Genomic DNA, 57,671 nt, shown 5'->3' on the forward strand with positions numbered 1-57,671 from the left:
GATGCGGCGTAAATGCCTTATCCGGCCTACAAGAACGTGCAAATTCAACAAATTGTGCTTTGTTTTTGTAGGCCTGATAAGCGTAGCGCATCAGGCAATTAGCCCATCTTCTCCATGTGGAGAGGGGCCGCGCCGGATGCGGCGTAAATGCCTTATCCGGCCTACAAGAACGTGCAAATTCAACAAATTGCGCTTTGTTTTGTAGGCCTGATAAGCGTAGCGCATCAGGCAATCAGCCCATCTTCTCCATGTGGAGAGGGGCCGCGCCGGATGCGGCGTAAACGCCTTATCCGGCCTACAAGAACGTGCAAATTCAACAAACTGCGCTTTGTTTTGTAGGCCTGATAAGCGTAGCGCATCAGGCAATTAGCCCCACCGTCTCCATGTGGAGAGAGTGGGATTGGATTACTTACGACCTGCCAGCAGTTCCAGCACTTCATCCACGCTGGTGGTGTGTGCCAGACGCTCGATGACGGACTCATCATCCAGTGCGTTGGTCAGGCTGGTGATAACCTGAATGTGCTCGTTGTTACGGGCAGCAATACCAATCACCAGACGGGCAATGTCATCTTCTTCTTCACCGAAGCGCACGCCTTCCGGGTACTGGCAGAACACCACGCCCGTTTTCAGTACGCGATCTTTCGCTTCAACCGTACCGTGCGGTACCGCGATGGACTCACCCAGATAAGTCGGGGTCAGTTTTTCACGATCCAGCATCGCCTGAACGTATTCCGGCTCAACGTAACCGCCTTTCACCAGCTGCTCGCCAGCAAAACGAATCGCTTCTTCTTTGGTGGCCGCTTTGCGACCGAGGAAGATGTTTTCCGCGCCCAGTTTGAAGAGGTTAGCACTGGAATCGTCAAAGCTGTCTTTCAGACTGTCTTTCACTTTTACTTCGTTTTCAGTATGGCGCTGGGCAGCAACCAGACGTTCGGTCAGGCTGGTGTACAGGCCGCTGTCGAGGAAGTTGGTCAGCGAAATATGCTGTGCCTGCGGAACCTGGCGCATAGCGCGTTCGGTCAGGTCACGGTGAGTGATGACCAGGTCCACATCTGGCGGCAGGTTGTTGATCGCGCTGTTAGTAACAGAAATCTGCGACAGACCTGCATCCTGAATTTTCTTACGCAGCACACCTGCGCCCATCGCACTGGAACCCATACCGGCATCACAGGCAACGATGATTTTACGGACGTGGCTCAGGTCGTTAGTCACATCGCCCGCAGACAGCGGAGACGCACCTTTAGACTCAGCTTTCATGTCCTGCATACGACGAGTTGCTGCTTCAATATCATCTTCATCTTTCACTTTGCTGGTTTTCAGCAGAATGGCAGAGACAACGAAGGAGACTGCCATAGCCGCACACACACCCGCGATGTTAGCGAAGTAAGCACCTTTTGGTGTCATTGCCAGTACAGCAAGGATAGAACCCGGAGATGCCGGAGAAACCAGACCACCGCCCAGGATAGTCAGCGTGAACACGCCAGTCATACCGCCGAGGATAACGGCCAGAATCAGACGCGGATTCATCAGCACATACGGGAAGTAGATTTCGTGGATACCCCCCAGGAAGTGAATGATTGCCGCACCGCCCGCAGACTGTTTAGCGCTACCACGACCAAAGAACATGTACGCCAGCAGAACACCCATACCCGGACCTGGGTTAGCTTCAATCAGGAAGAAGATGGATTTACCCAGTTCATGGGACTGCTGAATACCCAGCGGCGAGAAGATACCGTGGTTAATGGCGTTGTTGAGGAACAGGATTTTCGCCGGTTCAACAAAGATAGACGCCAGCGGCAGCATGTCATGGACAACCATGAAGTTAACGCCCGCAGCCAGCATTTTGGACAGGGCTTCAACAATTGGACCAATGCCGAGGAACGCCAGAATAGCGAGGATCATCCCGATGATGCCAGCGGAGAAGTTATTCACCAGCATCTCAAAACCGGATTTGATCTTACCGTCTACCCAGCGGTCGAAGTGCTTAATGCACCAGCCGCCCAGCGGACCTGCAATCATAGAACCGAGGAACATCGGCATATCTGCGCCGACGATAACGCCCATTGTAGTGATGGCACCGACTACGCCGCCACGTTCGCCGCCTACCAGCTTACCACCGGTATAACCGATCAGCAGTGGCAGGAGATAAGTGATCATCGGCCCGACCAGCTTCGCCAGCGTTTCGTTCGGTAACCACCCTGTTGGAATAAATAGCGCGGTGATGATACCCCACGCGATAAACGCGCCGATATTTGGCATCACCATGTTGCTGAGGAAACGACCAAAGCTTTGCACTTTGATCTTAATATCGGATGACATAAAAACACCCCTTCTTATGTTTGCTGTCGCGCAGGCTGGAAGCCCGAGGTTTTTTGTTAATGTGGCGGCAGAGGTAGCCGGACCTTGTTGATAGTGCGAAATCTGGCACTGAATCGGTTAACTGTCCAGTCGACGGCTTTTTGTGTGATATCGGTCACATAAATATAGGGGGTAGAGAGGTAATTGACGTGATGTGCATCACAAAACTCTTGTGTAAAAAAGCAACAAGGCGGCGATTTTCGCTAAAAATGGCATTTAAATGTGAGTAATGTCACATTTTTGTTTTGTTAGTTTGTTGAATCTTTGTGATCTGAATCACAAGATATTTTCTTACGGCGTTCACCTGATGTGATCTGCAACATGTTATGCCTTCGTCATAAAATCGTTATGTAACTAAGCAACTCATCACCTCTAAAAATTATTCTTTGGTGTTATGGCGAGAATCGCAAACCGGAATTATTGTCAAAATATCAGCCTGACTCCCTTCTGGCTGCCAGCCAAAAAACAACACCGATAAACGTGAATCCGAGGCAGATATGTTTCTAAACTATTTCGCGTTGGGAGTGCTGATCTTCGTCTTTCTGGTGATTTTTTATGGAATCATCGCGATACATGACATCCCTTATCTGATTGCCAAAAAGCGCAATCACCCCCATGCCGACGCTATTCATACGGCGGGCTGGGTGAGCCTGTTTACTCTGCATGTTATCTGGCCGTTCCTGTGGATCTGGGCGACGCTCTATCAACCGGAGCGTGGCTGGGGTATGCAGTCACATGTTGCGTCGCAGGAGAAAGCGACTGACCCGGAAATCGCCGCACTTTCTGACCGAATTTCCCGGCTGGAGCATCAACTCGCCGCCGAGAAAAAGACTGACTATTCCACGTTCCCGGAGATCTAAATATGGATCTATTGATTGTTTTAACTTACGTGGCGCTGGCGTGGGCGGTCTTTAAAATCTTCCGCATTCCGGTAAATCAGTGGACGCTGGCGACGGCGGCGCTGGGAGGCGTGTTTCTGGTAAGCGGTTTGATTTTGTTGATGAACTACAACCACCCTTACACTTTTACCGCACAGAAAGCGGTGATTGCTATTCCCATCACGCCACAGGTGACGGGGATCGTGACTGAAGTCACTGACAAGAATAATCAGCTTATTCAGAAGGGCGAGGTGCTTTTTAAGCTCGACCCGGTACGTTATCAGGCGCGAGTCGACAGACTTCAGGCTGACCTGATGACGGCGACGCATAATATAAAGACGCTGCGCGCGCAGCTCACTGAAGCGCAGGCCAACACCACCCAGGTTTCAGCGGAGCGCGACCGTCTGTTTAAAAATTATCAACGTTACCTGAAAGGCAGCCAGGCGGCGGTAAATCCGTTCTCAGAACGTGATATCGACGATGCGCGGCAGAATTTTCTCGCGCAGGATGCGCTGGTGAAAGGTTCGGTGGCGGAACAGGCACAAATCCAGAGCCAGCTCGACAGTATGGTTAACGGTGAGCAATCGCAGATTGTCAGCTTAAGAGCGCAACTTACTGAAGCTAAATATAACCTTGAGCAGACTGTCATTCGCGCACCGAGCAATGGCTACGTTACTCAGGTACTGATCCGCCCAGGTACATACGCAGCTGCCTTGCCGCTACGTCCGGTGATGGTTTTCATCCCCGAGCAAAAACGGCAAATTGTCGCCCAATTTCGGCAGAACTCGCTGTTACGTCTGAAACCCGGCGATGATGCGGAAGTGGTGTTTAACGCGTTACCTGGACAGGTGTTCCACGGCAAACTGACCAGCATCTTGCCGGTGGTGCCTGGTGGTTCGTATCAGGCGCAAGGGGTATTGCAATCATTAACGGTCGTGCCCGGCACGGACGGTGTGCTGGGAACCATTGAACTGGACCCTAACGATGATATCGATGCCTTACCCGACGGCATCTACGCCCAGGTGGCAGTTTACTCCGACCATTTCAGCCATGTTTCGGTGATGCGGAAGGTGCTGCTAAGAATGACCAGTTGGATGCATTATCTTTATTTGGATCATTGAGACTTGTATCACCTGTGTTTTGCGCGAGCCTGAGCCATACTGATATTTTTCCTCGCACAAAGGACTCGGCATGAAACTCGTCGGTAGCTACACCAGCCCGTTTGTACGCAAACTTTCTATTCTGTTGTTAGAAAAGGGCATAACTTTCGAATTTATTAATGAACTGCCCTATAACGCGGACAACGGCGTGGCGCAATTTAACCCGTTAGGGAAAGTGCCGGTGCTGGTGACTGAAGAGGGCGAATGTTGGTTTGATTCGCCGATCATCGCTGAATATATTGAATTAATGAATGTCGCTCCGGCGATGTTGCCGCGCGATCCGCTGGAGTCGTTGCGGGTGCGCAAAATTGAGGCGCTGGCGGATGGCATTATGGATGCCGGGCTGGTGTCGGTGCGTGAACAGGCACGTCCGGCGGCGCAGCAGTCTGAAGATGAATTATTACGCCAGCGGGAGAAAATCAACCGCAGCCTGGATGTGCTGGAAGGATATCTGGTCGATGGCACGCTCAAAACCGATATGGTCAATCTGGCGACTATCGCCATTGCCTGTGCCGTCGGATATCTCAATTTCCGCCGCGTTGCGCCAGGCTGGTGTGTCGACCGCCCACACTTAGTCAAACTGGTCGAAAACCTGTTTAGCCGCGAAAGTTTTGCCCGCACCGAACCGCCAAAGGCTTGATGCGCGATATGTCCTCCTGACCCATCTCACGTTACAATCCATGGTTATGTTAAACGCCCTTCTCCGTGTGAGAGGGCCTTGATCAGCCAGGTTTCCTATGACAACCGAAACGCGTTCCCTCTATAGTCAACTTCCGGCTATTGATCGCTTATTGCGCGATAGCTCTTTCCTTTCTTTGCGTGATACCTATGGTCACACCCGCGTGGTGGAGTTGCTGCGTCAGATGCTTGACGAAGCGCGAGAAGTGATTCGTGACAGCCAGACGCTACCCGCGTGGTGTGAAAACTGGGCGCAAGAAGTCGATGCCCGGCTGACGAAGGAGGCGCAGAGCGCGCTGCGTCCGGTGATCAACCTGACGGGAACCGTGCTGCATACCAATCTTGGGCGAGCTTTACAGGCAGAAGCCGCGGTGGAAGCCGTTGCGCAGGCTATGCGTTCGCCAGTGACCCTCGAGTACGATCTGGACGACGCCGGACGCGGACATCGCGATCGGGCGCTGGCGCAGCTGCTGTGCCGTATTACGGGGGCGGAAGATGCCTGTATCGTTAATAACAATGCGGCGGCGGTCTTGTTGATGTTGGCGGCCATTGCCAGCGGGAAAGAGGTTGTGGTTTCTCGCGGCGAACTGGTGGAGATTGGCGGTGCGTTTCGTATTCCCGATGTTATGCGCCAGGCAGGCTGCACACTACACGAAGTGGGGACCACCAATCGCACGCACGCTAATGATTATCGCCAGGCGGTGAATGAAAATACCGCGCTGTTGATGAAAGTACATACCAGTAACTACAGCATTCAGGGATTCACCAAAGCGATAGATGAAGCGGAACTGGTGGCGCTCGGCAAAGAGCTCGATGTTCCCGTAGTAACTGATTTAGGCAGTGGCTCGCTGGTTGATCTTAGCCAGTACGGTTTGCCGAAAGAGCCAATGCCGCAGGAGTTGATTGCGGCGGGCGTCAGTCTGGTGAGCTTCTCCGGCGACAAGCTGTTAGGCGGGCCGCAGGCAGGAATTATTGTTGGTAAAAAAGAGATGATCGCCCGCCTGCAAAGCCATCCACTGAAGCGTGCATTACGCGCGGATAAAATGACCCTCGCGGCGCTGGAAGCCACGTTGCGTCTTTATTTACACCCTGAGGCGCTGAGTGAAAAATTACCGACCCTGCGTCTGCTTACCCGCAGCGCAGAGGTCATTCAAATCCAGGCACAACGTTTACAGGCCCCCCTTGCCGCACATTACGGCGCGGAGTTTGCGGTACAGGTTATGCCATGTCTTTCGCAGATTGGCAGTGGTTCGCTGCCGGTTGATCGCCTGCCGAGCGCGGCATTAACGTTTACACCCCATGATGGACGCGGTAGCCACCTTGAGTCATTAGCCGCCCGCTGGCGTGAATTGCCAGTGCCGGTGATTGGTCGTATTTATGACGGACGATTGTGGCTGGATTTACGCTGCCTTGAAGATGAGCAACGGTTTTTGGAGATGTTGTTGAAATGATTATTGCGACTGCCGGACACGTTGACCACGGCAAAACAACCTTATTGCAGGCGATTACTGGCGTAAATGCCGACCGTCTGCCGGAAGAAAAAAAGCGCGGCATGACCATCGATCTCGGCTATGCCTACTGGCCGCAGCCGGATGGTCGTGTTCCGGGTTTTATCGACGTTCCCGGTCATGAAAAGTTTCTTTCCAACATGCTGGCGGGCGTTGGTGGTATCGATCACGCGCTGTTGGTGGTGGCGTGCGATGACGGCGTGATGGCACAGACTCGTGAGCATCTGGCGATTTTGCAGCTGACCGGTAACCCGATGCTGACAGTGGCGCTGACCAAAGCCGATCGCGTGGACGAAGCGCGTGTTGATGAGGTTGAACGCCAGGTAAAGGAGGTACTGCGGGAATACGGTTTTGCTGAGGCAAAACTGTTTATCACCGCAGCAACCGAAGGTCGGGGAATTGATGCTCTGCGCGAACATCTGCTTCAGTTGCCGGAACGCGAACACGCCAGCCAACATAGCTTCCGCCTCGCTATCGACCGTGCTTTTACCGTAAAAGGTGCCGGGCTGGTCGTCACCGGTACGGCGTTAAGCGGGGAAGTGAAGGTAGGTGATTCACTCTGGCTGACTGGTGTAAATAAACCGATGCGCGTGCGTGCGCTGCATGCGCAAAATCAGCCAACAGATGCAGCTCATGCCGGGCAGCGTATTGCGCTTAACATCGCGGGTGATGCGGAAAAAGAACAGATTAACCGTGGGGACTGGTTGCTTGCCGATGCGCCGCCGGAGCCGTTTACGCGGGTGATAGTCGAGCTTCAAACTCATACACCGTTGACCCAGTGGCAGCCGCTGCATATTCACCACGCCGCCAGCCACGTTACAGGACGCGTTTCGCTGCTGGAAGATAACCTTGCCGAGTTGGTGTTCGACACGCCGCTGTGGCTGGCAGATAACGATCGCTTAGTGCTACGCGATATCTCGGCCCGCAACACGCTGGCGGGGGCGCGCGTGGTGATGCTTAACCCGCCGCGTCGCGGTAAACGTAAGCCGGAATATCTGCAATGGCTGGCGTCTCTTGCACAGGCGCAGAGCGATGCCGATGCGTTAGCTATTCATCTGGAACGTGGAGCGGTTAACCTTGCTGATTTCGCCTGGGCGCGCCAGCTCAACGGCGAAGGGATGCGTGAACTGCTGCAGCAACCGGGCTATATTCAGGCCGGTTACAGCTTGCTGAATGCACCGGTTGCCGCTCGTTGGCAGCGTAAAATTCTCGATACCCTGGCGACTTATCATGAGCAGCATCGCGATGAACCAGGTCCTGGGCGCGAGCGTCTGCGGCGCATGGCGTTGCCAATGGAAGATGAAGCGCTGGTGCTGTTGCTGATTGAAAAGATGCGCGAAAGCGGCGACATCCTCAGTCATCACGGTTGGCTGCATCTGCCGGATCATAAAGCGGGATTCAGCGAAGAGCAGCAGGCCATCTGGCAAAAAGCAGAGCCGCTGTTTGGTGACGAGCCGTGGTGGGTGCGTGACCTGGCAAAAGAGACGGGAACCGACGAGCAGGCAATGCGTTTGACGCTACGCCAGGCGGCGCAGCAGGGGATAATTACCGCGATCGTTAAAGATCGTTATTACCGTAACGATCGGATTGTCGAGTTTGCCAATATGATCCGCGATCTCGATCAGGAATGTGGTTCAACCTGCGCGGCGGATTTCCGCGATCGCTTAGGCGTAGGCCGAAAGCTGGCAATTCAAATCCTGGAATATTTTGACCGCATTGGCTTTACGCGGCGTCGTGGAAATGATCATTTATTGCGCGACGCATTATTATTTCCGGAAAAATAAGGAAATGATTAATTAATTTTTAAAATAAATTAATACAAAATTCTTATGATTTTAAAAAAAGCACATTGTTTAATGAATACAATGTGCTTTTTATTAGATTAATTTTGATAATCAATAATACTGATCATATTTTCAAATGAAAATCCTCAGTAAGCTGCCCGCCCTTTTTTACACTTTCAGGAGTGTGTTATGGCAGCTTCAACCTTTTTTATTCCTTCCGTGAATGTTATTGGTGCTGATTCATTGAATGATGCAATGAATATGATGGCAGATTATGGATTTACCCGTACCTTAATTGTCACCGACAATATGTTAACGAAATTGGGTATGGCGGGTGATGTGCAAAAAGCACTGGAAGAACGCAATATTTTTAGCGTTATTTATGATGGCACCCAACCTAACCCCACCACGGAAAACGTCGCTGCAGGTTTGAAATTACTTAAAGAAAATAATTGCGATAGCGTGATTTCCTTAGGCGGTGGTTCTCCACACGACTGCGCAAAAGGTATTGCGCTGGTAGCGGCCAACGGTGGTGATATCCGTGATTATGAAGGCGTTGACCGCTCTGCAAAACCGCAGCTGCCGATGATCGCCATCAACACCACTGCGGGTACTGCATCAGAAATGACTCGTTTCTGCATCATCACCGACGAAGCACGTCACATCAAAATGGCGATTGTTGATAAGCACGTGACTCCGCTGCTTTCTGTCAATGACTCCTCGCTGATGATCGGTATGCCGAAGTCACTGACCGCTGCAACGGGTATGGATGCCTTAACGCACGCTATCGAAGCGTATGTGTCTATTGCCGCCACGCCGATCACCGACGCTTGCGCACTGAAAGCGGTGACTATGATTGCCGAAAACCTGCCCTTAGCCGTTGAAGATGGCAGCAATGAGAAAGCGCGCGAAGCAATGGCTTACGCTCAGTTCCTCGCGGGTATGGCGTTCAACAATGCGTCTCTGGGTTATGTTCATGCGATGGCGCACCAGTTAGGTGGTTTCTACAATCTGCCGCACGGTGTATGTAACGCCGTTCTGCTGCCGCACGTTCAGGTATTCAACAGTAAAGTCGCTGCTGCACGTTTGCGTGACTGCGCTGCTGCGATGGGTGTTAACGTGACAGGTAAAAACGACGCGGAAGGTGCAGAAGCGTGCATCAATGCCATCCGTGAACTGGCGAAGAAAGTGAATATCCCGGCAGGCTTGCGTGACCTGAACGTGAAAGAAGAAGATTTCGCGGTACTGGCGACCAATGCCCTGAAAGATGCCTGCGGCTTTACTAACCCGATTCAGGCAACTCACGAAGAAATTGTGGCGATTTATCGCGCGGCGATGTAATCATCATTCCCACAATGGCTGGCTAATTGTCAGCCATTTTTTCAACTCTCTCAAAATTTGCGATTTTTGAGAGAGTTTTAGTTATCTCTGTAATCCTTGCCCGTAAATTCGTGATATCCGTCGTAAAGCTATCACCAGCTGGCGAAGATTTCGCCAGTCACGTCTACCCTTGTTATACCTCACACCGCAAGGAGACGATCATGACCAATAATCCCCCTTCAGCACAGATTAAGCCCGGCGAGTATGGTTTCCCCCTCAAGTTAAAAGCCCGCTACGACAACTTTATTGGCGGCGAATGGGTAGCCCCTGCCGACGGCGAGTATTACCAGAACCTGACGCCGGTGACCGGGCAGCTACTGTGCGAAGTGGCGTCTTCGGGCAAACGAGACATCGATCTGGCGCTGGATGCTGCGCATAAAGTGAAAGATAAATGGGCGCATACTTCGGTGCAGGATCGCGCGGCGATTCTGTTTAAGATTGCCGATCGAATGGAGCAGAACCTCGAACTTTTAGCGACGGCTGAAACCTGGGATAACGGCAAACCCATTCGCGAAACCAGTGCTGCTGATGTACCGCTGGCGATTGACCATTTCCGCTATTTTGCCTCGTGTATTCGGGCGCAGGAAGGCGGTATTAGTGAAGTGGATAGCGAAACCGTGGCTTACCACTTCCACGAACCGTTAGGCGTGGTGGGGCAGATTATCCCCTGGAACTTCCCGCTGTTGATGGCGAGCTGGAAAATGGCCCCTGCGCTGGCGGCGGGCAACTGCGTGGTGCTGAAACCCGCACGTCTTACCCCGCTTTCTGTACTGCTGCTAATGGAAATCGTCGGTGATTTACTGCCGCCGGGCGTGGTGAACGTGGTCAATGGCGCAGGTGGGGAAATTGGCGAATATCTGGCGACCTCGAAACGCATCGCCAAAGTGGCGTTTACCGGCTCAACGGAAGTGGGCCAACAAATTATGCAGTACGCCACGCAAAATATTATTCCGGTAACCCTGGAACTGGGCGGCAAGTCGCCAAATATCTTCTTTGCTGATGTGATGGATGAAGAAGATGCCTTTTTCGATAAAGCGCTGGAAGGCTTTGCACTGTTTGCTTTTAACCAGGGCGAAGTTTGCACCTGTCCAAGCCGTGCTTTAGTGCAGGAGTCTATCTACGAACGCTTTATGGAACGCGCCATCCGCCGTGTCGAAAGCATTCGTAGCGGTAACCCGCTCGACAGCGTGACGCAAATGGGCGCGCAGGTTTCTCACGGGCAACTGGAAACCATCCTCAATTACATTGATATCGGTAAAAAAGAGGGCGCAGACGTGCTCACCGGTGGGCGGCGCAAGCTGCTGGAAGGCGAACTGAAAGACGGCTACTACCTCGAACCGACGATTCTGTTTGGTCAGAATAATATGCGCGTGTTCCAGGAAGAAATTTTTGGTCCGGTGCTGGCGGTAACCACCTTCAAAACGATGGAAGAAGCGCTGGAGCTGGCGAACGACACGCAATATGGCCTGGGCGCGGGTGTCTGGAGCCGCAACGGTAATCTGGCCTATAAGATGGGGCGCGGCATTCAGGCCGGGCGAGTGTGGACCAACTGTTATCACGCTTACCCGGCACATGCGGCGTTTGGTGGCTATAAGCAGTCGGGTATCGGGCGCGAAACCCATAAGATGATGCTTGAGCATTACCAGCAAACCAAGTGCCTGCTGGTGAGCTACTCAGATAAACCGTTGGGGCTGTTCTGATGTAAGAAGCTGGTCGCATCGGGTATTCATTGCCTGATGCGACGCTTTCGCGTTTTACCAATTCAAATGTCTACGTCTTGAATGACTGAATATTGATTGAACTTAATTACGAGTCTCCTCGCATCTTTTCAACAAGTTACTGCACACCGTTATTCTTCTTCCGAACGGCATTCCTGAGTCAACTTTATCCCCCTGACGGCCCATATAAATCGCGCTATCGTGATTGTTATTGCTAAATGTGTGTGTATCGTGTGTATAATCATGGAAGGGCAGGGATGTGAAAAGTGCAGACGTGATCGCCATCCTGAAGCAGCATGGCTGGGAACATATTCGAACCCGTGGTAGTCATCATCAGTTCCGCCACCCTGTCCATCCGGGTCTGGTGACGGTTCCGCACCCTAAAAAAGATATTAAGCCCGGTACGCTGGCGCAAATTGGGCGTCAGGCTGGTTTAACATTTTAAAATTTCAGGAGGCAATATGTTTTATCCCGCCTATATCCACAGTGATCCTGACGGCAGCGCCAGCGGTTTTTTCCCTGATGTTCCAGGCTGTTATTTTGCTGGTGATACGCTGGACAACGCTTTCCAGGATGCGCGAAGTGCACTGGTCGCGCACTTCGAAACCTTATGCGAGATGAATGAAGAGTTGCCGCTTCCAGGCTCTGTGGAAACACATCTGGTCCAGCGTGCGCAGGACTTTATTGGCGGGCAATGGTTGCTGGTGGATATCAATATGAATCAGTTCGAAGGTCGGGCTGAACGTATCAATATTACGATGCCGAAAAGATTACTGAACAAGATTGATACCTACGTGCGCAATAACCCAGACTACGCCAACAGAAGTGCGTTTCTGGCGGAAGCTGCCCGGCGTGTATTGCCGGGCGTTTAATCTCGCGTTTCGATGGTGAGCGGGCGGACCAGGCTGTACAGCCACAGACCAAAACAAGCGATGGTGCCAATCACCACGGTGAGGAACACACTGACTGACAGGCCTGCAAGCAATCCCGCAGGCAGGGCCAGCAGGCCGTGGATCACGGTGTCGTTCCATCTCACCTGATCGTAGCCAAACATGCCTAAAACGCCGCAAACCAGACCGTAAATCACCATTGGTGTTCCGAGGCCAATCAGCAATAAACGGTAGATAATTGAAGGTTTAATACGCTTTATCTGTACTGTGGATGTTTTACTGGGGTTATTCATTAGTTTGGTCAATAGTTCCATTATTTCAATATGATAAACCTCGACCTGTTGAAAAGCCAGGTAGCACACTTCAGAAAGTATATAAAAAACAATATGTCGTTATATAAATAAGGAAATTGCACTGCATCATGGCATTTCATAATATGCGTTAATTGTTCTTTTTTATATTCTCTGAGGGAAATATGTTCCTGGACTATTTTGCACTGGGAGTGCTTATTTTTGTATTTCTGGTGATATTCTATGGGATTATTATTTTACATGATATTCCCTACCTGATTGCTAAAAAACGTAATCATCCTCATGCCGACGCCATTCATGTTGCTGGTTGGGTGAGTCTTTTTACGCTGCATGTTATCTGGCCATTTTTGTGGATTTGGGCCACGCTTTACCGCCCGGAGCGGGGATGGGGAATGCAAAACCATGACTCCTCCGTTGTGCAACTACAACAGCGTATTGCCGGGCTGGAGAAACAGCTCGCCGACATCAAATCCTCTTCTGCCGAGTAATACTTATGGATTTACTGATTATTTTGACCTATGTGGCTTTCGCATGGGCAATGTTTAAGATCTTCAAAATTCCTGTAAATAAATGGACCATTCCCACCGCGGCCCTGGGTGGCATATTTATTGTCAGCGGTCTAATTCTGTTAATGAACTATAACCATCCGTATACCTTTAAAGCGCAAAAAGCGGTTATTTCTATTCCTGTTGTCCCGCAGGTGACAGGCGTGGTGATCGAAGTGACGGACAAGAAAAATACGCTGATTAAAAAAGGTGAGGTGCTATTTCGACTGGACCCGACGCGTTATCAGGCGCGGGTGGATCGGCTGATGGCGGATATCGTTACCGCAGAACATAAACAGCGGGCGTTGGGCGCAGAGTTAGATGAGATGGCGGCGAATACTCAGCAGGCAAAGGCCACGCGGGATAAATTCGCTAAAGAGTACCAGCGTTACGCACGCGGCAGCCAGGCGAAAGTAAACCCGTTTTCAGAACGCGATATTGATGTGGCGCGGCAAAATTATCTGGCGCAGGAAGCCTCCGTAAAGTCATCGGCGGCGGAACAAAAACAGATCCAGAGCCAGCTGGATAGCCTGGTGTTGGGTGAACATTCTCAAATCGCCAGCCTGAAAGCGCAGCTCGCGGAAGCAAAATATAACCTTGAGCAGACGATAGTGCGTGCGCCGAGCGATGGTTATGTGACCCAAGTGCTGATTCGTCCGGGTACCTATGCCGCATCGCTGCCGCTACGTCCTGTGATGGTGTTTATACCCGATCAGAAACGACAAATTGTGGCGCAGTTCCGTCAGAACTCCTTGCTGCGACTGGCTCCCGGCGATGATGCGGAAGTGGTGTTTAATGCTCTGCCAGGTAAGGTATTCAGCGGTAAGCTGGCAGCCATTAGTCCAGCTGTTCCCGGCGGAGCTTATCAGTCGACCGGCACCTTACAGACGTTAAACACAGCACCGGGTTCAGATGGCGTTATCGCGACCATTGAACTGGATGAGCACACTGAGTTGAGCGCTTTACCAGACGGTATTTACGCCCAGGTGGCGGTTTACTCTGATCATTTCAGCCATGTCTCGGTGATGCGCAAAGTGCTGTTACGCATGACCAGTTGGGTGCATTACCTTTATCTCGATCATTAATCTTCGCTTTCCGCCGCTTGTTCAGGCCGCAGTTGCTGCGACTGAGCAAGCTGGTGGCGAATTTCACGCAGCATTTCATCCAGCACATACTGGACCCGCCAGGGCTGGTATTCCCGTTTACGGAAGATAGCCACCAGATCCAGCCACCATTCATACGGTTGCTGAAAGCAGGGCACCAGCGTGCCGTCTTGCAGGTCGCTCTGCACACTTTTGTCTGGCGCAAACACAATCCCCAGGTGATTTCGTGCCAGCTCCAGCGCCGATTGCGTGTTGTCGCAAACGTAATTTCCCTTCACGCGATAATCCCGCACCTCTTTACTCCCGGCGACGTTGAAGCGCCAGATATTCGCGTCGTCGATCATCATCGAGTCGATCAAAATACAGGAGTGATGTTCGAGTTCGTCAGGACGGCTAATGGGATGTTTCTCAAGATAGCGCTGACTGGCATAAGCGGTTACGGCATATTGCGTAATAAAACTGGCAACCAGCGATTCATCTTTTGGTGGAGCATAGCTGATTAAAACATCACAATCATCGGGAAATTCGACACCTTCATAAAAGGCATTACGCTCAAGATTGCAGGTTTTTAGCGATAAGGTGATATCACCGATATCTTTAATTTTATCGATAACATGTTTGGATAAATAGGTAATTATGCCGGTTGGGGCGTAGATGGTGACCCGACCACGTTTCTCATGCTTATAATCTGCAATAAAATTATTAAGTTGCTCGTTTCTGTCCAGCATGTCGTTGATGTACGGTAACAGCGCGGTACCAAAAGGTGTGAGCATCAGCTGCCGGGTGGTTCGGTCAAAGACTTTTAAACCTACTTTTGATTCAAAATCAGCAAGATATTTGCTGACGTTGGCCTGTGCGAATCCAAGTACAGTCGCGGCATGGCTGATATTTTCACTGGCAGCGATTACCGAGATAATTTTTAACTCCCGGTACTTAAGTTGTAATTTTGTCATCGCAACAGCCCAATTATATATAATTTTATATATTACTATATAAATATGAATCTTGCACCGGAGAAATTGTAAGCATTATTATGCCGACTCTTTTTTATCTTATTTTAAAATGGAATACCGGACATGTTAATTAACCGCAATATTGTGGCGTTATTTACGTTGCCTTTTATGGCAAGCGCTACTGCTTCTGAATTATCCATTGGTGCTGGTGCAGCTTATAATGAATCGCCTTATCGTGGTTATAATGAAAATACAAAGGCAATTCCGCTGATTAGTTATGAAGGTGATTCTTTTTATGTTCGTCAGACCACGTTAGGTTTTATTCTGTCGCAAAGTGAAAAAAATGAACTTAGCCTGACCGCATCCTGGATGCCGCTGGAATTTGACCCTGCAGATAATGACGATCATGCCATGCAACAGCTTGATAAGCGTGATAGTACGGCTATGGCGGGGGTTGCCTGGTATCACCACGAGCGTTGGGGAACCGTGAAAGCCTCTGCGGCTGCGGACGTTCTGGATAACAGCAACGGCTGGGTGGGGGAGCTATCGGTATTTCACAAAATGCAGATAGGTCGCCTGTCGCTGACACCTGCACTGGGCGTTCTCTATTATGACGAGAATTTCAGTGACTATTACTATGGCATTTCAGAGAGTGAGTCCCGTCGTAGCGGTCTGGCAAGTTATTCCGCGCAGGATGCCTGGGTGCCCTATGTCAGCCTGACGGCAAAATACCCGATAGGAGAGCACATCGTATTGATGGCGAGTGCCGGATACAGCGAGCTGCCGGAAGAGATTACCGACAGCCCGATGATTGATCGTAATGAGAGTTTTACCTTTGTCACCGGCGTGAGCTGGCGTTTTTAATTTACCGGTGGATGTCGGTGCGGCTGGCCTACGCTCTCGCACTGACCTTCAGGCTTGATAAGACGCGTTAAGCGTCGCATCAGGCAATGTGCACCCTACGTTGGATGCGGCGCGAGCGCCTTATCCAACCTACGGATGGCAATGCTTTTCTTCATTCACCCAGATCCGCATTTCGCCTTCACCCCGGTTGGCCCAGCTAAACCACGGGATAAACGTCAGAGTTTGCGGCTGGCGTTTGGCTGGCGCACTATCGTAATGCCACAGCGGTTGCTGCTCTGGATTGCTCTGTTCATACCGGTAACCCGGTGCCTGGATTAAGATCTTATGGTGGAACAATCCATTACCTTCAAATGTCGTAAATAGCGCATCGGCGGGCAGCCACAGGTTATGCAGTGACTCGCCGTTGTCGGCCTGTTCCAGGCAATACACCAGCGGGCCGCGCTGAATCGCCACTTTTCCGGCGACGTGACGCACCAGCGGGTTACCGTAAACGCGACGTACCGGCATTGGCAAAGTCAGATTCAGCGTGTCGCCCTCCTGCCATTCGCGGGTAATGTGCAAATACCCTTTACGAATATCCTGCTCGACCTCTTCCCCATTCAATGTAATCTGCGGCTGTGTGCACCAGTCCGGCAGACGTAAAGCCAGCGTATGACGCACCGGCTGGGGCGATTCAACCGCAATTGTCACCTGTTCCTGCCACGGATAGTTTCCGCTAACCCGCAGACGCAGCGTGCCATTTTCTACCGGCACTTCCATGCTGTTTCCTGCGTAGATGTTGATATACAACGCATCTTCACGCGGCGTGTAGAGATAATGACCAATCGAGGTTAGCACACGGGCGATATTTGGCGGACAACAAGCGCAACCAAACCAACGCTGGCGGATCGGCTTAACGTGATCGTAGATATGGTTGAATTTCAGCGATTTTGGATGTACTTCCAGCGGATTCACATAGAAGAAATGTTTGCCATCCAGCGCCATGCCGCCGAGCACGGTGTTGTACAGTGCGCGCTCCATCACATCGGCATAGTGACTGTCGCCTTCCATTTCCAGCATTCGCCGGGCGAACATCATCAGACCGATGGAAGCACAGCTTTCGGCGTATACCGTGTCATTCGGCAGATCGTAATCGCTGCTGAACGCTTCGCCGCTGCTTTGTGAGCCAATGCCGCCGGTAATATATAACTGACGCTGGGCCATATTGTTCCACAGCCGCAGGCAGTCCTGACGCTTGCTTTCATCGTGACTTAAACGCGCGAGATGCGCGACGCCGGTCATCAGGTAGACAAAACGTACCGCGTGACCAATGGCGGTTTGCTGCTGTGCGATGGGCAAATGTGCCTGGCTGTAGGCTTTGTCTTTCACCATCCACGCCGGGCCGTAGGTGTGCCAGTGCGAGGTCTGCCCGCGCTTTTCATATTCCTGGTCGTAATAGTGCGGTTGCGCACCACGCTGTTCGACAAAATAGTGGGTCAGCGCCAGGTAGCGCGGCTCTTCGGTCACTTCATACAGGCGCATTAGTGCCAGTTCAATTTCCGGGTGACCAGGATAACCGTGTAACTTACTTTCACCTGGACCAAATACGCTGTCGATATGATCGGCCAGACGGCAAACCACTTCCAGCAAGCGCCGCTTGCCCGTGGCCTGGAAGAAGGCGACTCCGGCTTCAATCAGATGACCGGCGCAGTAAAGTTCATGACACTCCGCCAGATTGCTCCAGCGTTCTTCGGGCGCTTTTACCGTAAAGTAAGTATTGAGATAGCCATCTTCGCACTGGGCGGAAGCGACCAGTTCGATTACCTCGTCAGCAGTTTTTTCCAGTTCGGCATCCGGCTTCTGGCACAGCGACCAGGCTACCGCTTCCAGCCATTTGGCGACGTCGCTGTCCTGAAACACCATCCCGTAAAATTCACCGTCTTGCAGTCCTGCGGCAATGCGAAAGTTTTCAATCGCATGGCTGGGTTCCGCTTCTGGGATACGATCGTTCAAGGCATCCCACTGATAAGGAATCACCACGTCGCGGACCAGTTGTTGGTACTGACCGAGGAACGGATCGCTGACCGTCAGTTTATGCAGATCGACTTCCGAAATGTTCATCTTGTGCTCCTTAAGGCTGTACATGACGCTGACGCAGGTCGCTAGCAATGCGTGACATCATAGGGTTATTGAGTTTGCAAAAGCGGATCGCCATCGCCAGCAGCAGGTGGAACAGCGCAGGCAGCAATGTTTCCATCGCCGCGATCCCGCCAAGCGAACTGGCGGTCTGGTTTTCCACGCCTGGCTGGTAGGCGACAAAAATAAACAGCAGGCTGATGATCCCGGCGCTGGAGGCCCAGGCCAGCTTGATGAAAAACAGATTGAAGGCGAAGTTCATGCCGGAAGAACGTACGCGGGTTTTCCACTCGCCGTAGTCATCGGCAAAGGCCATCAATGAGAAGTGCAATGGCAATGTGAAGCCAAGAATCACGCCATTACCAAGGATCACCGCCAGCCACAGCGTTTGATAAGCCGGGCCAGAAGGCAGGAACCACATCAACACCGCCAGCGCGGCGAGGAGCAGGTTGGTGTAGTAGTAAATTTTGACGGTATCGAAACGTCGCGTTAACGGGCTGACAATCACCGAGCCGATAATGGAGGCGAAGGTGACCATAGTGAAGAACAGCGACGTGTAGCCCGTACTGCCTTGTAAGACGTAGGTAATGAAGTACATATACCCACCACCGCGAATATTAAAGACGTTAATCAGCAGGAAAGACATGACCAGCATCAGCAGCAGTTGGTCGTTGTTTCGCAGCCCGGCAAGATGTTCGCGCAGGGTAAATTTCCCCATTGTGGAGAGTGGCACCCGTTCACGAACCCAGAAGAAACAGCACAGGAACATCACCACAGCGATGGCGCACAGCACGCCGACGCCCAGTTGATAGCCGCGCGCGGCATTACCCTGACCGAAGAGATCCACCATCCACGGCAAGCCAACCGAAACCAGAAATCCTGCCACGCCGCAGAGAACGAATCGCCAGGACTGGCACGAAATTACCTCATTGTGGCGGGTCGTCATGGTGTTGATCAGCGCGCAGTACGGCACGTTGATGGCGGTATAACCGACTGAAAGGAGCAGGTAAGTGCCGAACGCCCAGGCGATTTTTACTCCCATGCTGGCATCTGGCACGGTGAACGTCAGGATGCCGATAATGCCGATGGGAATGGCAATCCACAACTGCCACGGACGAAAGCGCCCCCAGCGACTTTGCGTCCGGTCGGCAATGACGCCCATCACCGGGTCGGAGATGGCATCAAACACGCGCAGTGCAATAAACAGCGTGCCGACCAGCGCCGGAGTTAAGCCAAAAACGTCGGTGTAGAAAAAGGTGAGAAAGTTCATGATCAGGCAAGTTATTACGGTGCCGCCTGCGTCACCCAGGCCGTAGCCTATTTTTTCCCGTACAGATAACGCATCGTCAATTTTACCTTTAGCGATATCAGCGGTAGTAATCGGTGTAGAGGTCATAGATATTCCTCGTGCATAGGGAGCAATTTTTAGTTTTATTGAAATGACATGATTAATTCTGCCGTGAACGGGAATATCAACAAGGCGAGAAAAGAGTAAAAAAAAGGTGACGATTCCGACCTGAATTTAAAAGTGTGAATTGGATCAGGTGAAATTAATGTTTTTGATTAATAATCAAAAGGTAATGTGTTTAATCATTAATGAATAAGCGGGAAATTACATATCAATGCTCGAATTATCCATGACGTTACCGATTAAAGTGCAAAATGGTGGATTATTTATTTCCCGTGGCGTAGGGAGGCATCCGGCAAGGCGGCTGGAGTCATGGGAAATTATCTTTGTCGAAAAAGGTCGATTAGCGATTCAGGAAGAAGAGCGGATATTTCTGGTCGATGCGGGAGAGAGTTTATTACTCTGGCCGAACCGACAGCATGTTGGGGTAGAGGATTTTCCCGCTGACCTTAAATTTTACTGGCTACATTTTGAGGTTAAAGCGCCGGATAGCGACCCGCGCTGGCTCACTCATCTTAGCGTGCCGCAACAAACGAAGGTTGCCGATCCGCAGGCGCTGGTGGCCCTGTTTCGCCAGTTCTTAAGCGAACAGGAAAAGCATCAACGCACTCCGGCGCTGGAGTTTATTGTGCTGCTGATTTTGCAGCAACTCACCCGTGACGCGCGTCTTGATGAACAGGCCGATGCCGCAGGTACCACGCTTGCCTGGAAAGCGCAGAAACTGATCCGCACGCAATATCATCGCCCGCTTTCCACTGCGCTTTTAGCCCGCGAGCTGTACTGCAATGCCGATTATCTTGGGCGCGTCTATCGGCGGGTGTTTCATCTGACGTTAACAGAAGCAATCCACCGCCAGCGGGTGCGCGAAGCCGAAAAGCTGTTAATTAGCGAAGCGCGATCGCTCACGGAAGTGGCGGCGTTGTGCGGGTTTAATGACGTTGGCTATTTCCGACAGATTTTTCGCAAACACACCGGTTTAACGCCAGCTGCGTGGAAGCGACGTTACAGTAAGGAACATATCAATTCGTAGTGCCGGGGCAATGAAGCCCCGGCGTGAGAGATTACTGCCCGTAATAGGCATTGGCCCCATGCTTACGCAGGTAATGCTTATCCAGAAGTTCGTTTTGCATCGCAGGAAGCTGCGGCGCAAGCTGGCGCGAGAACAGGCCCATATAGGCGCACTCTTCGAGTACCGCGGCATTATGCACCGCATCGGCGGCGTTATTGCCCCAGGCGAACGGACCGTGAGAATGCACCAATACCGCCGGGATTTGTGCCGGACTCCTGCCGCGTTCTTCGAAAGTTTCAATGATCACTTCGCCGGTCTGATATTCATATTCGCCGTTAATCTCCGCTGCGGTCATCTGTCGCGTGCAGGGGATTGCGCCATAGAAATAATCGGCGTGCGTAGTGCCCCAGGCGGGGAGATCCAGCCCGGCCTGCGACCAGATGGTGGCGTGGCGCGAGTGGGTATGCACAATACCGCCAATTTCTGCATAGCGACGATAAAGCGCCAGATGCGTTGGCGTATCGGACGAGGGCTTTTTGCTACCTTCCACCACCTTGCCGCTGGCTATCTCAACCACCACCATATCGTCGGCGGTCATCACGTCGTACTCGACGCCGGAAGGCTTAATTACCATCCATTGCCGCGTCTCGTCTACCGCACTGACATTGCCCCAGGTGAACGTCACCAGATGGTGAGCGGGAAGCGCCAGATTCGCCGCCAGCACGTCGGCTTTCAATCGCTCTAACATATAAATCCGGCCTCCTGCATACGCGCTTCAATCCAGCGCCGCGCCTGAATAATCTCCAGCACCGGCTCTTTGGCTTTTTCGGTCCACATCTCAATCAGAAATGATCCGCGATAGTTCAGTTCATGCAGCGTTTTGAAGATGCCAACGAAATCGACGCAACCTTCGCCAAACGGCACGTCGCGGAACTGTCCGGGGCTTTGCTCGGTGACTGGCTGGGTGTCTTTCAGGTGGATGGCGGCGATACGGTCAATGCCCAGTTTCAGTTCAGCGGGAACATCATTGCCCCAGGCGCTGAGGTTGCCGACGTCCGGGTAGACGGTGAACCACGGCGAGGCGAGCCTCTCGTCCCATTTTTTCCATTTGCTGATGGAGTTCATAAACGCGGTATCCATAATCTCCACCGCCAGCATTACTTGTGATGCCGCCGCCTGTTCGACCGCCCACGCCAGCCCTTCAGCAAAACGTTGCTGGGTGCCTTCGTCGTGGTCTTCGTAATAGACGTCATAACCCGCCAGTTGAATGGTGCGAATGCCGAGATCGCGCGCCAGGCGAATCGCTTTACTCATGATTTCCCGCGCCCGTTCGCGCACCGCCTCGTCCCGGCTGCCAAAGGGAAAGCGACGATGTGCGGACAGACACATTGACGGAATGGCAACACCCGTTTCGATCATCGCAGTGACCAGCGAAGCACGTTGTGCGGCGCTCCAGTCAAGGCGCGACAGACGCTCGTCGGTTTCATCCACCGACATTTCGACAAAATCAAAGCCACAGCTTTTCGCCAGCACCAGCCGCTCCGGCCAGGAGAGATCTTTCGCCAGTGCTTTTTCATAAATCCCTAACGGATGATTACGCACGTGCGCCTCCCCAGATAGCGTCGATTTGCGCATGGAAGTCGGCAGCTACCTGTGCCGGATTTGCTGCTCCTGCCAGCGCCCGCCCGGCAATAAACGCTTTCACGCGGATATCTTTAAACAGCGGCAGGTCAGCAGGCGTAATCCCGCCGGTAATGGAAAGCTCAAGGCCGATATCGGAAAGCGCCTTCATGCGTGCCAGATCGGCTTCGCCCCACTGTTGCCCGCTGGCCTGCGCGTCACGACCACGATGATAAATCGCCTGCCGCACGCCAATACGATGCCAGTCGCGGGCGTCGTCCAGCGTCCAGTTACCAAAAAGCTCTATCTGGATTTCACCACCGCAGCGTTGCGCCATCGCGTGGCCTTTTTCCACCGTCGCGAGCGGTGCGGCGCAGATGATGGTCATCCAGTTAGCGCCTGCGCCAAACGCCTGTTGCGCGAGCGTTTCACCAGCATCGGCGACCTTCCAGTCAGCAACGATGATTTTGTCCGGGCACTGTTCGCGCAAGGCTTTCACCGCGCCAAGCCCTTCGTTTAAACAGAGAATAGTGCCTGCTTCGACGATATCGACGCTGTCTTTTAACAGCGTAACGTCGCGCTGTGCGGCTTCAAGTGATGAGTGGTCGAGGGCCAGTTGCAGAAGTGGTCTGCTCATAATGTGTTCTCCTTAACGCGGGCATGAAAGCCCTGTAGTGCGGCAATGAGGTGCTGATAGCGTTGGTATTTTTGTTGGTAAAGCTGATGGGCGGTCATATCCGGTAACAGGGTACGCACCGGGTGCTGTTGATCGCGCTGGGCTTCGCTGAAATCGCGATAAACTCCGGTGCCGACGCGGGCGGCAAGCGCCGCGCCAAAACAGCCCGTTTCTTGCACCTGCGGCAGTTCGATACGCAGTCCGCTAACGTCCGCCAGCATTTGCATCCAGACATCGGAGTGCGCCGGGCCGCCAGTGACGCGCAGGGTGTGCACATCAGTAAAACGTTCGCGCATCCGGTTGAGGTGAGTCATATGGCTGAACACCACGCCTTCATAAATGGCCTGCAACAGGTGTGCGCGGGTGTGAATGGCCTGCATCCCGTAGAAACCGCTGGTCATCTCGAGTCCGGCGTTGCTGCCGTACAGGAACGGCAGGAAAAAGAGATCGCCACCGGCTTTCGGTAAGCTGGCAACAGCCTGGTTGATCTCTGCAAACGAGATTTCTCCCCACTGCGCGGTAAACCATTCGAGATTGCCGGAAGAGGTAGGGCTGGCTTCGTGAACGATAAATTCACCGTCGTTAACGTAGCGGCCATAGACATACGGATGCGCTTCACCGCCACCTAAACCGCTGGTTATGCCGCTGGTCACCGCCCAGGTCCCCATCACCGCATTGAGGGTAAATTCGTCTTCGATTCCGGCGCAGAGTGCGGTAGAAACCACATCAAACAGGCCGCCGACAACGGGCGTACCCGCTTTCAGACCGGTCAGTGCGGCTGTCTGAGCGGTGATTTCCCCGCAGATTTCGGCAGATCCAACAACAGGCGGCAGGGCGTGATTGATTTCACTGATCCCCAGCCAGTCGGTGAGGCACGGGTCATATTCCCCGCGACTCATGTTGTAGAGATTGGATTCGGAAATATTGCTCTCTTCACAGCCTTTGACGCCGGTTAAACACCAACGCAGGTAGTCGTGCGTCATCATCACGCAGCCAATTTGCGCGTAGCGTTCTGGTTCGTGCTCTTTCAGCCAGCGTAACAGCGACACCGGATGCCCGGTCCACAAGGTTTGTCGGGTCAGCGGGTAGAGTTTTTCCGGGATGCTATCTTCCTGCCAGCGACGAACGATTTCCATCGCCCGGCGATCCGAGGACAAAATGGCGTTACCGAGCGGCTTGTCGTTTTTATCCAGCAAAAACAAGCCCTTTCCCTGTGCAGAGATACCGATGCCGACAATTTGCTCCCCGCTAACGCTGGAATGGGTAAGCAGGGCGCGAATGACAGCCATGCAGCATTGCCACAGTTCTTCCATATCACGTTCTGCCCAGCCTGGCTGCGGGCTTAATGCGCACAGCGGCAGGCGCTGCACGCCTGCCTCCCGGCCTTCGCGGTCATACAGTCCGGCTTTTAGCCAGCTTCCGCCACAATCTAACCCCAGCCAGTATTGCGTCATGGCTTATTGCACCTCATCCACGGCTTTCAGCAGTTCATCGCCCTGCGGAACATCTTTTACAAACATGTCGCGGACCTGAGTACCCAGTACGTCGCTAAAGGCTTTGCGATCAAGTTCGGTGATGACTTCCACGCCAGCGTCTTTCATGCCGTCGATGATTTTTTGCTGATTTTCGGCGACCAATTTGCGCTGGTAATTACCCGCTTCTTGTGCAGATGAAATTAGCGCTTGCTGGAACTCCGGGCTTAAGCCATCAAATTTCGCTTTGTTGATCACTACCAGAAGCGGGGAATAGGCATGGTGAGTCAGAGATAGGTACTTCTGCACTTCATAAAATTTTGCCGACCAGACGACGTTGATGGGATGTTCCTGAGCGTCGATAGTGCGTGTTTCCAGTCCGGTATAGACTTCGGCAAACGGCATCGGGATAGGGTTAGCGCCAAATACTTTAAATGCGGCGATATTCATCGGGCTGTTGTTGGTGCGGATTTTCAGCCCTTTCAGGTCGCCAGGCGTTTTAACCGGTTGGCGTGAGTTGGTGACATCGCGCCAGCCGTTTTCCCAGTAGGCCAGTACTTTCAGTCCCTTACCTTCAAGGGAGGCCTTCAGTTCATCGCCGACTTTGCCGTCGAGTGTTTTATGCGCGTGGGCGGTATCGCGGAACAGGAAAGGAACATCCAGCAGGTTCATCACAGGTGATAATCCGGCAAAGTTATTCGAGCCAGACATCTCCATATCAATAGTGCCGCCACGCACGCCACTGATCATCGCTTGTGCGTTACCGAGAGTACTGTCCGGGAACAGTTTTAATTTCAGCTCGCCTTTGGTTCTCTCCTGCAATAAATCATTAAATTTTTTCGCTGCAATATGTTGTGAGTCGGTTTGTGAGGTTTCATAACCGAAACGTAATGATTGTGCCGCCAGCGAAGACGTACTGAATGCAGCGAGGCCAGCAATGAATAATGCGTAGGTTACAGAGCGTAATTTCATTATATTTTCCTTTTAATTAATCCATTTCAACGGGAGGATGATGAGATCGGGAATAAAAACAAATAAGGCTAATAAGGAATATAAAACCAGGACGTAAGGGAAAACGCCTCTGACTGCATCATCGAATTTGAGTTTAGCCACCCCAGAAATAACGTTAAGCACATTACCGATAGGCGGTGTAATTAAGCCGATTGAGCAGTTGATGATAAACATGACACCGAAATAAATCGGATCGATTCCTGCCTCTTTAACTAAAGGCATTAATACCGGGGTAAGAATTAACACCGTCGGCGTTAAATCCATGACCATGCCGACAATCAGGATAGCCACCATAATGACGATAAACAGCAGACGCGGTGAATCGACCAACGGTTGCAGTAAATCAGAAACCATCATCGGCAATTCAGCAATGGTAATCAGCCAGGCAGAAACTTGTGCCGAGGCCACCAGAAACATCACCACTGAGGTCGTTTTCGCCGCGCCAATGAGTACATGCCAAAGTGTGGCGAAGGTCATTTCACGGTAAATAACTGTGGCGACAAACAACGCATAGAAAGCAGCAACGGCCCCGGCTTCGGTAGGGGTAAACAGACCGGAGCGAAAGCCGCCAATAATAATGACCGGAAGAAATAGCGCCCAGATACCGGAAACAAAAGATTGCCAGACTTCTCGTTTCGTTGCTTTTTGCTGACGGGGTAAATTAAGACGACTGGCCTGCCACCACCATGTGAGCATCAGCGTTGCGCCCATCATAATGCCTGGGGCAATGCCCGCCATAAACAACTTACTGATGGATAAACCGCTGGAAACGCCGAAGATAATAAACGGAATGGAAGGGGGAATAATTGGCGCGATAATCCCGCCAGAGGCAATCAGCCCCGCAGCACGGTTGACCGGGTAGTTAGCGCTGCGCATCATCGGCACCAGTAGCGCGGCAACGGCGGCGGTATCCGCAACAGCAGAACCGGAAAGGCTCGCCATAATCATTGCCGCCAGCACGCCTACGTAGCCCAACCCGCCTGGTTTATGCCCGACCAGTTTCATCGGCAGGTCAACAATGCGTTTTGATAAGCCGCCCGCATTCATGATTTCACCCGCCAGTACAAAGAACGGAATCGCCAGCAGGGAGAAGCTGTCAGCACCGTTTACCAGCGTTTGCGCCATGATCTGGACATCAAACATATCCAGCCAGAACATAAGCGCCGCCCCGCACAACAGTAGCGACCAGGCAATAGGCAAACCGATGGCAATGCCACCCAACAGGCAGCCCAGAAAAATCAGCACAGCCATGATTAAGCTCCTTGCGGTGGCGGCGTTAGAGAATTGCTACGCGTGATGAGTTGATATAAAAGGCGCAGCTCAAAGAATGCGATAACGAGGCTGGTGGGTAGACAAGCGGCATACATCAGGCCGATGGGCAAGCCGAGGATCGGTGAATAATCGCTCCAGTCCTGAATTGTTTTTAGCGTTGCGCCCCAGGCCAGAGCGCCACAAATAAATAAGATTAAGGAATGGGTAACCAGAGCGACTCGCCGCTGCCACGCGGGGGAGAGTTTCTCCACCAGAAAGGTAACCTGAACGTGGGCGTTATCCATAAAAGCCACAATCGCGCCAATAAAGGTTAACCAGACAAATAAATAACGCGACAATTCATCTACAGATAAAATACTTGTCTGAAAACCATATCTTAAAATAATGTTTATAAACACAATACAGGAAAGTACGGCGAGATTAATCGCCAGTATTGCTTCAAGTATTTTTTTCATAGCTATTCCTTGAGGCTATGTTTGTCATAATTCAAGTTGCATGTGCAGCAACCTGAATTATTAATATAGTTAGAGCAATAACATTACCCAGGCGTTCTGGCGTAGACGATTATTCGATTAATTTAGCGCCGTTAATGCGACTTTAACCACAACTTTTCGTATCTCAGAGGCTGTTTGCAGAATACAGCCTGGTCGATGAACATCCTGAGGAAAGAAAATAGCGTAGCTACCCGGTATCATTTCTATAAATGATTCATGTTCACTATCGTGATAAAAAATAATATCGCGCTGCTCTAATAGTGATTCGCTGACTTTATTATTTCCTGTATCAATAGCAATGCCGATTTTCTCTTTGCCCCACGCCAGAAATTGAATATCGATATACCGACGATGCACTTCCGGACGGTTTTCCTCTACTGCACGCGTCGTTAAGTCGATAATTTGTGCGTAAATATTTTTGCCGTCGATTTCGACAACGCCCGACTCCAGGACGTTGAAATCAGTGGCGCGCAGAAAATCGAGCGCCTTTTCAATAGCAGCGGGCAAACGGCACGGGTTAGGCTGCGCGATATGTCCAAAAATCATGGCTTATCTCCTTATAACGCCTGGATTTTTGCCCATACGCTGTCATCAACGGTAATACCGTTACGGCGGTTTTCTGCCAGCAGGGTGGTAAATTCGTGGCCGGGTAAGCGGATGGCCTGGTTTTCGTCAGCGCGTTCAGCGGTAGTAACGTAATCCATGATGCGTTGCAGCTTGGCATCGCGGGTGGGACCGTCGATAAGCTTATCTACTTCAATGGCAATAAAGATTTGCGAAACGCCATATTCGTCGCTGTTATCCTGGGTGACTTCGGCAACGGATGCGCCGTCAGAAAGAAGAGTAGCGATCATATCCAATACGATCGACATACCGGAACCTTTCCAGTAACCCATTGGCAAAATGCGGCGATTTTTCTCGATTACACCAGGTTCTTTGGTGAGGTTGCCTTCATCGTCAAAGCCGCCATCGACCGGAAGCTGACGACCTGCAAGGCGGTTAACTTCTAACATGCCGTAGGAAAACATCGACATCGACATATCGACCATGGTGATTGGGGTAGAAGGAATGGCGACGATCAGCGGGTTAGTGCCGATGCGACACTCTTTTGCGCCCCACGGCGGCATTACGGCGATGGAGTTGGTCCAGCAAATGCCAATATAGCCTTTTTCCGCCGCCTGCCAGCCGTAGCTGCCGCCGCGCATCCAGTGGTTGGCATTACGTAGAGCCACCAGACCAATACCGTGATCGGCAGCCAGTTCAATGGCGCGATCCATCATCTTTTTCGCTGTCAGGTTACCGATCGAACGCTGGGCGTCCCACTGTTCAATTGCGCCGAGGCTGGTTATACGTTTGGCTTGGGCATCAGGAATGATATCGCCGTTTTCCAGTTGTTGAATGAAACGAGGGAAACGGTTGACGCCGTGAGAATAAACGCCGGATTCGGTGGTGCGGGCGAACATTTCGGCACAGGCATCAGCCGTTTCGCTGTCAACGCCGCGTGAAATTAAGACTCGATTAAAGGCTGCTTTTAACTGCTCAAATGTCACTTTCATCCCTGGCTTCCTTGTTTTTTTGATCGCTTTTTTGGCTTAAAATTTCAATATGCGAAATCTGATTTCAAATATATCGATCGCTTTTTAACAAAGCAATCTGATTAATGAATTTCAAAAGACTTAAAAATCAATTGGTTATAAATTATCTGTCGAGATCGTGAACTACGGCACACTTTGCGCTACCATCAGGACGCGACAAAATGGAGAAAGAAGTGATGGGAAAAAAAGAGAACGAGATGGCGCAGGAAAAAGAGCGTCCAGCCGGAAGCCAAAGTCTGTTTCGCGGGTTGATGCTGATTGAGATTTTGAGCAACTATCCAAACGGTTGTCCGTTGGCGCATCTTTCGGAGCTGGCTGGTTTAAATAAGAGTACCGTCCATCGCTTATTGCAGGGATTACAGTCCTGCGGCTATGTGACCACCGCGCCCGCCGCAGGGAGTTACCGCCTGACTACCAAATTTATTGCCGTCGGGCAGAAGGCGCTGTCTTCGCTGAATATCATTCATATCGCCGCTCCGCATCTTGAGGCACTGAACATCGCCACTGGTGAAACCATTAACTTCTCCAGCCGCGAAGACGATCACGCTATTTTGATTTATAAGCTGGAACCCACGACCGGGATGCTGCGAACCCGAGCTTATATAGGCCAGCATATGCCACTCTACTGTTCCGCAATGGGCAAGATCTACATGGCGTTTGGTCACCCGGACTACGTGAAGTCATACTGGGAAAGCCATCAGCATGAGATCCAGCCGTTAACCCGCAATACCATTACCGAGCTGCCCGCGATGTTCGACGAACTGGCGCACATTCGTGAAAGCGGAGCGGCGATGGACAGAGAAGAAAACGAACTCGGCGTCTCCTGTATTGCTGTTCCGGTGTTTGATATTCATGGGCGGGTGCCGTACGCCGTGTCGATTTCGCTTTCGACATCACGTCTGAAACAGGTGGGGGAGAAAAATCTCCTGAAACCACTGCGTGAAACCGCGCAGGCTATTTCTAATGAACTGGGATTTACTGTCAGGGACGACCAGGGCGCGATCACATAACGCTCTGGACAAATGCCAAAACTTTAACATTTCCTTCGTTGGATCAAAGCAGTAGAGACGCGCTCTCTGGCACTCTGCTGTTTTAGTGCAAAGGAGTGATCATGAACCGGTTTATTATTGCGGATGCGACGAAATGTATCGGTTGCCGTACCTGTGAAGTGGCTTGCGCAGTGTCGCATCAGGAGAATCAGGATTGCGCTACGTTGTCACCAGACGAGTTTATTTCCCGTATTCGTGTCATTAAAGACCACACATGGACCACGGCTGTAGCCTGTCATCAGTGTGAAGATGCACCGTGCGCGAATGTCTGCCCTGTTGACGCGATAAGCCGTGAACATGGGCATATTTTCGTTGAACAATCACGTTGCATTGGCTGTAAAAGCTGTATGCTGGCTTGCCCGTTTGGTGCGATGGAGGTCGTTTCTTCGCGCAAAAAGGCGAGGGCGATTAAGTGCGATCTGTGCTGGCATCGGGCGACGGGACCGGCCTGTGTTGAAGCCTGCCCGACAAAGGCGTTGCAGTGCATGGATGTCGAGAAAGTGCAGCGGCATCGGCTACGGCAGCAGTCTGTTTGAAACGTTTTTCCGGCGTTTCTCAACGCAGGGATAGTGCGCTTTGTTTATGCCGGATGCGGCTAAAACGCCTTATCCGGCCTACAAATTCTACCAAATTCAATATATTGCAGAAATCATGTAGGCCTGATAAGCGTAGCGCATCAGGCAATTTTTAGTGACTTTCAGCCCAGGCTCTTTCTATCTCTTCTGCCAGAATCTTCACCCCCGCTTCAATTTTATCCGGCTCCGGCACGTAGTTCATGCGCATACATTGATGTGTATGTGGCCACGGTTTATCCAGCCCTGGGAAGAAGTTGTGCCCCGGCACCATCAGCACGCCCCGTGCTTTCAGGCGCTGGTAGAGCTGCTCGGTCGTAATTGGCAAATCCTTAAACCATAGCCAGAGGAAAATGGCTCCTTCCGGTTTATGAATCAGGCAGCGATCTTCCGGTAAATAGCGGCGAATGATAGCGATAGTTTCCTGAACACGCTGGTAGTAAAACGGTTTGATGACTGTTTCAGACAGGCGCAGCAGATCGTTACGCTTAATCATTTCACACATCATCGCTGGACCAATACCGCCAGGTGCCAGGCTGATAATGCCGTTCATATTGGTGATGGCGGTGATGATTTTTTCATTGGCGATGATAATGCCGCAGCGGGAGCCTGGTAGACCCAGCTTGGAAAGACTCATGCACAGTACGATATTCGGATTCCACAGCGGGCGCGCTTCGCTGAAGATGATACCCGGGAACGGGACGCCATAAGCGTTATCAATCACCAGCGGAATGCCGTGTTGATTCGCCAGCGCGTCAAGCTTCAGCAACTCTTCGTCAGTAATCACATTGCCTGTTGGATTCGTCGGCCGGGAGACGCAAATCATCCCGGTTTCTTCGCCAATATGCAGATGCTCAAAATCAACGTGGTATTTAAACTGGCCTTCCGGCAGCAGTTCAATATTCGGACGCGCAGAGACAAACAGATCTTCTTCCAGTCCGGCGTCAGCGTAGCCAATGTATTCCGGTGCCAGCGGAAACAGCACTTTTTTGATCCGACCATCGGCACGGCGTCCGGCGAACAGATTAAATAAGTAGAAAAACGCGCTCTGGCTGCCGTTTGTTAGTGCAATATTCTGTGGTTCGATATCCCAACCCAACTTCTCGCGTAGCATTCCGGCAAGCAGTGTGAGTAGCTCCGTTTTCCCCTGTGGACCGTCGTAATTGCACAGTGCATCAGTCGCTTTGCCACTTTCCAGCATGTCGGTCAGTAGCGTCTGGAAGTAGTCCTGCATTTCCGGGATCTGCGCTGGATTACCGCCGCCGAGCATAATCGCGCCAGGCGTGCGTAAACCGTCGTTCAGATCTTCCATCAGCAGCGTAATGCCGGAGTGGCGGGTAAATTTGTCACCAAAAAGGGAGAATGTCATAGCGGGATATCTGTCGAACTCTGTAGCAAGGAAGGTAACAATAACGCTACATTTGCTGGGGTGCAAATCGCTCTGTTGAAGAGGGAGCGGTGCTTTATCCTGCAACGCTGATTAGGTCTGACATTTTATCCTGGTTGGCGGCTTCCCGAGGTACTGACGAACGGGAAGCCGGAAAAGTCACTGTTGCCCAGCCCAGATGACCAGCACTTTATCGTCGCCATGCTCACGAACAAAGCCGTAGCCCTGCTTCAGCGAAAGTGTCGTTTGTTTGCCCGCACCAATTGCGGGATGGCGGGCGCGGAACTGGCTGATTTTCTGCCAGTGCGCGACGCTGGCGGCAGATTTACCGCTAACATCCTGCCAGTTCATATCCGAACGCGTGCCTTGCAGTGGATCCGAACCGGTGGGGCCGAGCGGACGCGAGGATTCATCACCATAAAAGATTTGTACCGCGCCTGGCGCTAATAATAATAACTCTGCTGCTTTGTCGCCCCCTTCACGAAACAAACGAGTATCATGCGACGAAAGATAGCTCAACACGTTGAAATCCTGCAATTTCTCCGCCATTTGCTGCCAGGTCGTATCCATCTGCGCCAGACAATCGACTGCTTTAGCCGCCTGCTCCTGATAATCGAAATTGATCATCGCATCGAAACCGTGGCGATAGTAGTCACTTTGCATCACGCCGTGGCCCCAGGCTTCACCGGTCATCCAGAAAGGTTTGTCATCTAATGCTTTCTCGGGATTCGCTTTTTTCCATTCGCGAAGTGCGGCGCTGGCTTCGGTTTTCAGTTGCTGCCAGGCGGGCAACTCAACATGCTTGGCGGTATCGACCCGAAAACCATCAATTCCGTAGTCACGGACCCACTGGCTTAACCAGTGGGTTAAGTAATCGCGAGGGGTAAAGCCGTCAATGGCTTTAGCGTGGGTATCCGTTTTGTTGTTATAGAACACTGGCAGGCCAGAAGCGGTAGTTGATTCGGTTTTGATATCCGGCAAAAAGGCCAGCGACATAGTGAGATCGTCGAATCCAGGATTGTCGTAATCGCCGATATCGGTTCTGATCCAGTTTTTTCCCCACCATTTATCCCAGCCTGTTTTGTCGCTGAAATTAATGTAATCGTTAAAGCTATGCCAGGTTTGCCCGGCGGCAGGCTTCCAGTCGCTCCAGCGTTCACCCAACGTTTTTTTCACTTCGTCACCAGAAAGATATAACGCGCCAAACTGATACTCCTGCATATCCGCCAGTGTGGCATAGCCGGTGTGGTTCATCACGACATCAAAGAGAATACGAATACCGCGCTGATGCGCGCTATCAACCAGCGTCCGGAGATCGGCTTCGTTGCCCATATTGGCATCAAGATTCGTCCAGTCCTGTGTGTAGTAACCGTGGTAGGCATAATGTGGGAAATCGCCTTTTGTACCGCCGCCGACCCAGCCGTGAATTTGCTCAAATGGGGCACTTATCCATAAAGCATTGACGCCCAGCTGCTGGAGGTAATCCAGTTTGTTGGTCAGGCCGCGTAAATCGCCGCCGTGAAAAGTGCCAATTTCTGCCATACCGTCTTTATGACGTCCGTAACTCTGGTCATTACTGGGATCGCCGTTTTCGAAACGATCTGTCAGCACAAAGTAAACCGTGGCGTTATGCCAGTCGAAAGGGGCGGATGTGTCAGTTTCTGCCCGTTCCAGCAGGAGTAAACCGTTGCTGGTGGCAGCGGGTTGTAACGTTATTTGACCGTTCTTCACTATCGCAATTTGCTGGCTGTAATAATCCCGGACTGCGGCTCCCTCCGGAAAAGTGGCGCTGACATCCAGTGTGAGCGGTAATCCATCCCATTTCGGGCATTCACGGACCAGGTTTGCTACCGGTTCGACGGCGTTCTGGATGGAAATCATCAATGTTGGTGTACCGGAGCGGGTGTCTAGTTGCAGCGTATATTCGCCGTCCCTGAACAATCGCCATTGAGGTGGCGTGTTGCTACAAGGTTGCAGGGAAAGCATCTGATTGAGTTTTATCGCATCCGCAGGCTGCCAGCACTGTTGGTCAAAATTTAGCGTTAGTGGACGCGTACCTTTGGGCAACTGCGCGTGGCTGACAAATGTTCCCGTTCCCTGTTCGCTAAAGGCAGGGAACCCCGGAGAAGTCCAGCTGGCGGCAACGGCGAAGCCAGGAAGGAGTGTCAGAAAACAGGCGGCGAGTTTCATGGCGGATGAGTCCTTATTGCTGCGATTTCAGACAGTTTGCCAGCGATAAGCCAGACAAAACTCATCCCTGAGCGGTAAGTCCACAGGATGAGAAGCAAGGGTGAGCGATCGCGCGCAAAAAACGGCTGAATTTTGCGATAAACCCCACATTTTCTGCGATTTAGCGCCAATCTGAATCGTTAACTCGTGACATAGTTTCAGATTTGGACTATTCCTTGGGGTGCTCTTGACAGCTATTTTTGATATGATTTGAGATTCAACTCTCAAATTTGTGAAAAATATAAGGTGTTGGAATGATTAAATCCGACCAGGAGACCTGATGATTTTGACTCCCATACGACGATATGGGGCGATGATTCTTATGTTACTCACTCTGGTGTTTTCGAGTGAGGTGTTAGCGAAGACGCACACAACAACAGCGAGTCAAAAGTCCCACTTAATTAAAGCTAGTAATAAACAGGTAAGCAGTAAACAAGAGTATTCTCGCAATAGTGCAAAGAGTAGTTCACTTCCTGATTTGCGAAAATACCCTTCCGGAACACCAAGGAAAAAAGCGTTTCTCCGGACCGTAATGCCTTACATTACCAGCCAAAATGCGGCCATTACTGCGGAACGTAACTGGCTCATTTCAAAACAGTATCAGGGCCAATGGTCACCTGCTGAGCGTGCGCGTCTGAAAGACATCGCCAAACGCTACAAGGTGAAGTGGTCTGGTAATACGCGAAAAATCCCGTGGAATACCTTGCTGGAACGCGTAGACATTATTCCTACCAGTATGGTGGCGACGATGGCTGCAGCAGAAAGCGGTTGGGGAACGTCGAAGCTGGCGCGTAGCAACAACAACCTATTCGGCATGAAGTGCATGAAAGGACGTTGTACCAATGCGCCGGGTAAAGTGAAGGGGTACTCACAGTTCAGTTCTGTCAAAGAATCGGTGAGCGCCTATGTCACTAACCTGAATACTCACCCGGCTTACTCTTCGTTCCGTAAATCGCGTGCACAACTGCGTAAAGCGGATCAGGAAGTGACTGCCACAGCGATGATTCACAAGCTGAAGGGCTACTCGACCAAAGGGAAGAGTTATAACAACTACCTGTTCGCAATGTACCAGGATAACCAACGGTTAATCGCGGCGCATATGTAATTGTATTCCCTGAAGCCTTATCCGACTTGTTGGTCGGATAAGGCGTTCACGCCGCATGCGACAACCACGCAGCGTTGCCTGATGCGACGCCGACAATTCTCATCATCGCTACAACATGACCTCGCTATTTACATCGCGATACTCTTTTGGCGTCGTGTCATATGCTTTTTTAAAAACAGAGTAGAAATATTGCAGCGATGGATAACCGCACATTTGCGATATCTCATTGATCGATAAGGTGGTTGAAATCAGCAGACTGCGCGCTTTCTCCAGCTTCTCGGCATGAATCATGGCATGGATGGTTTCACCCACCTCCTCTTTAAAACGCTTCTCAAGATTGGAGCGCGAGATCCCGACGGCATCGAGTACCTGATCCACTTTAATCCCTTTACAGGCGTGATTACGAATGTAATGCATGGCCTGAATAACGGCGGGATCGGTCAGCGAACGGTAATCTGTTGAGCGCCGTTCAATGACGCGAACTGGTGGGACCAAAATCCGCTGTAGCGGCATTTCTTCTTTATCTAATAATCGATGCAACAGTTTTGCCGCCTGATATCCCATTTGCCGCGCGCCCTGAGCGACCGAAGAAAGGGCGACACGCGACAGATAGCGGGTCAGTTCTTCGTTATCGATGCCAATCACACATAATTTTTCCGGCACGGGAATATGTAGATGTTCACATACTTGCAGAATATGCCGCGCCCGGGCGTCAGTAACGGCAATAATCCCGGTTTGCGGTGGCAGCGTTTGTAGCCAGTCTGCCAGCCGATTTTGCGCGTGTTGCCAGTTCTCTGGCGCGGTTTCTAACCCCTGATAAACCACTCCGCGATACTTTTCTTCGGCGACAAGCTGACGAAATGCATATTCGCGTTCAGTGGCCCAACGTTTGCCGCTGGATTCCGGAAGACCATAAAAAGCAAAGCGGTTAACGCCTTTCTCTTTTAAATGCAAAAATGCGCTTTCAACCAGCGCATAGTTATCGGTGGCAATGTAATGAACGGGTGGGTAACTTTCGGCAAGGTGATACGAGCCACCAACCCCAACAATGGGGACGTCGACATCAGCTAGCGCTTGCTCGATTTGTTTGTCGTCGAAGTCGGCAATGACGCCATCTCCTAACCAGTCCTTGATTTTATCAATGCGGGCGCGGAAATCTTCTTCAATGAAAATATCCCATTCCGATTGTGACGCCTGTAAATATTCCCCTACGCCTTCTACTACCTGCCGGTCATAGGCTTTATTGGCATTGAACAGTAATGTGATGCGGTGACGTTTAGTAAACATGGTTCTTTTCCTGCTGAATCATGCAAAAACTCAAAACCGGTAATACGTTACCGGCTTTGAGAAAATTTTTATCAAAATCAAGAACGGCGTTTGGTTGCGGAGTCCATCCATACTGCCAGCAACAGAATCGCACCTTTAACGATATACTGCCAGAAGGTCGGTACATCCATCATACTCATGCCGTTATCCAGTGAAGCCATGATGAATGCTCCCATTACCGCTCCAGCCACGCTCCCGACGCCGCCTGCCAGACTGGTGCCGCCAATCACACATGCTGCAATTGCGTCCAGCTCGGCGATATTTCCCGCAGAAGGTGAACCAGCGCCAAGTCGAGAACTGAGGATTAATCCGGCGATGGCTACCATTAATCCGTTAATAGCGAACACGGCAAGTTTGGTGCGTTCAACGTTAATCCCGGAGAGCCGTGCTGCTTCCAGATTGCCGCCGATGGCATAAATGCGTCTTCCAAATGCCGTCCGCGTTGCCATAAACATTCCGCCGAGTAACAGCAACGTCAGCAGCAGAACAGGAGTGGGAACGCCACGGTAATCGTTCAACAGCCAGATTGCGCCTAAGACGATAATCGCCGTTAATGCCTGGCGACCGACAACTGCGGTAGAGGCCGGAGACTGCAAACCCAAAGCCTGACGGCGCATTCTTCCGCGCCATTGCCAGCCAACAAAAGCCATTAAGCCAAGCGCGCCAATGATGAAGCCGGTGCTGGCGGGTAGATAGCTTTGCCCGATTTGTGACATCGCGGCGCTGGTGGGGGATACAGTCGTGCCGTTGGTGATGCCAATGAGTATGCCGCGAAATGCCAACATGCCCGCGAGGGTGACAATAAATGAAGGGACTTTGCGGTACGCGACCCACCATCCGTTCCAGGCACCGAGAAGCAGTCCCAGAACCAACGTCACAATGATGGTAAGTGGCAAAGGCCAGCCTAGCCAGACGTCACAAATCGCCGCGACGCCACCTAACAGCCCCATCATTGAGCCGACGGAAAGGTCGATTTCAGCAGAAATTATGACGAACACCATTCCTACCGCGAGGATGCCGGTAATCGCGGTCTGGCGTAACAGGTTGGAGACGTTACGGGCGCTTAAGTAGGCACCATCGGTGGTCCAGGTAAAGAACAGCATGATTGCGATGATAGCTGCAATCATCACGAAGACCTGCAAATTCAGTGACTTCAGCCCGGAAAAGCCACCGGATGTCGGTACGGCCAATTTCACTTCAGACGGATTGCTTTTCGACATGATGTTCGCTCCTCAATGCGGCTTCCATCACCTGCTCCTGAGTCAGGTTATGATTTATCAGGTTGGCTTTTAGTTTCCCTTCATGCATCACCAGTACACGATCGCTAAGGCCGAGCACTTCAGGTAATTCGGAAGAGATGACAATAACGGCAATACCCTGCTGGACGAGTTGGTTAATTAATTTGTAGATCTCGTATTTCGCGCCAATATCGATACCCCTGGTAGGTTCATCAAGAATGAGAATGCGCGGGTTGAGTAACAGACAGCGAGCGAGGATCGCTTTTTGCTGATTGCCGCCGCTCAAACGTCCAATAGCAAGGTCGGGGGACGACGTTTTAACTTTGAGTTGCTGGATTGATTCCAGAATACATTTTTGCTCTGCCGCGTCATCAAGCTGGCTAATACCGCCGGTAAATTTATTGAGTGCGGCGAGGGTAATATTTTTACCAACCGCCATTACCGGAACGATGCCGTCGCGCTTTCTGTCTTCGGGTACCATCGCAATCCCCTGGGCGATGGCTTGCTGACAGTTACGAATATCTACCTGTTTGCCATCAATATAAATTTTTCCTTCCCATTGTCCGGGCCACACGCCAAACAGGCACTGAATGGTCTCGGTACGTCCGGCACCAACGAGTCCGGCAATACCCAGTATTTCGCCACGTTTCAGGGAAAACGAGACATCATTAACTCGTTTAATATGACGATTAACCGGATGCCATGCCGTCAGATGTTCAATACGTAATATTTCATCTCCGGTGGTATGTGGTTCATTAGGGTAAAGCGCGGTTAACTCTCGCCCGACCATCATGGTGATAATATCGTCTTCACTCATTCCGGCAGCATCACGCGTACCAATGTGCTGACCGTCGCGAATAACGCAAATCGTATCGGAAATCGCTTTGACTTCGTTGAGTTTGTGCGAAATATAAATACAGGCGATACCGTGCTGTTGTAGATCGCGAATAATATCCAGTAAAACCGACGTTTCCTGCTCAGTTAATGAGGCTGTCGGTTCATCGAGAATTAACAAGCGCACCTGTTTATTAAGTGCCTTAGCAATTTCAACCAGTTGTTGTTGCCCTAGCCCTAAATCGCCAACGCGGGTATCTGGTGAAATAAGTAAACTGACCTGTGCGAGCAGCTTCTGACAGCGTAGCGTCATCAGATCATAGTCCATAATACCATTGTGGGTTATTTCGTTACCCAGGAAAATATTTTCCAGTACGGTCAATTCTTTCACCAGGGCCAATTCCTGGTGAATGATAGCGATACCTTTGCGTTCGGTATCGCGGATGTGACTCGCCTGAATCTCTTCTCCCGCAAAAATAATGTCGCCTTCGTAGGAGCCATGGGGATAAATACCACACAGCACTTTCATCAGCGTTGATTTACCAGACCCATTTTCCCCGCAGAGTGAGACGATTTCGCCGGCATTCAACCGCAAGCTAACGTTATCAATTGCCTTCACACTGCCGAAGGTTTTGGTAATGTTCTTCATTTCAAGTAGATAAGGCATAACGACTCCACCTAAGCCAATTAATTTACACGGCATGGAGAGAAATCACGCCCCCGCTCTGTGCCGGGGCGTAACGCTTACAGCTCGCTCTCTTTGTGGAATCCGTCTTTAACTACCGTATCTTTGATGTTGTTTTTATTCACATCGATCGGTGTCAGCAGGCGGGAGGGAACATCTTTCAGACCATTATTCAGTGTGGTATCTGCTTTTGGTTCCTGACCATTGCCCAACTCAACGGCAATTTCTGCGGCAGTATTTGCCAACAATGTAATAGGTTTATACACCGTCATAGTTTGCGTACCGGCAGCAATACGTTTAATACCTGCGAGATCCGCATCCTGGCCGGATATTGCTACTTTCCCTGATAAACCTTGCGCACTTAATGCCTGAATTGCCCCACCTGCGGTGGCATCGTTTGAGGCAACTACAGCATCAATTTTGTTATTATTGGCGGTCAGCGCGTTTTCCATAATTTTCAGTGCGTTTTCCGGTAACCAGCCATCAACCCATTGGTCACCAACGACTTTAATTTTTCCGGAATCAACGTAAGGTTTTAACACTTTCATTTGTCCGGCGCGGAACAGCTTAGCGTTGTTATCTACCGGCGAACCGCCCATCAGGAAGTAATTACCTTGCGGAACAATATCGACCAGGGCTTTTGCCTGCAGTTCACCGACTTTTTCGTTATCGAAAGAAATATAAAAATCGATATCCGCATCGTTAATCATACGGTCGTAAGCTAATACTTTAATACCTTCTTGTTTGGCTTCTTTTACAACGTTACTTAATACCTGACCGTTATACGGAATAATGACAAGAACATCGACACCCCGGTTAATCATGTTTTCAATCTGCGACATTTGTGTTTCTTCATTGCCATTTGCAGACTGTACAAATACTTTCGCGCCGAGAGACTCTGCTTTTTTCACAAAAATATCTCGATCTTTTTGCCAGCGTTCAAGACGGAGATCATCAATCGCCATACCTATTTTGACTTCTTTGGCGTGCGCCGCAACGTTGGTAAGCAGAAGTGAGGTGCAAAGGGTGAGTAGAATGTTCTTTATTTTCATGGTGTAGGGCCTTCTGTAGTTAGAGGACAGCTTTAATAAGTAACAATCACCGCGATAAACGTAACCAATTTTTAGCAACTAAACAGGGGAAAACAATTACAGATTTTTATCTTTCGATTACGATTTTTGGTTTATTTCTTGATTTATGACAGAGATCTTACTTTTGTTGCGCAATTGTACTTATTGCATTTTTCTCTTCGAGGAATTACCCAGTTTCATCATTCCATTTTATTTTGCGAGCGAGCGCACACTTGTGAATTATCTCAATAGCAGTGTGAAATAACATAATTGAGCAACTGAAAGGGAGTGCCCAATATTACGACATCATCCATCACCCGCGGCATTACCTGATTATGGAGTTCAATATGCAAGCCTATTTTGACCAGCTCGATCGCGTTCGTTATGAAGGCTCAAAATCCTCTAACCCGTTAGCATTCCATCACTATAATCCCGACGAACTGGTGTTGGGCAAGCGTATGGAAGAGCACTTGCGTTTTGCCGCCTGCTACTGGCACACCTTCTGCTGGAACGGGGCGGACATGTTTGGTGTGGGGGCGTTTAATCGTCCGTGGCAGCAGCCTGGTGAGGCACTGGCGTTGGCGAAGCGTAAAGCAGATGTCGCATTTGAGTTTTTCCACAAGTTACATGTGCCATTTTATTGCTTCCACGATGTGGATGTTTCCCCTGAGGGTGCTTCGTTAAAAGAGTACATCAATAATTTTGCGCAAATGGTTGATGTCCTGGCAGGCAAGCAAGAAGAGAGCGGCGTGAAGCTGCTGTGGGGAACCGCGAACTGCTTTACAAACCCTCGCTACGGCGCGGGCGCAGCGACGAACCCAGATCCTGAAGTCTTTAGTTGGGCGGCAACTCAAGTTGTTACAGCGATGGAAGCAACCCATAAATTGGGCGGTGAAAACTATGTCCTGTGGGGCGGTCGTGAAGGTTACGAAACGCTGTTAAATACCGACTTGCGTCAGGAGCGTGAACAACTGGGCCGCTTTATGCAGATGGTGGTTGAGCATAAACATAAAATCGGTTTCCAGGGCACGTTGCTTATCGAACCGAAACCGCAAGAACCGACCAAACATCAATATGATTACGATGCTGCGACAGTCTATGGCTTCCTGAAACAGTTTGGTCTGGAAAAAGAGATTAAACTGAACATTGAAGCTAACCACGCGACGCTGGCAGGTCACTCTTTCCATCATGAAATTGCCACCGCCATTGCGCTTGGCCTGTTCGGTTCTGTCGACGCCAACCGTGGCGATGCACAACTGGGCTGGGACACCGACCAGTTCCCGAACAGTGTGGAAGAGAATGCGCTGGTGATGTATGAAATTCTCAAAGCAGGCGGTTTCACCACCGGCGGTCTGAACTTCGATGCCAAAGTCCGTCGTCAAAGTACTGATAAATATGATCTGTTTTACGGTCATATCGGCGCGATGGATACGATGGCGTTGGCGCTGAAAATTGCAGCACGCATGATTGAAGATGGCGAGCTGGATAAACGCATCGCGCAGCGTTATTCCGGCTGGAATAGCGAATTAGGCCAGCAAATCCTGAAAGGCCAAATGTCACTGGCAGATTTAGCCAAATATGCTCAGGAACATAATTTGTCTCCGGTGCATCAGAGTGGTCGCCAGGAGCAACTGGAAAATCTGGTAAACCATTATCTGTTCGACAAATAACGGCTAACTGTGCAGTCCGTTGGCCCGGTTATCGGTAGCGATACCGGGCATTTTTTTAAGGAACGATCGATATGTATATCGGGATAGATCTTGGCACCTCGGGCGTAAAAGTTATTTTGCTCAACGAGCAGGGTGAGGTGGTTGCTTCGCAAACGGAAAAGCTGACCGTTTCGCGCCCGCATCCACTCTGGTCGGAACAAGACCCGGAACAGTGGTGGCAGGCAACTGATCGCGCAATGAAAGCTCTGGGCGATCAGCATTCTCTGCAGGACGTTAAAGCATTGGGTATTGCCGGCCAGATGCACGGTGCAACCTTACTGGATGCCCAGCAACGGGTATTACGCCCTGCCATTTTGTGGAACGACGGGCGCTGTGCGCAAGAGTGCACTTTGCTGGAAGCGCGAGTTCCGCAATCACGGGTGATTACCGGTAACCTGATGATGCCCGGATTTACTGCGCCTAAATTGCTATGGGTTCAGCGGCATGAGCCGGAGATATTCCGTCAAATCGACAAAGTATTATTACCGAAAGATTACTTGCGTCTGCGTATGACGGGGGAGTTTGCCAGCGATATGTCTGACGCAGCTGGCACCATGTGGCTGGATGTCGCAAAGCGTGACTGGAGTGACGTCATGCTGCAGGCTTGCCACTTATCTCGTGACCAGATGCCCGCATTATACGAAGGCAGCGAAATTACTGGTGCTTTGCTACCTGAAGTTGCGAAAGCGTGGGGTATGGCGGCAGTGCCAGTTGTCGCAGGCGGTGGTGATAATGCAGCTGGTGCGGTTGGTGTAGGAATGGTTGATGCTAATCAGGCAATGTTATCGCTGGGGACGTCGGGGGTCTATTTTGCTGTCAGCGAAGGGTTCTTAAGCAAGCCAGAAAGCGCCGTACACAGCTTTTGCCATGCGCTCCCGCAGCGTTGGCATTTAATGTCTGTGATGCTGAGTGCAGCGTCGTGTCTGGATTGGGCCGCGAAATTAACGGGCCTGAACAATGTCCCAGCTTTAATCGCGGCTGCTCAACAGGCTTATGAAAGTGCCGAGCCAGTTTGGTTTCTGCCTTATCTTTCCGGCGAGCGTACACCACACAATAATCCCCAGGCGAAGGGGGTTTTCTTTGGTTTGACTCATCAACATGGCCCCAATGAACTGGCGCGAGCAGTGCTGGAAGGCGTGGGTTATGCGCTGGCAGATGGCATGGATGTCGTGCATGCCTGCGGCATTAAACCGCAAAGTGTTACGTTGATTGGTGGCGGGGCGCGTAGTGAGTACTGGCGTCAGATGCTGGCGGATATCAGCGGTCAGCAGCTCGATTACCGCACAGGGGGAGATGTGGGGCCAGCACTGGGTGCAGCAAGGCTGGCGCAGATTGCGACGAATCCAGAGAAATCGTTCATTGAATTGTTGCCACAACTGCCGCTAGAGCAGTCGCATTTACCAGATGCGCATCGTTATGCCACTTATCAGCCACGACGTGAAACGTTCCGTCGCCTCTATCAGCAACTTCTGCCATTAATGGCGTAAACGTTATCCCCTGCCTGACCGGGTGGGGGATAATTCACATCTATATATATCAGTAATTAATTAATATTTAGTATGAATTTATTCTGAAATCATTTGTTAATGGCATTTTTCAGTTTTGTCTTTCGTTGGTTACTCGTAATGTATCGCTGGTAGATATGGAGATCGTTATGAAAACCTCAAAGACTGTGGCAAAACTATTATTTGTTGTCGGGGCGCTGGTTTATCTGCTTGGGCTATGGATCTCATGCCCATTGTTAAGTGGAAAAGGCTATTTTCTTGGCGTGTTAATGACGGCAACTTTTAGCAACTATGCATATCTTCGCGCAGAAAAACTCGGGCAACTGGATGATTTTTTTATTCACATCTGCCAGTTAGTTGCGTTAATCACTATCGGTCTCTTGTTTATCGGTGTTTTAAACGCACCTATCAATGCTTATGAAATGGTGATCTACCCTATCGCCTTTTTTGTCTGCTTGTTTGGTCAAATGCGTTTGTTTCGCCCGGCATGAGCAACATAAAGCTCTTACACATTCAGGAATGAAAGGAATACTGTGATGGACAACAAAATATCAACCTATTCTCCGGCATTTAGTATTGTGTCATGGATAGCTCTTGTTGGTGGTATCGTTACCTATCTGTTAGGGCTATGGAATGCAGAGATGCAGTTAAATGAAAAAGGATATTATTTTGCCGTGCTGGTGCTAGGACTGTTTTCTGCGGCATCTTATCAAAAGACCGTTCGGGACAAGTATGAAGGCATACCGACCACCTCCATTTATTATATGACCTGCCTGACTGTCTTTATTATCTCTGTTGCGTTACTGATGGTAGGTCTGTGGAATGCGACGTTATTACTCAGCGAGAAAGGTTTTTATGGACTGGCTTTCTTCTTAAGCTTGTTTGGTGCAGTAGCGGTGCAGAAGAATATTCGTGATGCCGGAATAAACCCACCAAAAGAAACACAGGTTACCCAGGAAGAATACAGCGAATAATTCACGTAAGCCCGGTCAGTCCAATGTGACCGGGCTTTTATTTAACTCACTAGTCTGTTTCTGTCGATTCGTTGTACCAGCACAGAAAGTAACAAACTCGCTGCCAACGTCGCGCAAAAGATCCAAATAATATCCAGTATTGGCCAGTTTTTAAGCTCAATCCCCCGGGTGCGCAGCGCATGGATAATCAATGCATGGAACCCGTATATACCTAAAGAATGGCGTGATATCAGCCCAAGCCCGGGAACAGTGTGTGTATCCAGCGTGTTTTTAACCAGAGTCAATAGTGCGATTGCGCAGATAAAAACCATCGGCCCACAGTAAAGATACCAGGTATCGGCAAAATTTCCGCGCCACTGCAATTCATATAATGTCCCGCGAGAGATAATAAAAACCCCCGTCGCAAACAGTGCGGCGCACACCCACGACAGTGCTTTATGCTGTGTGTCCATCATCCCTATAGCGCGGCCCAACATGCCATACAGGATGTAGTAAAAAGTATCGCCATTGATATATAAGTTAATTGGCAGCCATTCAAAACCGTCAATTTTCTGCGGCACTGTGTTTGGGTTAGCGATAATACCAATCACCACCATTAGTACCAGCAACATTTTTCCGCCGACGTTCTTCACCTGAATCAGCGGTGAAACCAGATAAATCACCGCAATCGCGAAGAAAAACCATAAGTGGTAAAACACTGGCTTTTGCAGCAGGTTTTTCAGCGCTAACTCCACATTGATGGAGGTAAACAGCGCAATGTAGAGCAGTGCGATTGCGCTATAAAAAAGCAGACATAAGCCGATACGTAAGAAATGGCGCGGCTGGGCGCTGCGTTCGCCAAAAAAGAGATAGCCGGAAATCATGAAAAATAGCGGCACGCTGACACGAGAGGCAGAATTCAGAACATTGGCGATATCCCAGGTGACGAGGCTAACACTATGAGCATTGGTCACATACCAGGTAGTGGTGTGAATCATCACCACCATTAAACATGCTATCCCTCGCAGGTTATCAATCCAGTAAATTTTGGGCTGCATCTGTGTCTCTGTATCTGGTTAAAAAAAGTCTGACCGATAAATCATTCGGTTGGCGCACTGGAATAATCTGAGTTTTATCACTACAGCTTATAGAGGCTTAAGGAAATTCGTAAGATATCAGCCACTATACCGATATAAATAATAAGACTCACCTGCAAACCAGACGGTAATTTAATGATGATGAACTCTTTCTTTCCGGCAATGGCGCTTATGGTGCTTATGGCGCTAGTGGGTTGTTCTACACCGCCACCCGTGCAGAAAGCACAACGGGTAAAGGTTGATCCTCTGCGTTCGTTGAATATGGAAGCGTTATGCAAGGATCAGGCGGCAAAACGTTATAACACCGGCGAGCAAAAAATCGACGTCACCGCCTTCGAACAGTTCCAGGGAAGCTACGAAATGCGTGGTTATACCTTCCGGAAAGAGCAGTTTGTCTGTTCTTTTGACGCGGATGGCCATTTTTTGCATCTTTCCATGCGTTAAGCCCTGCTTTTTCCCGTTTCGTACTGTATATCTTCCATCCAGCGGGTATACTGATCCCTTCCTTTAAATCCACACGTATCCAGCACGAAATAATATGCAAAAGTTTGATACCAGGACCTTCCAGGGCTTGATCCTGACCTTACAGGATTACTGGGCTCGCCAGGGCTGCACCATTGTTCAACCATTGGACATGGAAGTCGGCGCGGGAACCTCTCACCCAATGACCTGTCTGCGCGCGCTGGGGCCAGAACCGATGGCGGCTGCTTATGTTCAGCCTTCTCGTCGCCCGACCGATGGTCGCTACGGCGAAAACCCCAACCGTTTACAGCACTACTATCAGTTCCAGGTGGTCATTAAGCCATCGCCGGACAATATTCAGGAGCTGTACCTTGGTTCTCTGAAAGAGCTGGGCATGGACCCGACTATCCACGATATCCGTTTCGTGGAAGATAACTGGGAAAACCCGACTTTGGGTGCCTGGGGGCTGGGCTGGGAAGTGTGGCTGAACGGCATGGAAGTGACGCAGTTCACTTACTTCCAGCAGGTTGGTGGTCTGGAGTGTAAACCGGTTACCGGCGAGATCACCTACGGTCTGGAACGTCTGGCAATGTACATTCAGGGCGTAGACAGCGTTTACGACCTGGTCTGGAGCGACGGCCCGCTGGGTAAAACCACCTACGGCGACGTGTTCCATCAGAACGAAGTGGAGCAGTCCACTTACAACTTCGAATACGCGGATGTGGACTTCCTGTTCACCTGCTTCGAGCAATACGAGAAAGAAGCGCAGCAGCTGCTGGCGCTGGAAAATCCGCTGCCGCTGCCAGCCTACGAGCGTATTCTGAAAGCCGCCCACAGCTTCAACCTGCTGGATGCGCGTAAAGCCATCTCCGTCACTGAGCGTCAGCGCTATATTCTGCGCATTCGCACCCTGACCAAAGCAGTGGCAGAAGCATACTACGCTTCCCGTGAAGCCCTCGGCTTCCCGATGTGCAACAAAGATAAGTAAGAGGCGGCTATGTCTGAGAAAACTTTTCTGGTGGAAATCGGCACTGAAGAGCTGCCACCAAAAGCACTGCGCAGCCTGGCTGAGTCCTTTGCTGCGAACTTTACTGCGGAGCTGGATAACGCTGGCCTCGCACATGGCACCGTTCAATGGTTTGCTGCTCCGCGTCGTCTGGCGCTGAAAGTAGCTAACCTGGCGGAAGCACAACCGGATCGTGAAATCGAAAAACGCGGCCCGGCGATTGCCCAGGCGTTCGACGCTGAAGGCAAACCGAGCAAAGCGGCAGAAGGCTGGGCGCGTGGTTGCGGTATTACCGTTGACCAGGCTGAGCGTCTGACTACCGATAAAGGCGAATGGCTGCTGTATCGCGCCCACGTGAAGGGCGAAAGCACTGAAGCACTGTTGCCGAATATGGTCGCCACTTCGCTGGCGAAGCTGCCGATCCCGAAACTGATGCGTTGGGGCGCAAGCGACGTGCACTTCGTGCGTCCGGTTCACACCGTGACCCTGCTGCTGGGCGACAAAGTTATTCCGGCTACCATTCTGGGCATTCAGTCCGATCGCGTGATTCGCGGCCATCGTTTTATGGGCGAGCCGGAATTTACTATCGACAATGCCGATCAGTATCCGGAAATTCTGCGTGAGCGCGGGAAAGTTATCGCCGATTACGAAGAACGTAAGGCGAAGATTAAAGCCGATGCCGAAGAAGCGGCGCGTAAGATTGGCGGTAACGCTGACTTAAGCGAAAGCCTGTTGGAAGAAGTCGCTTCGCTGGTGGAATGGCCGGTTGTGCTGACCGCAAAATTCGAAGAGAAATTCCTCGCGGTGCCGTCTGAAGCGCTGGTTTACACCATGAAAGGTGACCAGAAATACTTCCCGGTGTATGCGAACGACGGCAAACTGCTGCCGAACTTTATCTTCGTTGCCAATATCGAATCGAAAGATCCGCAGCAAATTATTTCCGGTAATGAAAAAGTCGTTCGCCCACGTCTGGCGGATGCCGAGTTCTTCTTCAACACCGACCGTAAAAAACGGCTGGAAGATAACCTGCCGCGCCTGCAAACCGTGTTGTTCCAGCAACAGCTGGGTACACTGCGCGACAAAACTGACCGCATCCAGGCGCTGGCTGGCTGGATTGCTGAACAGATTGGCGCTGACGTTAACCACGCAACCCGTGCGGGCCTGCTGTCCAAGTGCGACCTGATGACCAACATGGTCTTCGAGTTCACCGACACCCAGGGCGTTATGGGGATGCACTACGCGCGTCACGATGGCGAAGCGGAAGATGTTGCCGTGGCGCTGAACGAGCAGTATCAGCCGCGCTTTGCCGGTGATGACCTGCCGTCTAACCCGGTAGCCTGTGCGCTGGCGATAGCTGACAAGATGGATACTCTGGCGGGTATCTTCGGTATCGGCCAGCATCCGAAAGGCGACAAAGACCCGTTTGCGTTGCGTCGTGCCGCACTTGGCGTGCTGCGTATTATCGTTGAGAAGAACCTCAATCTTGACCTGCAAACCCTGACCGAAGAAGCAGTGCGTCTGTATGGCGATAAGCTGACTAATGCCAACGTGGTTGATGATGTTATCGACTTTATGCTCGGTCGCTTCCGCGCCTGGTATCAGGACGAAGGTTACACCGTTGACACCATCCAGGCGGTACTGGCGCGTCGTCCGACTCGTCCGGCTGATTTCGATGCCCGAATGAAAGCGGTATCGCACTTCCGTACCCTGGATGCAGCTGCAGCACTGGCGGCGGCGAACAAGCGTGTATCTAACATTCTGGCGAAATCTGACGAAGTGCTGAGCGACCGCGTGAATGCCTCTACTCTGAAAGAGCCGGAAGAAATTAAACTGGCGATGCAGGTTGTGGTGCTACGTGACAAGCTAGAGCCGTACTTTGCTGAAGGTCGTTACCAGGATGCGCTGGTCGAACTGGCTGAGCTGCGTGAACCGGTTGATGCCTTCTTCGATAAAGTGATGGTCATGGTTGATGACAAAGAATTGCGAATCAACCGTCTTACCATGCTGGAGAAACTGCGCGAATTATTCCTGCGAGTTGCGGATATTTCGCTGTTGCAGTAATAACGTCGTTATTAAAAAGCCTGCCATCTGGCAGGCTTTTTTATCGCTAAATAATAGAGCAACCTTTAATAATCTTCTGATGAATAAAGATTGTCTCATATATTAATTTTATGAGATTTTTTTAGGATTATATCAAGGAGAAGAAACGAACTTATTAAGCTAGAATAGCTGCGGGTGCTTGAGACTGTTTGTCTCAGGTATTCACCGAAAGGCAGACAGAGAAAAGCCCCACCTGACTATAAATCAAAGTGAGGCTACCCTATGCCTGAACACCATAAGGTTAGCCTCTTACTCGTTGGAAATCAACACAGGAGGCTGGGAATGCCGCAGAAATATAGATTACTTTCTTTAATAGTGATTTGTTGCACGCTTTTATTTTTCACCTGGATGATAAGAGATTCACTGTGTGAATTGCATATTAAACAGGGGAGTTATGAGCTGGCGGCATTTTTAGCCTGCAATTTGAAAGAGTAAGAGTCTTCGGCGGGAAGTTATTCCCGCCTTTCTTACGGCGTTGCGCATTCTCATTGCACCCAAATTTATTCTTCACAAAAATAATAATAGATTTTATTACGCGAACGATTATTTATTTCCTGAATAAACAAATAAAAAAATCCCCGCCATTTGGCAGGGATCTTAGATTCTGTGCTTTTAAGCAGAGATTACAGGCTGGTTACGTTACCAGCTGCCGGGCCTTTAGCGCCGCTTTCGATGGTGAAGGACACTTTCTGACCTTCGTCCAGAGATTTGTAACCATCGTTCTGGATAGCAGAGAAGTGTACGAACACGTCTTTAGAGCCATCGTCAGGAGTGATGAAGCCGAAGCCTTTGTCAGCGTTGAACCATTTTACGATACCAGTCATTTTACCGGACATAGTGTATTACCTTTAATAATTTAAATGTGCCTTTCGGCGATATGGCGTGCTTTACAGATTTTGAAGCGTTAAAGGAAATGCACTACGAGGGGTATCAACGATAACTCTTGAAGGGACTTGCCTTACTACACTGCTTTAATGGTCTGTACGTCAAACCGTTGATGTGCATTAAGCCACGCATTGGCGGGTGATGCAACAATTATTTTTCATATTTATGATTAATCGGTTGGAAAACGGTCCTGTCATCAGGACCGTAAACAGAAATAAAGTGGATAAAAGTCTATTCCATCAACTGCTTACTTAACGCTGGGTTAGCTTGAATCAGACGCATCAATTTTAGTTCGGCACTTGAAGGCTTAACGCGTCGGGATTCCCATTCCTTTACCATGGCGACGGAAACGCCCAAAACCCGAGCGAAATCATCGATTTTTAACCCCGTACCTTTACGTAACTGCTCAATCTCGGTACAGGACGTTGTTCTGTGCGTCAGAGTAATCTTCTGCGTTTCATCTTTAAAAACAATCTGTTCCAGGCTGCTCAACAGCTCATGCATTGGATCTTTATATTCCATTGAAAACTCCTCAAATCACACTGCGGGATCGTGAATTGCATCGAAGCTCATTAAGAATAGTCGGGAAAAACAGACACAGCGGGGTGTAGTCAGGGCATGCTCTGGCTATGATTCGATTCAGCCAGTCATTTAGCGTGACTTATAGCCACCTAACGATCTGATAAATGCCGATATATCTCTTACCACTCCCGGTTTGTAAAGATTTCGAAAATCTAACGTTCTGAGAAGGCGTAAATCTCTGGCTACAAAAAAAGCAACGGCACTATCATTTTTTAACAATGAAACAACAAATTAACCTTGTTTCGTTTTCTCCATGATTTTACCAGGAAGATTACGTAGAAAGGGTATCCTGCAAGCCTGTCCTGGACTATCCTTGTCACGTCAGACACGCGTGTGTCGTTGTGCGCTTTTTTTGGGTGAAAGGAGTAAGAAAATGGCGACAGGAAAGTCCTGCTCTCGCTGGTTTGCGCCTCTTGCGGCGTTATTAATGGTAGTTAGCCTGAGTGGGTGTTTTGATAAAGAAGGCGATCAGCGTAAAGCGTTTATCGACTTCCTGCAGAATACAGTGATGCGTAGCGGTGAACGTCTACCAACCCTGACTGCCGATCAGAAAAAACAGTTTGGTCCTTTTGTCTCTGATTACGCGATTCTGTATGGTTATTCTCAGCAGGTGAATCAGGCGATGGATTCCGGTCTGCGCCCGGTTGTAGACAGCGTTAACGCAATTCGCGTACCGCAGGATTACGTTACGCAAAGCGGCCCATTGCGTGAAATGAACGGTTCTCTGGGTGTGCTGGCGCAACAGCTGCAAAATGCGAAGTTGCAGGCCGATGCTGCGCACTCTGCGCTAAAACAGAGCGATGACCTGAAACCGGTCTTTGATCAGGCATTCACCAAAGTGGTAACGACGCCAGCTGATGCTTTGCAACCGTTGATTCCGGCGGCACAAACTTTCACGCAACAACTGGTGATGGTTGGAGACTACATTGCTCAGCAAGGTACTCAGGTGAGCTTTGTCGCAAATGGCATCCAGTTCCCGACTTCGCAGCAGGCAAGTGAATATAACAAACTGATTGCGCCATTACCGGCACAGCATCAGGCGTTTAATCAGGCCTGGACTACAGCAGTTACTGCAACCCAATAAAGAGTAAAAGCCCGGGCGATTATCGGGCTTTACTCCACGCAGTCGCGGCTTAGTCCGCGACGTGCGGATTTACACAGTTCTTCTCAACCTTTCCTTGTAACGCATCAATCAAGTTATCCACGGCACAGGCAGCCATGCCATAACGCGTCTCATGGGTGGCAGAACCAATATGCGGTATGGCGACGACGTTGGCCATTGAGAGCAACGGCGAATCTACGGACAGTGGCTCTTGTTCGAAGACATCCAGCCCGGCGGCGTGAATTTCCCCTTTCTGCAATGCAGCAATCAGTGCATTTTCATCAACCACCGGGCCACGTCCGGCATTAATGAAAATGGCGGAGGATTTCATTTTGGCGAATTGTTCTGCGCCAAACAGATGATGCGTCTCATCCGTTAACGGCAGGATCAGGCAAACGAAATCTGACTCTTGTAACAGAGTATCCAAATCGCAGTAGCGGGCGTTGAAGCGTTCTTCTGCTTCTTTATGGTGGCGACGCGCGTTATAGAGGATGGGCATGTTGAAGCCAAAGTGCGCGCGCTGTGCCAGCGCCATGCCGATCCGTCCCATCCCGACAATGCCCAGTGTTTTATGGTGAACGTCAGTGCCGTACCAGTCCGGGCCTATGCTCGCGGTCCATTCGCCTGCTTTTACCCGTTCTGCTACCTCCACAACCCGACGAGCGGTAGACAACACCAGCGCCATCAGCGTATCGGCGACGGTTTCCGTTAATACGGTTGGCGTGTGCATCAGCAGGATTTTTCGAGCATTAAGGGCATCGACATCAAAATTGTCATAGCCTACGGAGATCGTTGAAGTGGCCCGCAGTTTTGGCATTTTTTCCAGTAATGCGGCGTCAACGTTTTCATTTGAACCCAGCAAGCCTTCGGCGTCGGCAAAAATTGCTGCATTTTGTTCGACGGTTTGTGGGCTGAGGTTTGCCACCTGATGAACGGTGAAATGCTCTTGCAGGCGTTGCAGTAAATCATCAGGTAAGGCTTTGTAGAGGATAACGGACGGCTTCATTCTTCTCTCCATTCACTGATAAGGCGATCACCTTAGCCTGAAATATGATGAAGGAAAACTGAAGAATGCCAGGTGATTTTTGCATCACCTGGCATGAAAGGGATTACAGCGGGCTTAAGGTAATTTCTACACGGCGGTTTTGCGCCTTACCTTCTGCGGTGCTGTTGCTGGCGATAGGGTTAGCCGGGCCAAGACCCTGGGTACGGATGCGGCTGGCGTCCACGCCCTGGGTGATCAACGCGCTGGCAACGGAATCCGCACGCTGCTGGGAGAGACGCATGTTCAGGTCGTGACCCCCAGTGCTGTCGGTATAGCCAATCACGTTAACCGCCGTTTTCGGGTACTCTTTCAGCACCATTGCAACACCAGTCAGGGTGTTAGCGCCCGCTGGTTTTAGGGTCGCGCTGCTGCTGTCGAAGGTCACATTGTTTGGCATATTGAGGATAATGTTATCCCCGCTGCGGGTTACGCTAACACCAGTGCCGCGCATTTTGTCACGCAGCTTCGCTTCCTGCACATCCATGTAATAACCAACGCCGCCGCCCAGAGCTGCGCCTGCTGCTGCACCAATCAGCGCGCCTTTACCGCGATCTTTCTTCGAAGAAGAGAGCGCACCAATACCCGCGCCAACGAGAGAGCCCAGACCTGCGCCGATAGCAGATTTACCTGCTTCGCGTTCGCCAGTGTAAGGGTTAGTTGTGCAGCCAGATACCGCCAGAGCGCCACTCACTACGGCGGCAATAAGATAAACACGTTTCTTCATTGTTAATCCTTAATAACCTTTTTATTCTTTGCCACGGGTTCCGTGGCGGGAGATTATGCCGCGTGAACATGAAGATTATTCCTGGGAATACTCGGAAATTTGTAAGTAATATTTAACTGATCAATACATTTAACCTTTCAGGAGCCTTCGGTTTGGCCAACTCATCCTCACGATATTCCGTTCTGACTGCCGCCCACTGGGGGCCCATGCTGGTTGAAACCGACGGCGAAACCGTGCTTAGCTCGCGTGGCGCGTTAGCCACAGGAATGGAAAACTCCTTGCAGAGCGCGGTTCGCGACCAGGTTCACAGTAATACGCGGGTACGATTTCCAATGGTGCGCAAAGGCTTTCTTGCGTCACCGGAAAACCCGCAAGGCATTCGCGGGCAGGATGAATTTGTTCGTGTGAGTTGGGATGAGGCGCTGGAGCTTATTCACCAACAACATAAACGTATTCGTGAGGCTTATGGTCCGGCATCGATTTTTGCTGGTTCCTACGGCTGGCGTTCAAACGGCGTGCTGCATAAGGCCTCGACATTATTACAACGCTATATGGCGCTGGCAGGCGGTTATACCGGGCATCTGGGGGATTATTCGACCGGTGCAGCACAGGCGATCATGCCGTATGTCGTGGGGGGCAGCGAAGTTTATCAACAGCAAACCAGTTGGCCGCTGGTGCTGGAACATAGCGATGTCGTGGTGTTGTGGAGCGCTAACCCTCTCAATACGCTGAAAATTGCGTGGAATGCATCCGATGAGCAGGGGCTTTCTTACTTTTCCGCACTGCTTGACAGCGGGAAAAAGCTGATCTGCATTGATCCAATGCGATCGGAAACCGTCGATTTCTTTGGCGATAAAATGGAGTGGGTGGCACCGCACATGGGCACCGATGTTGCGCTGATGCTGGGGATCGCCCATACGCTGGTGGAAAATGGCTGGCACGACGAAGCGTTTCTGGCGCGTTGCACCACAGGTTATGACGTCTTCGCCTCTTATTTGCTGGGCGAGAGTGACGGAATAGCGAAAAATGCCGAATGGGCGGCAGAAATTTGTGGGATTAACGCAGAGAAAATCCGCGAAATGGCGGCTATTTTTCATCAAAATACCACCATGCTGATGGCTGGCTGGGGAATGCAGCGCCAGCAGTTTGGTGAGCAAAAACACTGGATGATCGTCACCCTGGCAGCAATGTTAGGGCAAATCGGCACGCCTGGCGGGGGCTTTGGTCTTTCTTACCATTTTGCCAATGGTGGTAACCCTACGCGCCGCGCTGCGGTGCTTTCATCTATGCAGGGCAGCTTGCCAGGTGGCACCGATGCGGTAGATAAAATCCCTGTAGCCCGTATTGTTGAAGCTCTGGAAAACCCTGGCGGTGCATACCAACACAATGGCATGAACCGTCACTTCCCGGATATTCGTTTTATCTGGTGGGCGGGCGGCGCCAACTTTACTCATCATCAGGATACCAATCGTCTGATTCGTGCCTGGCAAAAACCGGAGCTGGTGGTGATCTCCGAATGCTTTTGGACGGCAGCGGCGAAACACGCCGATATCGTCCTCCCTGCAACCACCTCGTTTGAGCGTAATGACCTCACCATGACCGGCGATTACAGTAATCAGCATCTGGTGCCGATGAAGCAAGTGGTGCCTCCACGTTATGAAGCGCGTAATGATTTTGATGTCTTTGCCGAGTTGAGTGAACGTTGGGAGAAGGGCGGCTATGCGCGGTTTACGGAAGGAAAAAGTGAGCTGCAATGGCTGGAAACGTTTTATAACGTTGCACGGCAGCGCGGGGCAAGCCAGCAGGTTGAATTGCCGCCATTTGCTGAGTTCTGGGAAGCCAACCAGTTAATTGAGATGCCGGAAAACCCGGACAGCGAGCGGTTTATTCGCTTCGCCGATTTTCGCCGCGATCCGCAGGCGCATCCATTAAAAACCGCCAGCGGCAAGATTGAAATCTTCTCGCAGCGTATTGCCGATTACGCTTATCCGGATTGCCCTGGGCATCCAATGTGGCTGGAGCCGGACGAATGGCAGGGCAATGCCGAACCGGAACAGTTGCAGGTACTTTCTGCTCATCCGGCACATCGTCTGCACAGCCAGCTGAATTACAGTTCTCTGCGCGAATTGTACGCGGTGGCAAATCGTGAGCCTGTCACCATTCATCCTGACGATGCCCAGGCGCGCGGCATACAAGATGGCGATATTGTTCGGTTGTGGAACGCACGCGGGCAAATTCTTGCCGGAGCGGTCATTAGCGAGGGAATTAAACCTGGCGTGATTTGCATTCATGAAGGGGCATGGCCGGATCTGGATTTAACCGCTGACGGTATTTGTAAAAACGGCGCGGTGAACGTTCTGACCAAAGATCTCCCCAGCTCGCGGCTGGGGAATGGCTGTGCGGGTAATACGGCGCTGGCATGGCTGGAAAAATACAACGGTCCGGAACTGACACTTACAGCGTTTGAACCACCGGCCAGCTCATAATCCAGGTGGGTAGTTGGGTTTCATCCTGCCATGCGCAGTCGACAATGTGAAAACCCTGCGCATGGTAAAAATCTATCGCCGGTTGATTTTTTTGATAAACCTCCAGCATCAGATGGGGATGGCGCTGCTGCACATACTGCATTAGCGCCTTACCAATACCGCGTCTGACGGCCTTCGGTGCGACAAACATCGCTGCCAGAAATCGGCCTTCCATAATGCTGACAAAACCGAGAAGCTTACCGTCTTCTTCCCAGACCCAGTTTTGCGCGTTGGCAAGATAGGCATCCCGCACCAGCGGAATGCAATCACGCCAGTAATTCGCTTTTATAAAGGGATGCCCCCAGGTTGTACTTTCCAGCCACAGTTCGAGGATCGCGGGGAGTTCTGAACGTTGCGCTTCCCGAATCATTCTTTATTCCCCGGATAGCAACAGCAGCCAACCACATGATCATTCACCAGCCCACATGCCTGCATAAAGGAGTAACAGATTGTGGTACCAACAAACTTAAAACCACGCTTTTTCATGGCTTTAGATAGAGCGTCGGAGGCGGGCGTAGATGTAGGGATTTCGCTCAACGTTGTGGCTTGTGTCACCTGTGGTTGATGATTGACAAACGACCAAACAAAGTCGGCAAAGGGTTCGCCATTCTGTTCCATTTGCAGGTACGCTCGCGCATTGCCAATAATTGCCTGAATTTTCCCGCGATGTCGGATAATCCCGGCGTCCTGTACCAGTCTTTCGACGTCCTCTTCCTGCATTGCTGCGACTTTCACCGGATCGAACTGATGAAAGCAGGCGCGATAGTTTTCGCGTTTTTTGAGGACGGTGATCCACGATAACCCTGCTTGTTGCCCTTCAAGGCAGATCATTTCGAACAGTTTTTTACTGTCAGTTTCAGGCACGCCCCACTCATTATCATGGTAGGCAATATAAAGCGGGTCCTGACTCACCCAGCCGCAACGTTCCATACTTTCCCTCGCTATGTACCCGATCGTAAAAATTTCAGCCGCTTTTCTTGACGCATCGGTGAAAAAGTCAATATTTAATACAGGGCTACTATGCCCGATATCCTTCATACAATGACAATAATATTGCCGAATTCGGCTCTTCTCTGGAGTCGTGTTAATGATCATAAAAAAAAGTGGTGGTCGCTGGCAGTTAAGCCTGCTGGCGAGCGTGGTAATCAGTGCCTTTTTTCTCAACACAGCTTACGCCTGGCAACAAGAATATATCGTTGATACGCAACCCGGACATTCCACAGAGCGCTACACCTGGGATAGCGATCATCAACCTGATTACAACGATATTCTGTCGCAACGTATTCAAAGTAGCCAAAGGGCGCTGGGACTGGAAGTCAATCTGGCGGAAGAAACCCCTGTGGATGTGACCAGCAGTATGAGTATGGGCTGGAATTTTCCTTTATATGAACAGGTTACAACCGGCCCGGTCGCGGCATTACATTACGATGGTACAACCACCTCGATGTATAACGAGTTTGGCGACAGTACTACTACACTGACCGATCCGTTATGGCATGCCAGCGTGAGTACCTTAGGCTGGCGTGTTGACTCCCGGCTTGGCGATCTCCGGCCCTGGGCGCAAATCAGCTATAACCAGCAATTTGGCGAGAATATCTGGAAGGCGCAATCAGGCTTAAGCCGGATGACGGCGACAAACCAGAACGGCAACTGGCTGGATGTCACGGTAGGTGCTGATA

56 protein-coding genes (1 of these 56 running past the window's edge) are annotated in these 57,671 nt (G+C 50.9%); 27 read left to right on the forward strand and 29 right to left on the reverse strand.

The features are described from left to right. Positions 1-232: hypothetical protein (locus HEN33_RS26180; protein WP_207108964.1), on the reverse strand; the 232-nt coding region annotated here is incomplete at its 3' end. Positions 233-405: 173 nt separating this feature from the next. Continuing rightward, positions 406-2,319 (reverse strand): PTS mannitol transporter subunit IICBA, encoded by a 1,914-nt coding sequence (gene mtlA, locus HEN33_RS11880; RefSeq protein ID WP_000093242.1) that lies wholly within the window; start codon positions 2,317-2,319, stop codon positions 406-408. Between the two features lie 536 nt (positions 2,320-2,855). Here mtlA and HEN33_RS11885 point away from each other — a divergent pair. The 9 genes from HEN33_RS11885 to HEN33_RS11925 all read left to right on the forward strand — a co-directional run bounded on the left by HEN33_RS11885 (position 2,856) and on the right by HEN33_RS11925 (position 12,336). Continuing rightward, positions 2,856-3,218, forward strand: coding sequence for a DUF3302 domain-containing protein (locus HEN33_RS11885; RefSeq protein WP_000479624.1), 363 nt, complete (start codon positions 2,856-2,858; stop codon positions 3,216-3,218). Between the two features lie 2 nt (positions 3,219-3,220). Continuing rightward, the gene (locus HEN33_RS11890) at positions 3,221-4,357 is read left to right on the forward strand and encodes an HlyD family secretion protein (RefSeq protein ID WP_000364939.1); all 1,137 of its coding nucleotides are present in this window, start codon (positions 3,221-3,223) and stop codon (positions 4,355-4,357) included. A 70-nt stretch (positions 4,358-4,427) separates the two neighbouring features. Further along, on the forward strand, positions 4,428-5,036 hold the full coding sequence (locus HEN33_RS11895) for a glutathione S-transferase (RefSeq protein WP_000779790.1): 609 nt from the start codon (positions 4,428-4,430) through the stop codon (positions 5,034-5,036). A gap of 97 nt (positions 5,037-5,133) precedes the next feature. Next, the gene (gene selA / locus HEN33_RS11900) at positions 5,134-6,525 is read left to right on the forward strand and encodes an L-seryl-tRNA(Sec) selenium transferase (protein ID WP_176263525.1); all 1,392 of its coding nucleotides are present in this window, start codon (positions 5,134-5,136) and stop codon (positions 6,523-6,525) included. Next, positions 6,522-8,366, forward strand: coding sequence for a selenocysteine-specific translation elongation factor (gene selB, locus HEN33_RS11905; protein WP_176263524.1), 1,845 nt, complete (start codon positions 6,522-6,524; stop codon positions 8,364-8,366). The genes selA and selB overlap by 4 nt, the downstream gene beginning before the upstream one ends. 189 nt (positions 8,367-8,555) lie before the next feature. Then, a complete protein-coding gene (gene yiaY / locus HEN33_RS11910; protein ID WP_000741504.1) occupies positions 8,556-9,707 on the forward strand; it encodes an L-threonine dehydrogenase in 1,152 nt (383 codons plus the stop codon). A 200-nt stretch (positions 9,708-9,907) separates the two neighbouring features. Continuing rightward, positions 9,908-11,446: an aldehyde dehydrogenase AldB gene (gene aldB, locus HEN33_RS11915; protein WP_000183978.1), complete on the forward strand. Its 1,539-nt coding sequence runs from the start codon at positions 9,908-9,910 to the stop codon at positions 11,444-11,446. Positions 11,447-11,723: 277 nt separating this feature from the next. Then, positions 11,724-11,909 carry a type II toxin-antitoxin system HicA family toxin gene (locus tag HEN33_RS11920; RefSeq protein WP_000833473.1) on the forward strand — a complete coding sequence of 62 codons (186 nt, stop codon included), beginning with the start codon at positions 11,724-11,726 and terminating at the stop codon, positions 11,907-11,909. A 16-nt stretch (positions 11,910-11,925) separates the two neighbouring features. Next, positions 11,926-12,336, forward strand: coding sequence for a type II toxin-antitoxin system HicB family antitoxin (locus HEN33_RS11925; protein WP_000499744.1), 411 nt, complete (start codon positions 11,926-11,928; stop codon positions 12,334-12,336). Here the strand turns inward: HEN33_RS11925 and HEN33_RS11930 are convergent. Continuing rightward, on the reverse strand, positions 12,333-12,647 hold the full coding sequence (locus HEN33_RS11930) for a hypothetical protein (protein ID WP_001064341.1): 315 nt from the start codon (positions 12,645-12,647) through the stop codon (positions 12,333-12,335). The two genes, HEN33_RS11925 and HEN33_RS11930, sit on opposite strands and share 4 nt — an antisense overlap. Positions 12,648-12,829: 182 nt before the next feature. On the opposite strand from HEN33_RS11930, the gene HEN33_RS11935 reads away from it, so the two are divergent. Together HEN33_RS11935 and HEN33_RS11940 are read left to right on the forward strand one after the other, a co-directional pair. Next, a complete protein-coding gene (locus HEN33_RS11935) occupies positions 12,830-13,153 on the forward strand; it encodes a DUF3302 domain-containing protein (protein ID WP_000478193.1) in 324 nt (107 codons plus the stop codon). A 5-nt stretch (positions 13,154-13,158) separates the two neighbouring features. Next, the gene (locus HEN33_RS11940) at positions 13,159-14,295 is read left to right on the forward strand and encodes an HlyD family secretion protein (RefSeq protein ID WP_000364885.1); all 1,137 of its coding nucleotides are present in this window, start codon (positions 13,159-13,161) and stop codon (positions 14,293-14,295) included. On the opposite strand, the gene HEN33_RS11945 is transcribed toward HEN33_RS11940, so the two are convergent. Continuing rightward, the gene (locus HEN33_RS11945; protein ID WP_000164020.1) at positions 14,292-15,266 is read right to left on the reverse strand and encodes a LysR family transcriptional regulator; all 975 of its coding nucleotides are present in this window, start codon (positions 15,264-15,266) and stop codon (positions 14,292-14,294) included. The genes HEN33_RS11940 and HEN33_RS11945 overlap by 4 nt on opposite strands. A gap of 123 nt (positions 15,267-15,389) precedes the next feature. On the opposite strand from HEN33_RS11945, the gene HEN33_RS11950 reads away from it, so the two are divergent. Continuing rightward, positions 15,390-16,130, forward strand: a complete 741-nt coding sequence (locus tag HEN33_RS11950) for a MipA/OmpV family protein (protein ID WP_000906829.1) — start codon at positions 15,390-15,392, stop codon at positions 16,128-16,130. A gap of 129 nt (positions 16,131-16,259) precedes the next feature. On the opposite strand, the gene HEN33_RS11955 is transcribed toward HEN33_RS11950, so the two are convergent. Together HEN33_RS11955 and HEN33_RS11960 are read right to left on the reverse strand one after the other, a co-directional pair. Beyond that, entirely contained in the window at positions 16,260-18,230 is a 1,971-nt protein-coding gene (locus HEN33_RS11955) for a glycoside hydrolase family 127 protein (protein WP_176262780.1), read from the reverse strand. A 10-nt stretch (positions 18,231-18,240) separates the two neighbouring features. Continuing rightward, positions 18,241-19,641 carry an MFS transporter gene (locus HEN33_RS11960; protein ID WP_000204811.1) on the reverse strand — a complete coding sequence of 467 codons (1,401 nt, stop codon included), beginning with the start codon at positions 19,639-19,641 and terminating at the stop codon, positions 18,241-18,243. Between the two features lie 226 nt (positions 19,642-19,867). Here HEN33_RS11960 and HEN33_RS11965 point away from each other — a divergent pair, with 226 nt between their 5' ends. After that, positions 19,868-20,683, forward strand: a complete 816-nt coding sequence (locus tag HEN33_RS11965; RefSeq protein ID WP_000891823.1) for an AraC family transcriptional regulator — start codon at positions 19,868-19,870, stop codon at positions 20,681-20,683. Positions 20,684-20,714: 31 nt separating this feature from the next. Here the strand turns inward: HEN33_RS11965 and araD are convergent, their stop codons facing one another. The 9 genes from araD to yiaK form a co-directional block, all read right to left on the reverse strand. Continuing rightward, the gene (araD, locus tag HEN33_RS11970; protein WP_176262781.1) at positions 20,715-21,410 is read right to left on the reverse strand and encodes an L-ribulose-5-phosphate 4-epimerase; all 696 of its coding nucleotides are present in this window, start codon (positions 21,408-21,410) and stop codon (positions 20,715-20,717) included. Continuing rightward, on the reverse strand, positions 21,404-22,264 hold the full coding sequence (locus tag HEN33_RS11975) for an L-ribulose-5-phosphate 3-epimerase (protein WP_135513458.1): 861 nt from the start codon (positions 22,262-22,264) through the stop codon (positions 21,404-21,406). The genes araD and HEN33_RS11975 overlap by 7 nt, the downstream gene beginning before the upstream one ends. Continuing rightward, a complete protein-coding gene (gene ulaD / locus HEN33_RS11980) occupies positions 22,257-22,919 on the reverse strand; it encodes a 3-keto-L-gulonate-6-phosphate decarboxylase UlaD (RefSeq protein ID WP_000089480.1) in 663 nt (220 codons plus the stop codon). The genes HEN33_RS11975 and ulaD overlap by 8 nt, the downstream gene beginning before the upstream one ends. Next, positions 22,916-24,412: an L-xylulokinase gene (lyxK, locus tag HEN33_RS11985; protein WP_134736271.1), complete on the reverse strand. Its 1,497-nt coding sequence runs from the start codon at positions 24,410-24,412 to the stop codon at positions 22,916-22,918. The genes ulaD and lyxK overlap by 4 nt, the downstream gene beginning before the upstream one ends. 3 nt (positions 24,413-24,415) lie before the next feature. Next, complete coding sequence (yiaO, locus tag HEN33_RS11990; protein ID WP_176262782.1) at positions 24,416-25,402, reverse strand: 2,3-diketo-L-gulonate TRAP transporter substrate-binding protein YiaO; 987 nt, start codon at positions 25,400-25,402, stop codon at positions 24,416-24,418. 12 nt (positions 25,403-25,414) lie between these two features. After that, on the reverse strand, positions 25,415-26,692 hold the full coding sequence (yiaN, locus tag HEN33_RS11995; RefSeq protein ID WP_176262783.1) for a 2,3-diketo-L-gulonate TRAP transporter large permease YiaN: 1,278 nt from the start codon (positions 26,690-26,692) through the stop codon (positions 25,415-25,417). Between the two features lie 2 nt (positions 26,693-26,694). Continuing rightward, positions 26,695-27,168, reverse strand: a complete 474-nt coding sequence (gene yiaM / locus HEN33_RS12000; protein ID WP_000721665.1) for a 2,3-diketo-L-gulonate TRAP transporter small permease YiaM — start codon at positions 27,166-27,168, stop codon at positions 26,695-26,697. A gap of 117 nt (positions 27,169-27,285) precedes the next feature. Next, the gene (locus tag HEN33_RS12005; RefSeq protein WP_000576081.1) at positions 27,286-27,753 is read right to left on the reverse strand and encodes a YhcH/YjgK/YiaL family protein; all 468 of its coding nucleotides are present in this window, start codon (positions 27,751-27,753) and stop codon (positions 27,286-27,288) included. 11 nt (positions 27,754-27,764) lie between these two features. After that, on the reverse strand, positions 27,765-28,763 hold the full coding sequence (gene yiaK / locus HEN33_RS12010; protein WP_105271657.1) for a 3-dehydro-L-gulonate 2-dehydrogenase: 999 nt from the start codon (positions 28,761-28,763) through the stop codon (positions 27,765-27,767). 200 nt (positions 28,764-28,963) lie between these two features. Here yiaK and yiaJ point away from each other — a divergent pair, with 200 nt between their 5' ends. After that, positions 28,964-29,812 (forward strand): IclR family transcriptional regulator YiaJ, encoded by an 849-nt coding sequence (yiaJ, locus tag HEN33_RS12015; protein WP_176262784.1) that lies wholly within the window; start codon positions 28,964-28,966, stop codon positions 29,810-29,812. Positions 29,813-29,913: 101 nt separating this feature from the next. Continuing rightward, on the forward strand, positions 29,914-30,387 hold the full coding sequence (locus HEN33_RS12020; protein ID WP_176262785.1) for a 4Fe-4S binding protein: 474 nt from the start codon (positions 29,914-29,916) through the stop codon (positions 30,385-30,387). Between the two features lie 151 nt (positions 30,388-30,538). Here the strand turns inward: HEN33_RS12020 and avtA are convergent, their stop codons facing one another. After that, positions 30,539-31,792, reverse strand: coding sequence for a valine--pyruvate transaminase (gene avtA / locus HEN33_RS12025; protein ID WP_000144351.1), 1,254 nt, complete (start codon positions 31,790-31,792; stop codon positions 30,539-30,541). 177 nt (positions 31,793-31,969) lie between these two features. Further along, positions 31,970-34,000, reverse strand: a complete 2,031-nt coding sequence (gene malS, locus HEN33_RS12030; protein WP_176262786.1) for an alpha-amylase — start codon at positions 33,998-34,000, stop codon at positions 31,970-31,972. Between the two features lie 319 nt (positions 34,001-34,319). Between malS and HEN33_RS12035 the strand changes: the two genes are divergently transcribed. Further along, the gene (locus HEN33_RS12035; RefSeq protein WP_105277714.1) at positions 34,320-35,144 is read left to right on the forward strand and encodes a protein bax; all 825 of its coding nucleotides are present in this window, start codon (positions 34,320-34,322) and stop codon (positions 35,142-35,144) included. Positions 35,145-35,252: 108 nt separating this feature from the next. On the opposite strand, the gene xylR is transcribed toward HEN33_RS12035, so the two are convergent. The 4 genes from xylR to xylF all read right to left on the reverse strand — a co-directional run bounded on the left by xylR (position 35,253) and on the right by xylF (position 40,279). Continuing rightward, the gene (gene xylR / locus HEN33_RS12040) at positions 35,253-36,431 is read right to left on the reverse strand and encodes a D-xylose utilization transcriptional activator XylR (protein WP_000494484.1); all 1,179 of its coding nucleotides are present in this window, start codon (positions 36,429-36,431) and stop codon (positions 35,253-35,255) included. Between the two features lie 77 nt (positions 36,432-36,508). Next, entirely contained in the window at positions 36,509-37,690 is a 1,182-nt protein-coding gene (gene xylH, locus HEN33_RS12045; protein ID WP_000045978.1) for a xylose ABC transporter permease XylH, read from the reverse strand. Further along, positions 37,668-39,209: a D-xylose ABC transporter ATP-binding protein gene (gene xylG / locus HEN33_RS12050; protein WP_001146488.1), complete on the reverse strand. Its 1,542-nt coding sequence runs from the start codon at positions 39,207-39,209 to the stop codon at positions 37,668-37,670. Before xylG ends, xylH begins: the two co-directional genes overlap by 23 nt. Positions 39,210-39,286: 77 nt before the next feature. Continuing rightward, positions 39,287-40,279: a D-xylose ABC transporter substrate-binding protein gene (gene xylF / locus HEN33_RS12055; RefSeq protein ID WP_001296518.1), complete on the reverse strand. Its 993-nt coding sequence runs from the start codon at positions 40,277-40,279 to the stop codon at positions 39,287-39,289. Between the two features lie 365 nt (positions 40,280-40,644). Here xylF and xylA point away from each other — a divergent pair, with 365 nt between their 5' ends. The 4 genes from xylA to yiaA all read left to right on the forward strand — a co-directional run bounded on the left by xylA (position 40,645) and on the right by yiaA (position 44,485). Further along, on the forward strand, positions 40,645-41,967 hold the full coding sequence (gene xylA / locus HEN33_RS12060; RefSeq protein WP_001149573.1) for a xylose isomerase: 1,323 nt from the start codon (positions 40,645-40,647) through the stop codon (positions 41,965-41,967). A 71-nt stretch (positions 41,968-42,038) separates the two neighbouring features. Continuing rightward, entirely contained in the window at positions 42,039-43,493 is a 1,455-nt protein-coding gene (gene xylB, locus HEN33_RS12065; protein WP_176262787.1) for a xylulokinase, read from the forward strand. A 167-nt stretch (positions 43,494-43,660) separates the two neighbouring features. Further along, the gene (yiaB, locus tag HEN33_RS12070; RefSeq protein ID WP_105278553.1) at positions 43,661-44,002 is read left to right on the forward strand and encodes an inner membrane protein YiaB; all 342 of its coding nucleotides are present in this window, start codon (positions 43,661-43,663) and stop codon (positions 44,000-44,002) included. Between the two features lie 45 nt (positions 44,003-44,047). After that, positions 44,048-44,485 (forward strand): inner membrane protein YiaA, encoded by a 438-nt coding sequence (yiaA, locus tag HEN33_RS12075; protein WP_001296808.1) that lies wholly within the window; start codon positions 44,048-44,050, stop codon positions 44,483-44,485. A 41-nt stretch (positions 44,486-44,526) separates the two neighbouring features. Here the strand turns inward: yiaA and wecH are convergent, their stop codons facing one another. Continuing rightward, a complete protein-coding gene (gene wecH / locus HEN33_RS12080; protein ID WP_160530392.1) occupies positions 44,527-45,522 on the reverse strand; it encodes an O-acetyltransferase WecH in 996 nt (331 codons plus the stop codon). Positions 45,523-45,696: 174 nt separating this feature from the next. Between wecH and HEN33_RS12085 the strand changes: the two genes are divergently transcribed. The 4 genes from HEN33_RS12085 to hokA all read left to right on the forward strand — a co-directional run bounded on the left by HEN33_RS12085 (position 45,697) and on the right by hokA (position 49,564). Next, a complete protein-coding gene (locus tag HEN33_RS12085; protein WP_000980157.1) occupies positions 45,697-46,005 on the forward strand; it encodes a YsaB family lipoprotein in 309 nt (102 codons plus the stop codon). Between the two features lie 94 nt (positions 46,006-46,099). Beyond that, the gene (gene glyQ, locus HEN33_RS12090; protein ID WP_001168544.1) at positions 46,100-47,011 is read left to right on the forward strand and encodes a glycine--tRNA ligase subunit alpha; all 912 of its coding nucleotides are present in this window, start codon (positions 46,100-46,102) and stop codon (positions 47,009-47,011) included. A 9-nt stretch (positions 47,012-47,020) separates the two neighbouring features. Further along, positions 47,021-49,090, forward strand: coding sequence for a glycine--tRNA ligase subunit beta (gene glyS / locus HEN33_RS12095; RefSeq protein ID WP_001291786.1), 2,070 nt, complete (start codon positions 47,021-47,023; stop codon positions 49,088-49,090). Positions 49,091-49,411: 321 nt separating this feature from the next. Beyond that, positions 49,412-49,564: a type I toxin-antitoxin system toxin HokA gene (gene hokA, locus HEN33_RS12100; protein ID WP_001135727.1), complete on the forward strand. Its 153-nt coding sequence runs from the start codon at positions 49,412-49,414 to the stop codon at positions 49,562-49,564. On the opposite strand, the gene HEN33_RS26340 is transcribed toward hokA, so the two are convergent. The 3 genes from HEN33_RS26340 to HEN33_RS12110 form a co-directional block, all read right to left on the reverse strand. Continuing rightward, positions 49,541-49,612: a hypothetical protein gene (locus tag HEN33_RS26340; RefSeq protein ID WP_212734940.1), complete on the reverse strand. Its 72-nt coding sequence runs from the start codon at positions 49,610-49,612 to the stop codon at positions 49,541-49,543. The genes hokA and HEN33_RS26340 overlap by 24 nt on opposite strands. A gap of 140 nt (positions 49,613-49,752) precedes the next feature. Beyond that, positions 49,753-49,965 (reverse strand): transcription antiterminator/RNA stability regulator CspE, encoded by a 213-nt coding sequence (cspE, locus tag HEN33_RS12105; RefSeq protein ID WP_000014594.1) that lies wholly within the window; start codon positions 49,963-49,965, stop codon positions 49,753-49,755. A gap of 280 nt (positions 49,966-50,245) precedes the next feature. Then, positions 50,246-50,536 (reverse strand): HTH-type transcriptional regulator, encoded by a 291-nt coding sequence (locus HEN33_RS12110; protein WP_000455798.1) that lies wholly within the window; start codon positions 50,534-50,536, stop codon positions 50,246-50,248. A gap of 433 nt (positions 50,537-50,969) precedes the next feature. Here HEN33_RS12110 and HEN33_RS12115 point away from each other — a divergent pair, with 433 nt between their 5' ends. Next, positions 50,970-51,680, forward strand: coding sequence for a DUF3053 domain-containing protein (locus tag HEN33_RS12115; protein ID WP_000190516.1), 711 nt, complete (start codon positions 50,970-50,972; stop codon positions 51,678-51,680). 49 nt (positions 51,681-51,729) lie between these two features. Here HEN33_RS12115 and ghrB read toward each other — a convergent pair whose 3' ends face one another. Beyond that, entirely contained in the window at positions 51,730-52,704 is a 975-nt protein-coding gene (gene ghrB, locus HEN33_RS12120; RefSeq protein ID WP_176262788.1) for a glyoxylate/hydroxypyruvate reductase GhrB, read from the reverse strand. Positions 52,705-52,807: 103 nt separating this feature from the next. Then, positions 52,808-53,467 (reverse strand): OmpA family lipoprotein, encoded by a 660-nt coding sequence (locus tag HEN33_RS12125; protein ID WP_000747625.1) that lies wholly within the window; start codon positions 53,465-53,467, stop codon positions 52,808-52,810. 152 nt (positions 53,468-53,619) lie between these two features. On the opposite strand from HEN33_RS12125, the gene bisC reads away from it, so the two are divergent. Beyond that, positions 53,620-55,953, forward strand: a complete 2,334-nt coding sequence (gene bisC, locus HEN33_RS12130; RefSeq protein ID WP_176262789.1) for a biotin sulfoxide reductase — start codon at positions 53,620-53,622, stop codon at positions 55,951-55,953. Here the strand turns inward: bisC and HEN33_RS12135 are convergent. Together HEN33_RS12135 and tag are read right to left on the reverse strand one after the other, a co-directional pair. Next, positions 55,922-56,362 carry an N-acetyltransferase gene (locus HEN33_RS12135; RefSeq protein ID WP_000617470.1) on the reverse strand — a complete coding sequence of 147 codons (441 nt, stop codon included), beginning with the start codon at positions 56,360-56,362 and terminating at the stop codon, positions 55,922-55,924. The genes bisC and HEN33_RS12135 overlap by 32 nt on opposite strands. Beyond that, positions 56,359-56,922, reverse strand: coding sequence for a DNA-3-methyladenine glycosylase I (gene tag / locus HEN33_RS12140; RefSeq protein WP_176262790.1), 564 nt, complete (start codon positions 56,920-56,922; stop codon positions 56,359-56,361). The genes HEN33_RS12135 and tag overlap by 4 nt, the downstream gene beginning before the upstream one ends. Before the next feature lie 157 nt (positions 56,923-57,079). Between tag and HEN33_RS12145 the strand changes: the two genes are divergently transcribed. Then, a protein-coding gene (locus HEN33_RS12145; protein ID WP_000584470.1) for an autotransporter outer membrane beta-barrel domain-containing protein crosses the window boundary here: on the forward strand, positions 57,080-57,671 show its 5' portion. It continues 107 nt past the right edge of the window; 592 of the gene's 699 nt are visible here — the first part of the coding sequence; its start codon is at positions 57,080-57,082; its stop codon lies off the right edge, out of view.

This window comes from Escherichia sp. 94.0001 (assembly GCF_013369155.2).
Classification (GTDB): Bacteria; Pseudomonadota; Gammaproteobacteria; order Enterobacterales; family Enterobacteriaceae; genus Escherichia; species Escherichia coli_F.

Excerpts from the sequence above, each read along its gene's own strand:
- mtlA (WP_000093242.1), bottom strand. The coding sequence starts at position 2,319 with ATGTCATCCGATATTAAGATCAAAGTGCAAAGCTTTGGTCGTTTCCTC.
- HEN33_RS11885 (WP_000479624.1), top strand. The coding sequence starts at position 2,856 with ATGTTTCTAAACTATTTCGCGTTGGGAGTGCTGATCTTCGTCTTTCTG.
- HEN33_RS11890 (WP_000364939.1), top strand. The coding sequence starts at position 3,221 with ATGGATCTATTGATTGTTTTAACTTACGTGGCGCTGGCGTGGGCGGTC.
- HEN33_RS11895 (WP_000779790.1), top strand. The coding sequence starts at position 4,428 with ATGAAACTCGTCGGTAGCTACACCAGCCCGTTTGTACGCAAACTTTCT.
- selA (WP_176263525.1), top strand. The coding sequence starts at position 5,134 with ATGACAACCGAAACGCGTTCCCTCTATAGTCAACTTCCGGCTATTGAT.
- selB (WP_176263524.1), top strand. The coding sequence starts at position 6,522 with ATGATTATTGCGACTGCCGGACACGTTGACCACGGCAAAACAACCTTA.
- yiaY (WP_000741504.1), top strand. The coding sequence starts at position 8,556 with ATGGCAGCTTCAACCTTTTTTATTCCTTCCGTGAATGTTATTGGTGCT.
- aldB (WP_000183978.1), top strand. The coding sequence starts at position 9,908 with ATGACCAATAATCCCCCTTCAGCACAGATTAAGCCCGGCGAGTATGGT.
- HEN33_RS11925 (WP_000499744.1), top strand. The coding sequence starts at position 11,926 with ATGTTTTATCCCGCCTATATCCACAGTGATCCTGACGGCAGCGCCAGC.
- HEN33_RS11930 (WP_001064341.1), bottom strand. The coding sequence starts at position 12,647 with ATGAATAACCCCAGTAAAACATCCACAGTACAGATAAAGCGTATTAAA.
- HEN33_RS11935 (WP_000478193.1), top strand. The coding sequence starts at position 12,830 with ATGTTCCTGGACTATTTTGCACTGGGAGTGCTTATTTTTGTATTTCTG.
- HEN33_RS11940 (WP_000364885.1), top strand. The coding sequence starts at position 13,159 with ATGGATTTACTGATTATTTTGACCTATGTGGCTTTCGCATGGGCAATG.
- HEN33_RS11945 (WP_000164020.1), bottom strand. The coding sequence starts at position 15,266 with ATGACAAAATTACAACTTAAGTACCGGGAGTTAAAAATTATCTCGGTA.
- HEN33_RS11950 (WP_000906829.1), top strand. The coding sequence starts at position 15,390 with ATGTTAATTAACCGCAATATTGTGGCGTTATTTACGTTGCCTTTTATG.
- HEN33_RS11955 (WP_176262780.1), bottom strand. The coding sequence starts at position 18,230 with ATGAACATTTCGGAAGTCGATCTGCATAAACTGACGGTCAGCGATCCG.
- HEN33_RS11960 (WP_000204811.1), bottom strand. The coding sequence starts at position 19,641 with ATGACCTCTACACCGATTACTACCGCTGATATCGCTAAAGGTAAAATT.
- HEN33_RS11965 (WP_000891823.1), top strand. The coding sequence starts at position 19,868 with ATGCTCGAATTATCCATGACGTTACCGATTAAAGTGCAAAATGGTGGA.
- araD (WP_176262781.1), bottom strand. The coding sequence starts at position 21,410 with ATGTTAGAGCGATTGAAAGCCGACGTGCTGGCGGCGAATCTGGCGCTT.
- ulaD (WP_000089480.1), bottom strand. The coding sequence starts at position 22,919 with ATGAGCAGACCACTTCTGCAACTGGCCCTCGACCACTCATCACTTGAA.
- lyxK (WP_134736271.1), bottom strand. The coding sequence starts at position 24,412 with ATGACGCAATACTGGCTGGGGTTAGATTGTGGCGGAAGCTGGCTAAAA.
- yiaO (WP_176262782.1), bottom strand. The coding sequence starts at position 25,402 with ATGAAATTACGCTCTGTAACCTACGCATTATTCATTGCTGGCCTCGCT.
- yiaN (WP_176262783.1), bottom strand. The coding sequence starts at position 26,692 with ATGGCTGTGCTGATTTTTCTGGGCTGCCTGTTGGGTGGCATTGCCATC.
- yiaM (WP_000721665.1), bottom strand. The coding sequence starts at position 27,168 with ATGAAAAAAATACTTGAAGCAATACTGGCGATTAATCTCGCCGTACTT.
- HEN33_RS12005 (WP_000576081.1), bottom strand. The coding sequence starts at position 27,753 with ATGATTTTTGGACATATCGCGCAGCCTAACCCGTGCCGTTTGCCCGCT.
- yiaK (WP_105271657.1), bottom strand. The coding sequence starts at position 28,763 with ATGAAAGTGACATTTGAGCAGTTAAAAGCAGCCTTTAATCGAGTCTTA.
- yiaJ (WP_176262784.1), top strand. The coding sequence starts at position 28,964 with ATGGAGAAAGAAGTGATGGGAAAAAAAGAGAACGAGATGGCGCAGGAA.
- HEN33_RS12020 (WP_176262785.1), top strand. The coding sequence starts at position 29,914 with ATGAACCGGTTTATTATTGCGGATGCGACGAAATGTATCGGTTGCCGT.
- avtA (WP_000144351.1), bottom strand. The coding sequence starts at position 31,792 with ATGACATTCTCCCTTTTTGGTGACAAATTTACCCGCCACTCCGGCATT.
- malS (WP_176262786.1), bottom strand. The coding sequence starts at position 34,000 with ATGAAACTCGCCGCCTGTTTTCTGACACTCCTTCCTGGCTTCGCCGTT.
- HEN33_RS12035 (WP_105277714.1), top strand. The coding sequence starts at position 34,320 with ATGATTTTGACTCCCATACGACGATATGGGGCGATGATTCTTATGTTA.
- xylR (WP_000494484.1), bottom strand. The coding sequence starts at position 36,431 with ATGTTTACTAAACGTCACCGCATCACATTACTGTTCAATGCCAATAAA.
- xylH (WP_000045978.1), bottom strand. The coding sequence starts at position 37,690 with ATGTCGAAAAGCAATCCGTCTGAAGTGAAATTGGCCGTACCGACATCC.
- xylG (WP_001146488.1), bottom strand. The coding sequence starts at position 39,209 with ATGCCTTATCTACTTGAAATGAAGAACATTACCAAAACCTTCGGCAGT.
- xylF (WP_001296518.1), bottom strand. The coding sequence starts at position 40,279 with ATGAAAATAAAGAACATTCTACTCACCCTTTGCACCTCACTTCTGCTT.
- xylA (WP_001149573.1), top strand. The coding sequence starts at position 40,645 with ATGCAAGCCTATTTTGACCAGCTCGATCGCGTTCGTTATGAAGGCTCA.
- xylB (WP_176262787.1), top strand. The coding sequence starts at position 42,039 with ATGTATATCGGGATAGATCTTGGCACCTCGGGCGTAAAAGTTATTTTG.
- yiaB (WP_105278553.1), top strand. The coding sequence starts at position 43,661 with ATGAAAACCTCAAAGACTGTGGCAAAACTATTATTTGTTGTCGGGGCG.
- yiaA (WP_001296808.1), top strand. The coding sequence starts at position 44,048 with ATGGACAACAAAATATCAACCTATTCTCCGGCATTTAGTATTGTGTCA.
- wecH (WP_160530392.1), bottom strand. The coding sequence starts at position 45,522 with ATGCAGCCCAAAATTTACTGGATTGATAACCTGCGAGGGATAGCATGT.
- HEN33_RS12085 (WP_000980157.1), top strand. The coding sequence starts at position 45,697 with ATGATGATGAACTCTTTCTTTCCGGCAATGGCGCTTATGGTGCTTATG.
- glyQ (WP_001168544.1), top strand. The coding sequence starts at position 46,100 with ATGCAAAAGTTTGATACCAGGACCTTCCAGGGCTTGATCCTGACCTTA.
- glyS (WP_001291786.1), top strand. The coding sequence starts at position 47,021 with ATGTCTGAGAAAACTTTTCTGGTGGAAATCGGCACTGAAGAGCTGCCA.
- hokA (WP_001135727.1), top strand. The coding sequence starts at position 49,412 with ATGCCGCAGAAATATAGATTACTTTCTTTAATAGTGATTTGTTGCACG.
- cspE (WP_000014594.1), bottom strand. The coding sequence starts at position 49,965 with ATGTCCGGTAAAATGACTGGTATCGTAAAATGGTTCAACGCTGACAAA.
- HEN33_RS12110 (WP_000455798.1), bottom strand. The coding sequence starts at position 50,536 with ATGGAATATAAAGATCCAATGCATGAGCTGTTGAGCAGCCTGGAACAG.
- HEN33_RS12115 (WP_000190516.1), top strand. The coding sequence starts at position 50,970 with ATGGCGACAGGAAAGTCCTGCTCTCGCTGGTTTGCGCCTCTTGCGGCG.
- ghrB (WP_176262788.1), bottom strand. The coding sequence starts at position 52,704 with ATGAAGCCGTCCGTTATCCTCTACAAAGCCTTACCTGATGATTTACTG.
- HEN33_RS12125 (WP_000747625.1), bottom strand. The coding sequence starts at position 53,467 with ATGAAGAAACGTGTTTATCTTATTGCCGCCGTAGTGAGTGGCGCTCTG.
- HEN33_RS12135 (WP_000617470.1), bottom strand. The coding sequence starts at position 56,362 with ATGATTCGGGAAGCGCAACGTTCAGAACTCCCCGCGATCCTCGAACTG.
- tag (WP_176262790.1), bottom strand. The coding sequence starts at position 56,922 with ATGGAACGTTGCGGCTGGGTGAGTCAGGACCCGCTTTATATTGCCTAC.